The 57,671-nt window shown below is 62.6% G+C and carries 54 protein-coding genes; 27 read left to right on the forward strand and 27 right to left on the reverse strand.

Going from position 1 to position 57,671, the window contains the following annotated elements; genetic code table 11:
- Positions 1-1,158, forward strand: a 1,158-nt coding sequence (locus AC5WEY_RS23940) for a hypothetical protein (RefSeq protein ID WP_495647813.1), incomplete at its 5' end; no start/stop codon positions are given.
- Positions 1,159-1,441: 283 nt separating this feature from the next.
- Here AC5WEY_RS23940 and AC5WEY_RS23945 read toward each other — a convergent pair.
- Positions 1,442-2,356, reverse strand: coding sequence for a hypothetical protein (locus AC5WEY_RS23945; protein WP_495647814.1), 915 nt, complete (start codon positions 2,354-2,356; stop codon positions 1,442-1,444).
- A 381-nt stretch (positions 2,357-2,737) separates the two neighbouring features.
- Here AC5WEY_RS23945 and AC5WEY_RS23950 point away from each other — a divergent pair, with 381 nt between their 5' ends.
- The gene (locus tag AC5WEY_RS23950) at positions 2,738-2,998 is read left to right on the forward strand and encodes a restriction endonuclease (protein ID WP_495647815.1); all 261 of its coding nucleotides are present in this window, start codon (positions 2,738-2,740) and stop codon (positions 2,996-2,998) included.
- A gap of 553 nt (positions 2,999-3,551) precedes the next feature.
- Here the strand turns inward: AC5WEY_RS23950 and AC5WEY_RS23955 are convergent.
- Positions 3,552-4,172 (reverse strand): hypothetical protein, encoded by a 621-nt coding sequence (locus AC5WEY_RS23955; RefSeq protein WP_495647816.1) that lies wholly within the window; start codon positions 4,170-4,172, stop codon positions 3,552-3,554.
- Positions 4,173-4,239: 67 nt separating this feature from the next.
- Positions 4,240-6,633 carry a metallophosphoesterase family protein gene (locus tag AC5WEY_RS23960; protein ID WP_495647817.1) on the reverse strand — a complete coding sequence of 798 codons (2,394 nt, stop codon included), beginning with the start codon at positions 6,631-6,633 and terminating at the stop codon, positions 4,240-4,242.
- On the opposite strand from AC5WEY_RS23960, the gene AC5WEY_RS23965 reads away from it, so the two are divergent.
- Positions 6,603-7,055: a DUF1643 domain-containing protein gene (locus AC5WEY_RS23965; protein ID WP_495647818.1), complete on the forward strand. Its 453-nt coding sequence runs from the start codon at positions 6,603-6,605 to the stop codon at positions 7,053-7,055. The genes AC5WEY_RS23960 and AC5WEY_RS23965 overlap by 31 nt on opposite strands.
- 769 nt (positions 7,056-7,824) lie before the next feature.
- The gene (locus AC5WEY_RS23970) at positions 7,825-8,247 is read left to right on the forward strand and encodes a phosphate acetyltransferase (RefSeq protein ID WP_495647819.1); all 423 of its coding nucleotides are present in this window, start codon (positions 7,825-7,827) and stop codon (positions 8,245-8,247) included.
- 59 nt (positions 8,248-8,306) lie between these two features.
- Here the strand turns inward: AC5WEY_RS23970 and AC5WEY_RS23975 are convergent, their stop codons facing one another.
- The 8 genes from AC5WEY_RS23975 to AC5WEY_RS24010 all read right to left on the reverse strand — a co-directional run bounded on the left by AC5WEY_RS23975 (position 8,307) and on the right by AC5WEY_RS24010 (position 15,558).
- Positions 8,307-8,981, reverse strand: a complete 675-nt coding sequence (locus tag AC5WEY_RS23975; RefSeq protein ID WP_495647820.1) for an SDR family oxidoreductase — start codon at positions 8,979-8,981, stop codon at positions 8,307-8,309.
- A 20-nt stretch (positions 8,982-9,001) separates the two neighbouring features.
- The gene (locus tag AC5WEY_RS23980) at positions 9,002-9,619 is read right to left on the reverse strand and encodes a helix-turn-helix domain-containing protein (RefSeq protein ID WP_495647821.1); all 618 of its coding nucleotides are present in this window, start codon (positions 9,617-9,619) and stop codon (positions 9,002-9,004) included.
- A gap of 4 nt (positions 9,620-9,623) precedes the next feature.
- Positions 9,624-10,067: a VOC family protein gene (locus tag AC5WEY_RS23985; protein WP_495647822.1), complete on the reverse strand. Its 444-nt coding sequence runs from the start codon at positions 10,065-10,067 to the stop codon at positions 9,624-9,626.
- 93 nt (positions 10,068-10,160) lie between these two features.
- A complete protein-coding gene (locus AC5WEY_RS23990; RefSeq protein WP_495647823.1) occupies positions 10,161-11,324 on the reverse strand; it encodes a Gfo/Idh/MocA family protein in 1,164 nt (387 codons plus the stop codon).
- Between the two features lie 79 nt (positions 11,325-11,403).
- Positions 11,404-12,222 carry an ATP-binding cassette domain-containing protein gene (locus tag AC5WEY_RS23995; protein WP_495647824.1) on the reverse strand — a complete coding sequence of 273 codons (819 nt, stop codon included), beginning with the start codon at positions 12,220-12,222 and terminating at the stop codon, positions 11,404-11,406.
- Positions 12,223-12,224: 2 nt separating this feature from the next.
- Positions 12,225-13,283, reverse strand: a complete 1,059-nt coding sequence (locus AC5WEY_RS24000) for an ABC transporter permease (protein ID WP_495647825.1) — start codon at positions 13,281-13,283, stop codon at positions 12,225-12,227.
- Between the two features lie 66 nt (positions 13,284-13,349).
- Positions 13,350-14,384, reverse strand: coding sequence for a substrate-binding domain-containing protein (locus AC5WEY_RS24005; protein ID WP_200936643.1), 1,035 nt, complete (start codon positions 14,382-14,384; stop codon positions 13,350-13,352).
- Between the two features lie 139 nt (positions 14,385-14,523).
- The gene (locus AC5WEY_RS24010) at positions 14,524-15,558 is read right to left on the reverse strand and encodes a Gfo/Idh/MocA family protein (protein ID WP_495647826.1); all 1,035 of its coding nucleotides are present in this window, start codon (positions 15,556-15,558) and stop codon (positions 14,524-14,526) included.
- Positions 15,559-15,636: 78 nt separating this feature from the next.
- Here AC5WEY_RS24010 and AC5WEY_RS24015 point away from each other — a divergent pair, with 78 nt between their 5' ends.
- Complete coding sequence (locus AC5WEY_RS24015; RefSeq protein WP_495647827.1) at positions 15,637-16,635, forward strand: Gfo/Idh/MocA family oxidoreductase; 999 nt, start codon at positions 15,637-15,639, stop codon at positions 16,633-16,635.
- 35 nt (positions 16,636-16,670) lie between these two features.
- Here AC5WEY_RS24015 and AC5WEY_RS24020 read toward each other — a convergent pair whose 3' ends face one another.
- The gene (locus AC5WEY_RS24020) at positions 16,671-17,441 is read right to left on the reverse strand and encodes a GntR family transcriptional regulator (RefSeq protein ID WP_057478885.1); all 771 of its coding nucleotides are present in this window, start codon (positions 17,439-17,441) and stop codon (positions 16,671-16,673) included.
- Between the two features lie 189 nt (positions 17,442-17,630).
- Between AC5WEY_RS24020 and iolC the strand changes: the two genes are divergently transcribed.
- Genes iolC through AC5WEY_RS24060 form a run of 8 tightly spaced genes read left to right on the forward strand, consistent with a single transcriptional unit; the run spans position 17,631 to position 26,783 of the window.
- The gene (gene iolC / locus AC5WEY_RS24025; protein WP_057478884.1) at positions 17,631-18,629 is read left to right on the forward strand and encodes a 5-dehydro-2-deoxygluconokinase; all 999 of its coding nucleotides are present in this window, start codon (positions 17,631-17,633) and stop codon (positions 18,627-18,629) included.
- Positions 18,622-19,524: a Cgl0159 family (beta/alpha)8-fold protein gene (locus tag AC5WEY_RS24030; RefSeq protein WP_032377230.1), complete on the forward strand. Its 903-nt coding sequence runs from the start codon at positions 18,622-18,624 to the stop codon at positions 19,522-19,524. The genes iolC and AC5WEY_RS24030 overlap by 8 nt, the downstream gene beginning before the upstream one ends.
- A 3-nt stretch (positions 19,525-19,527) precedes the next feature.
- A complete protein-coding gene (gene iolB, locus AC5WEY_RS24035) occupies positions 19,528-20,409 on the forward strand; it encodes a 5-deoxy-glucuronate isomerase (RefSeq protein ID WP_495647828.1) in 882 nt (293 codons plus the stop codon).
- Entirely contained in the window at positions 20,406-22,364 is a 1,959-nt protein-coding gene (iolD, locus tag AC5WEY_RS24040; protein WP_495647829.1) for a 3D-(3,5/4)-trihydroxycyclohexane-1,2-dione acylhydrolase (decyclizing), read from the forward strand. Before iolB ends, iolD begins: the two co-directional genes overlap by 4 nt.
- A gap of 42 nt (positions 22,365-22,406) precedes the next feature.
- On the forward strand, positions 22,407-23,330 hold the full coding sequence (locus tag AC5WEY_RS24045) for a sugar phosphate isomerase/epimerase family protein (RefSeq protein ID WP_057478882.1): 924 nt from the start codon (positions 22,407-22,409) through the stop codon (positions 23,328-23,330).
- Between the two features lie 22 nt (positions 23,331-23,352).
- Entirely contained in the window at positions 23,353-24,387 is a 1,035-nt protein-coding gene (locus tag AC5WEY_RS24050) for a Gfo/Idh/MocA family protein (protein WP_495647830.1), read from the forward strand.
- A 5-nt stretch (positions 24,388-24,392) separates the two neighbouring features.
- Complete coding sequence (locus AC5WEY_RS24055) at positions 24,393-25,262, forward strand: sugar phosphate isomerase/epimerase family protein (protein ID WP_495647831.1); 870 nt, start codon at positions 24,393-24,395, stop codon at positions 25,260-25,262.
- 24 nt (positions 25,263-25,286) lie between these two features.
- A complete protein-coding gene (locus tag AC5WEY_RS24060; RefSeq protein WP_495647832.1) occupies positions 25,287-26,783 on the forward strand; it encodes a CoA-acylating methylmalonate-semialdehyde dehydrogenase in 1,497 nt (498 codons plus the stop codon).
- Between the two features lie 102 nt (positions 26,784-26,885).
- On the opposite strand, the gene AC5WEY_RS24065 is transcribed toward AC5WEY_RS24060, so the two are convergent.
- The 3 genes from AC5WEY_RS24065 to AC5WEY_RS24075 form a co-directional block, all read right to left on the reverse strand.
- Entirely contained in the window at positions 26,886-28,025 is a 1,140-nt protein-coding gene (locus tag AC5WEY_RS24065; protein ID WP_495647833.1) for an alpha/beta fold hydrolase, read from the reverse strand.
- 166 nt (positions 28,026-28,191) lie between these two features.
- On the reverse strand, positions 28,192-28,548 hold the full coding sequence (locus tag AC5WEY_RS24070) for a universal stress protein (protein ID WP_495647834.1): 357 nt from the start codon (positions 28,546-28,548) through the stop codon (positions 28,192-28,194).
- 28 nt (positions 28,549-28,576) lie between these two features.
- The gene (locus AC5WEY_RS24075) at positions 28,577-29,992 is read right to left on the reverse strand and encodes a sugar porter family MFS transporter (RefSeq protein WP_057478877.1); all 1,416 of its coding nucleotides are present in this window, start codon (positions 29,990-29,992) and stop codon (positions 28,577-28,579) included.
- Positions 29,993-30,265: 273 nt separating this feature from the next.
- On the opposite strand from AC5WEY_RS24075, the gene AC5WEY_RS24080 reads away from it, so the two are divergent.
- Positions 30,266-31,282, forward strand: coding sequence for a LacI family DNA-binding transcriptional regulator (locus AC5WEY_RS24080; RefSeq protein WP_495647835.1), 1,017 nt, complete (start codon positions 30,266-30,268; stop codon positions 31,280-31,282).
- A gap of 97 nt (positions 31,283-31,379) precedes the next feature.
- Complete coding sequence (locus AC5WEY_RS24085) at positions 31,380-31,520, forward strand: hypothetical protein (RefSeq protein WP_495647836.1); 141 nt, start codon at positions 31,380-31,382, stop codon at positions 31,518-31,520.
- Between the two features lie 56 nt (positions 31,521-31,576).
- On the opposite strand, the gene AC5WEY_RS24090 is transcribed toward AC5WEY_RS24085, so the two are convergent.
- On the reverse strand, positions 31,577-32,218 hold the full coding sequence (locus AC5WEY_RS24090) for an NAD(P)-dependent oxidoreductase (RefSeq protein ID WP_495647837.1): 642 nt from the start codon (positions 32,216-32,218) through the stop codon (positions 31,577-31,579).
- A gap of 151 nt (positions 32,219-32,369) precedes the next feature.
- Here AC5WEY_RS24090 and AC5WEY_RS24095 point away from each other — a divergent pair, with 151 nt between their 5' ends.
- Positions 32,370-32,990 carry a TetR/AcrR family transcriptional regulator gene (locus AC5WEY_RS24095; RefSeq protein WP_057478875.1) on the forward strand — a complete coding sequence of 207 codons (621 nt, stop codon included), beginning with the start codon at positions 32,370-32,372 and terminating at the stop codon, positions 32,988-32,990.
- A 25-nt stretch (positions 32,991-33,015) separates the two neighbouring features.
- On the opposite strand, the gene AC5WEY_RS24100 is transcribed toward AC5WEY_RS24095, so the two are convergent.
- Positions 33,016-33,645 (reverse strand): TetR/AcrR family transcriptional regulator, encoded by a 630-nt coding sequence (locus tag AC5WEY_RS24100; protein WP_057478874.1) that lies wholly within the window; start codon positions 33,643-33,645, stop codon positions 33,016-33,018.
- Positions 33,646-33,877: 232 nt separating this feature from the next.
- On the opposite strand from AC5WEY_RS24100, the gene AC5WEY_RS24105 reads away from it, so the two are divergent.
- Positions 33,878-35,821, forward strand: coding sequence for a linalool dehydratase/isomerase domain-containing protein (locus AC5WEY_RS24105; RefSeq protein ID WP_495647838.1), 1,944 nt, complete (start codon positions 33,878-33,880; stop codon positions 35,819-35,821).
- The gene (locus tag AC5WEY_RS24110; RefSeq protein WP_495647839.1) at positions 35,818-36,708 is read left to right on the forward strand and encodes an oxygenase MpaB family protein; all 891 of its coding nucleotides are present in this window, start codon (positions 35,818-35,820) and stop codon (positions 36,706-36,708) included. The genes AC5WEY_RS24105 and AC5WEY_RS24110 overlap by 4 nt, the downstream gene beginning before the upstream one ends.
- On the opposite strand, the gene AC5WEY_RS24115 is transcribed toward AC5WEY_RS24110, so the two are convergent.
- The 3 genes from AC5WEY_RS24115 to AC5WEY_RS24125 all read right to left on the reverse strand — a co-directional run bounded on the left by AC5WEY_RS24115 (position 36,700) and on the right by AC5WEY_RS24125 (position 41,332).
- A complete protein-coding gene (locus AC5WEY_RS24115; protein WP_495647840.1) occupies positions 36,700-37,989 on the reverse strand; it encodes a GGDEF domain-containing protein in 1,290 nt (429 codons plus the stop codon). The two genes, AC5WEY_RS24110 and AC5WEY_RS24115, sit on opposite strands and share 9 nt — an antisense overlap.
- A gap of 88 nt (positions 37,990-38,077) precedes the next feature.
- Entirely contained in the window at positions 38,078-40,285 is a 2,208-nt protein-coding gene (locus tag AC5WEY_RS24120) for an EAL domain-containing protein (RefSeq protein WP_495647841.1), read from the reverse strand.
- A gap of 132 nt (positions 40,286-40,417) precedes the next feature.
- Positions 40,418-41,332, reverse strand: coding sequence for an aldo/keto reductase (locus AC5WEY_RS24125; RefSeq protein ID WP_495647842.1), 915 nt, complete (start codon positions 41,330-41,332; stop codon positions 40,418-40,420).
- A 170-nt stretch (positions 41,333-41,502) separates the two neighbouring features.
- On the opposite strand from AC5WEY_RS24125, the gene cynS reads away from it, so the two are divergent.
- On the forward strand, positions 41,503-41,952 hold the full coding sequence (gene cynS / locus AC5WEY_RS24130) for a cyanase (RefSeq protein ID WP_057478869.1): 450 nt from the start codon (positions 41,503-41,505) through the stop codon (positions 41,950-41,952).
- Here cynS and AC5WEY_RS24135 read toward each other — a convergent pair.
- The 3 genes from AC5WEY_RS24135 to AC5WEY_RS24145 are packed head-to-tail and all read right to left on the reverse strand — an operon-like array spanning position 41,934 to position 45,057.
- Positions 41,934-43,235, reverse strand: coding sequence for an esterase/lipase family protein (locus AC5WEY_RS24135; protein WP_495647843.1), 1,302 nt, complete (start codon positions 43,233-43,235; stop codon positions 41,934-41,936). The two genes, cynS and AC5WEY_RS24135, sit on opposite strands and share 19 nt — an antisense overlap.
- Before the next feature lie 47 nt (positions 43,236-43,282).
- Positions 43,283-44,254 (reverse strand): phytanoyl-CoA dioxygenase family protein, encoded by a 972-nt coding sequence (locus AC5WEY_RS24140; RefSeq protein ID WP_495647844.1) that lies wholly within the window; start codon positions 44,252-44,254, stop codon positions 43,283-43,285.
- A complete protein-coding gene (locus tag AC5WEY_RS24145) occupies positions 44,245-45,057 on the reverse strand; it encodes a class I SAM-dependent methyltransferase (RefSeq protein ID WP_495647845.1) in 813 nt (270 codons plus the stop codon). Before AC5WEY_RS24145 ends, AC5WEY_RS24140 begins: the two co-directional genes overlap by 10 nt.
- Positions 45,058-45,120: 63 nt before the next feature.
- Between AC5WEY_RS24145 and AC5WEY_RS24150 the strand changes: the two genes are divergently transcribed.
- Complete coding sequence (locus AC5WEY_RS24150) at positions 45,121-45,984, forward strand: class I SAM-dependent methyltransferase (RefSeq protein ID WP_495647846.1); 864 nt, start codon at positions 45,121-45,123, stop codon at positions 45,982-45,984.
- A 94-nt stretch (positions 45,985-46,078) separates the two neighbouring features.
- Here AC5WEY_RS24150 and AC5WEY_RS24155 read toward each other — a convergent pair whose 3' ends face one another.
- The gene (locus tag AC5WEY_RS24155; RefSeq protein WP_495647847.1) at positions 46,079-46,975 is read right to left on the reverse strand and encodes a hydroxymethylglutaryl-CoA lyase; all 897 of its coding nucleotides are present in this window, start codon (positions 46,973-46,975) and stop codon (positions 46,079-46,081) included.
- A gap of 136 nt (positions 46,976-47,111) precedes the next feature.
- Here AC5WEY_RS24155 and AC5WEY_RS24160 point away from each other — a divergent pair, with 136 nt between their 5' ends.
- Genes AC5WEY_RS24160 through AC5WEY_RS24180 form a run of 5 tightly spaced genes read left to right on the forward strand, consistent with a single transcriptional unit; the run spans position 47,112 to position 53,642 of the window.
- Positions 47,112-47,777, forward strand: coding sequence for a GntR family transcriptional regulator (locus tag AC5WEY_RS24160; RefSeq protein ID WP_057478864.1), 666 nt, complete (start codon positions 47,112-47,114; stop codon positions 47,775-47,777).
- Positions 47,774-48,979, forward strand: coding sequence for a CaiB/BaiF CoA transferase family protein (locus AC5WEY_RS24165; protein WP_495647848.1), 1,206 nt, complete (start codon positions 47,774-47,776; stop codon positions 48,977-48,979). The genes AC5WEY_RS24160 and AC5WEY_RS24165 overlap by 4 nt, the downstream gene beginning before the upstream one ends.
- Before the next feature lie 45 nt (positions 48,980-49,024).
- Positions 49,025-51,121: a hydantoinase/oxoprolinase family protein gene (locus AC5WEY_RS24170; protein ID WP_495647849.1), complete on the forward strand. Its 2,097-nt coding sequence runs from the start codon at positions 49,025-49,027 to the stop codon at positions 51,119-51,121.
- Complete coding sequence (locus AC5WEY_RS24175) at positions 51,121-53,010, forward strand: hydantoinase B/oxoprolinase family protein (protein ID WP_495647850.1); 1,890 nt, start codon at positions 51,121-51,123, stop codon at positions 53,008-53,010. The genes AC5WEY_RS24170 and AC5WEY_RS24175 overlap by 1 nt, the downstream gene beginning before the upstream one ends.
- Positions 53,007-53,642: an isochorismatase family protein gene (locus tag AC5WEY_RS24180; RefSeq protein WP_495647851.1), complete on the forward strand. Its 636-nt coding sequence runs from the start codon at positions 53,007-53,009 to the stop codon at positions 53,640-53,642. The genes AC5WEY_RS24175 and AC5WEY_RS24180 overlap by 4 nt, the downstream gene beginning before the upstream one ends.
- 27 nt (positions 53,643-53,669) lie before the next feature.
- Here AC5WEY_RS24180 and AC5WEY_RS24185 read toward each other — a convergent pair whose 3' ends face one another.
- Entirely contained in the window at positions 53,670-54,476 is an 807-nt protein-coding gene (locus tag AC5WEY_RS24185; RefSeq protein ID WP_495647852.1) for a GAF domain-containing protein, read from the reverse strand.
- Positions 54,477-54,633: 157 nt separating this feature from the next.
- On the reverse strand, positions 54,634-55,128 hold the full coding sequence (locus tag AC5WEY_RS24190; RefSeq protein WP_495647853.1) for a DUF6328 family protein: 495 nt from the start codon (positions 55,126-55,128) through the stop codon (positions 54,634-54,636).
- Positions 55,129-55,401: 273 nt separating this feature from the next.
- On the opposite strand from AC5WEY_RS24190, the gene AC5WEY_RS24195 reads away from it, so the two are divergent.
- On the forward strand, positions 55,402-55,695 hold the full coding sequence (locus tag AC5WEY_RS24195) for a DUF3263 domain-containing protein (protein ID WP_495647854.1): 294 nt from the start codon (positions 55,402-55,404) through the stop codon (positions 55,693-55,695).
- Positions 55,692-55,880, forward strand: coding sequence for a hypothetical protein (locus AC5WEY_RS24200; RefSeq protein ID WP_495647855.1), 189 nt, complete (start codon positions 55,692-55,694; stop codon positions 55,878-55,880). Before AC5WEY_RS24195 ends, AC5WEY_RS24200 begins: the two co-directional genes overlap by 4 nt.
- A 67-nt stretch (positions 55,881-55,947) precedes the next feature.
- On the opposite strand, the gene AC5WEY_RS24205 is transcribed toward AC5WEY_RS24200, so the two are convergent.
- Entirely contained in the window at positions 55,948-57,135 is a 1,188-nt protein-coding gene (locus tag AC5WEY_RS24205) for a glycosyltransferase (RefSeq protein ID WP_495647856.1), read from the reverse strand.
- Positions 57,136-57,671: the final 536 nt, after the last annotated feature.

A 57,671-nucleotide genomic window follows, 5' to 3' on the forward strand; every position in this document is an offset into this window, starting at 1 on the left:
AGGAATTACGTGACGGACAACCCCTCAAGCCTGGGGAATTACGTGACCGCTGACATGCAAGTCCCGACCACAATTCGTTTGTGCTGGAACGCCGAACTCGGCGACAACCCAACCAGCGTTCGCTCCCAGCAGGCAACTGTGCGTGGACTTGCGCGGGAAACAGGCACGGTGGCACCACCTGCTTTGCTTCACATCGATTCTCCGCGTGCGGCGTCAGTCGTCAGCGTGTACGTACCGACAGTGGCTGCCGCCCCCACCATTCAAGATGTGCGCAATGGAGTGCAACTCGGACCGCTTGATCTCGCAATGTGGGCAATCGACGATCTGGTTCGCGCGACCCGCCTCAGAGGTCATCCTCTTCCCGACCTCACAGTCGAATCGCTACCGGCACAGGAAATCGCATTGACCTACGCCGACGTGGTGAACACAACCCTGCGCTGGACCGGCAATTGGTGGACCCATCGCCTACCGGGTCCGGACGCCGACGCAGGCAACTGGGACGCTCCGATTCCAGCATCAGAACAGCAGGCTGTGGTTGCCGACTTCGCCGGCCTTCGTGTTGAAGTGCCGGCAGCAGTGGCCATCGACCTTCTCTACCGTGCTCACGTCTCCCTGGACGCAGGCCAACCCGACAACGCTATCGTCGGATACGCCGTCGCCTGCGAGTATTTCATCAGCAATCTTGCGTTGGCTATTCGATGGGAGAACGGAGAGGGCGCCGTAGCCGCGGCGGCGGCCCTCGACCTAGTTCACAACGGGCCGCTTGCGCTCCTTCGCAAGTGCGATCCCTTGGGTGGCGGATCGTGGGACAATGACAAGGCCGGCGTGATCCAGGCATACAAGCATGCGGTCCTCACGAGGCGAAACAAAATTGTTCACCGCGGCCAGCAGTACACAACAGCGAGCGCAAACGAAACCAGGTTGGCGGCTGGGACTCTGATCGAGATGCTGAAATCCAGACTGGTTCGTAGTCCAAAATTTCCCCGCACGACGGGCTTGTTCACCGGCAGGGAGAGCATTCAGGCTTACGCTTCCAAGAGGCGCAAGCAGGAACTTCTCGACAGCCTGCTCGATGAGACCCGTTATCGAAGCAGCGATGCTGCGTTCCGGATCTGGCGAAACGAATTTTACTCACATACAGACGGCGAAGAACCATAGATCCCAGTGGATCCTGAAGAAGTGCGTCCGACACGGCAAGGCCGAGATCTGGGCGCGCCGATGAACAGTCCGGTCACTGCGCTTGAGGACAGCACCGAGACCCTCGTTCTGCCGATCGGTGACGTCGCCTGCCACATGTTGCCCAGTGCGTTTGTTGGGTGCAACGTCCTGTAGCCATGCATCGCGGCTAGCGCCTTTCCTGCATTTGCATCTTACAGGAATCGAGACAGCCCACCGCTGAGTTCATCCGGCACCGAACGTTCAGATGCGGAACAAATCACGCCTACCGTGGGGGCTGTGGGTCAGGGGTGCTATCGACGACGACTGCATTCGAGAGTTCGTCCACTCCTGCCCGGACGGAATCACAGGCACCGAGCAACGAGTCCCATGTGAGTGGGTCGTCGATGCCAAGACCGTTTTGAGAAGCGGTGAAGACTTCATTCGGGTCAAGGTCCCATAACAAACAAAGTCTGTGTGCCGCAGCGATCGTAGCGTCCATTGCGAACTGTACGTTTCTCAAAGTCGCACACCAGGTGTAGTTGGTGCGTTTCTGCTCTTGAATCACGGCGAGTGTCAGCCACACTGCGTTGCCGTGTGTTGGGCGACTCAGCTCGTCGTACGCCAATGCATGCGGGAACGCATCCTCGATCAGTTTCCGATTGCTACTTGCGGATTGCTTCGGTATATCATTAAACGTGGTGCCGGTCCTGTTTCGCCACTTTTTCCAGGCTTCGAGGAGTTCAAGCGCTCCAAGTTCTGATGAGGATCTGTACTCCTGAAGAGCTGCATGAAACAGTGCATGAGTGCGTAAAACGCGAATCTTCCAACCGATTTCGGGATCGCCGACGAACATGGCTCTGCTTGCATGCTCGGCCGTAACACGGGCAAGGGCCGCGGATCCGATGTGCATCGGAAAGTCGCGTCCAACCAATTCACAACACGACAGCAACGCATCACCCGCAGAGATCACGTAGAACTTCGCTAACCGATGCGCAGTGAGGAGTGGGCCCTCAACGTCGTCCGCGTGGCCGATCTCCAGATCTACCGCGTCCATCGATTCCACTCCAGGCTCCCGATACTGCGGCGAATGATTCGCTGCCGCGAGCGCGAAGTGGGCTATGTACTGCCCGACGTTGCTGGCCTTCACTGCGAAGGCTCGGACCTCGTCGAGATTGAACTGCGATCCTTCAACCGACATAGTCGCGACACTACGTGTTGCCGATGACACGAGGATGACTACGCGCCCGCGCAGACTTTCTCGGACGCAGCGGTGCGTCCACATCCGCCACTCCTGGCGACGTCAAATTCATGCTTGAAGCAGGTTCTGGTCACCAGTAGCCCGATCCGGTCGGCCTTCGGCCCGGTACCGTCGCACCTGTGACACCGAGACAGGCAGCACGGCGAGCGGTTACAGCCACCAGTGGTCGCAGTTCGGTGCTTGGTGCACCGCGGCCTACGGCGAGGCGCTACCCGAACCCAACGGACCGGTCATCAGAGCTCGATTACTGGAGGCTTTGACTCGTTCAAGTCCAGCACGTCCACCGATGACGCGGTCGGGCTTTACACAGCCCTGGCCGCCGTGTACGACGAAAGCAACGATCCCATCGTCGGCGGACGGGTCGTAGTGTCGGTCAAACGATTCTCCGGACAAGTAGGGCCAGACCACGTCCGCGCCCTCGACAGCGTCGTCCGCCAACAGGGTGCGATCAAGGGAATCCTCATCACGACGTCGAACTTCGGCCCGGCGTCGTACAGCATCATTCAGAATAAGCCCTTGCTACTCGTGGACGGAGAACAGCTCAGGTCCTGGTTGCAGAGCTATCTACAAATTGCCACCTGACTGCGCCCTGGTACCGGACCACGACCGACACCGATACACGAACGAGAGTCACCGGTGGGCGAGACGCCTTGCACCACGCGAGTGGGGGCTATCGCTCGGTGCGGTGGTCCGGTGGAAGTTGCTGGGGCGTAAGCCGTGGTTGTCGCCAATACCGCCACGGTGAGAGACACCGGCAACGAAAGTGAACTGCCCAATTCACGGAGCCACAGGGTGAACAGTTTCGATAAGCAGAAAGCGCATTTCCGATGAGCGCCATCACCGTCCTCGATTCCAGAACGGATGCATCCCCAGAAGGCCCATCTCGGCTCGGCCCACCGGGCCCAACTTAGGTCCATCGTGTCCTCTGAGGCCTCGGGATTTGCGTGAAGGTGCAGTAGTCCCGGAGCACACGCGACGCGTCGGGGCTGAGAAGCATTCGCTGTCTATCGGTCGGTTGGTTTTATCAACTCTTCGTCCACAAGCTGGTTGGCCGGCAGACGGATACAGGCAAGCTTGCCAGGTTACTTGTGCAGCATGTGTCCGATGGAGCCGTGGCACCGCCTAACGTGCAGGTCTAGAGGACTCGCCGAGAGTCAGCCGTTAGGCCGCCGAGTGTGGGCAGGCTGACCAGTTCGGGTGGGAGTTTCGTACCACACACTGTTGCGAGCTTAATGCCGAAAATCACGATGTCAGGCAGTCGTTCCGTTAAGAAGTGGTCCCAGGACTCTGGATGACGGTCAGCCTCGTCCGCGGCATCGAGGGCCAATTTTGCCAGCTTGGCAATGTGCAGGGTGTAATGGCGGAGCTGATCGGACTTTGACAGGCCGGCAACGTCTGCGTGGTAGAAGTGGTCGTGCATGTACTGCGCAGACTGCAGATCCTCCCAAGTCTTCGCTTCGCGAATGCCTTGAGCTCCATCGAACGCGTTGGCGTGTCGAGCTGGGTGTTTGGCCTCAATTCGCTCGATCCGATCGCTGTAAAGTGACTGGATATCTAGAGTGTGTTTGCGGCCAGACCGTACAGACGCAATCCTCAACAGATGTCCAACTCTTAGCACGCTGTCGCGATCGGCGGACTCGTTGTGCTCACTGCGATCGCAAAAAGTCGCCAAGTCGCCGGCTGCCCGAACGAGGGTGCGGACAAGCTGCATGGGCGTGGAGTCCTCCAAAGCCGGCGCTGCCTCGTCTGTCTTCACGGGTCCACCATAGTTGTCCAGTGAGTCAGTATCCGCGTGTCCTACCGGCGCGTCGACTAGCTGTTGGTTATTTCTCATTGGTGGCACTCGTCATCATCCTGGGCATCGTCTCGAACATGCGGAGCAAGATCTGGTCGACACGGGTGCGCCACTGCGCACGGCTATCGGTTCGTTCACGTTCGTTTGATCTCTGGTCTTGAGCGTAGCGCTTGTTCGCTTCGGCTAGCTCGTTGAGATCTTCAGCAAAAGTGCAACGTGCTTTATGAACTGCCTCGTCGGAGGCGTCCTCCATCTTGAGAAGCTCTGTTGCAATCCGATGGAGGGCCTCGATTCCCACAACTGGCACGGGATCCGCATCCACCGCCATCTGCGCTCCGGGTCTCCAGTCGGCTACGGCACTGTGCCATCGGTTTACGACATCGTTCACGCAATGGCTCGTACGGAAGAACAGGGGTGCAAGGAGGTCGAGAAGCCCCGACGGATCTTCGACTCGAAGGTCGAGCGAGGGTACGACGACCTTCGGTGCGCCCGCACCGGCGACCGGCATGGTTGTAACCGTGCAAACTGCGCCGGTAGTGATGGAACGTCCTCGAGAATTGAGCCTGGTCACGGCGTCGTTCTGTAAGCGGGCGAGCTCCCCCACGTTAATCGGCCACCAGTGAGGCATTTCTTGCTTACGAAAGTAGCCTGTGACGTCTAGCTTCTTACTCTTAATCGTCATTTGGACGAGTGTGAAGGCAGGAAAGCCCTGGCCGTCATTCTTGAAGTCGTCTACTGGATCCACCAAGATTGCGATCGCACGACTGGTGCTTTCGTCTGCGTATAGCGCATCGACCGCCCGATCGAATTGATTAATGCGACCGTTGTCGTATCCCACTAGCCGTTCCCCGTGATTGAATGGTGCCGCTGCTCCTCGAACGGGGCGTTGCCACCAATCGACCATTTCGGAGAACCACTTGTTTGTGCCGATCTCACCAGGACTGGCGTCAGTCGCCGATCCGACATCCGGATAATGGCGGGGAAGTTTCTGGGCAGTCTGGCCATCACGAATCCTGCAGACAAGCGGCGAGGGCATTCGATCGAAGCCCCCCTGGGATGCGAGTAGAAGGTCATGCACTTCTTCAGCAGTCGTGGCTTCGATTACCCCGGTCCGCTGCGGGTCGTCGCCACCAACCCGGTGCACGGCCACAGAGAGTGTCTCGAAATCGATCTTGACACCGACGTTGCGTGACGGGACGAGAGTTAGTTTCACATCATCAACCCGTGGCATTTCGGTAGAAAATTCTAGAAGACGGCCGATATCATTTGTTGCGGGTTGTCCATGACCGACAGTCGGCGCACTGACCACCAAAAGTCGATGTGGGGCCTGGCCTTGACTTTTCTCGAAAGGCACAAATACGTCTTGAATAACTCGCTCCTCATGTTTGTGGCCATGAAGGACGACATCGACGTCGTTCGAAGCGAGCCATTCGCGGAATTCTCCAAGGTTGGTGATTCCTTCGAATGGCTTGAATTCCTCCGAAGTCCCCACCGGTCTCAGCTGATGATGTAGTGCTGCGACAATCGCAGGTTGATGTCCAGAACGGCGGAGTTCGGACATGCGTTCTCGGAGTATTTCGTGCAAGACGGCTCTTTGGCCAGCATCAACCCGCGCGATATCGTAGAGCCCTCTTCGCTTCCAGGCCGAGAGTAAGCGACTGACCGGGAGGCCCGTTTCATCCTTTTTGTCTGCCAGCTTCTGCAGTTGTTCAAGGTGTGGTTCGAGGTCTTTCTCGACCCTGGTTTCGACTCCGCAGTGGTTTGAGGAATTGACTCCTAGAATCACGAACGAATGATCATCTGCAACAATGACCGGAGTTGACGCACCAGGTCGGATGCTGTTGTTGGGCTCGATGTCGATGCCCTCGAGCAGCGCCGTTGTATAGCCATGATCCCTCAGCTTGAGAAAATTTTCGTACCGTTGGCGGGTGCCCGCAGGTGTTCCCCATTGCACGTCGTGGTTTCCTGGAACGATGAGGACGTTCTCGGGATCGGGAAGTGAGTCCTTCAACGCTCCCAAAACTCCCGGAAGGAGTTCAAACCCATCGCTCCTGCCCTGGACGGTCACGTCGCCGCTCACGACAACAGCGTCGAGTTTTCGGCCAGCCTCAGCGAGAGCTTGCCCCAGTTGAGCCAGCGATGACTTTATTGTTTCAGTGCGGCGTTGCCTGTCCTCTGGGGATACGACGTCGACCTTGTAGTCTCCGGTAACGTCGCCACTGCTGGTCGCCGACGCCAGATGAAGATCGGATAGATGCAGGAGTAGACCCACGATGCTCGCTTTCGTTCGCTTGAAACCGGACGTCCGACCAGGCTGTTGGCGTGAACACTGCGGTCTGTAGTTCGTGCTCAGAGGAATGGTATCCGCCGTTCGAACACCGCTGTGCGGAAGTGTCACCGTGCGGAACTTTTCGGTACACACTTGGCCGCGCGTGGGACGAGGGGCAGACTATCGTATGGATAATGCTTAACCCGTCGAGCGCGGATGCGTACGAGGATGATCCGACCTTGCGCAGGTGTCGACGGTTCTCCGAAAGGTGGGGTTACTCGTCGCTTGTAGTCTTGAATCTTTTCGCCTTCCGGTCGGCATACCCCGCTGAGTTGGTGAGAGCCGTGGACCCCGTCGGTCCGGAGAATGATCGCAATCTGCGACGGTGGGCGAGGCATCCTCACGTTGTTGCAGCCTGGGGTACCGGCGGCACCCTCCTTAGGCGTCAAGACGCAGTAGTTCCGATCTTCGACCAGCTGCAGTGCCTGGGCTTGACGAAGAGTTTAGGGCCGCAACACCCTCTCTACTTGAGGTCGACATCGACCTTGAAACCGTTCCCGAACCCTACTCGTTGAGTAGTGCATGAGGGATTTGGCGGGGCATGGTCATGGGTGCCGCTGCCATCAACGGCTTGAAATTACCCGCTAAACTTCATCTCATCCTGAACCGCGCGTGGCCGCCTTAAGGGCTGAATAGTGCACGCTCTGAGGGGCCGTCTGAGGCCATCTAGTGGGGACCTGCCGGTAGGCTCTCTGATTTCTGCAGATCGCCGGAACTGTTTCGACAGTCAGTTCGGCTGGATTTGCTCTCGATCCGTGCGAGCTACAACCATGAGGTTGCGGGTTCGAACCCTAGTCCGACCGGCTAGTTCTACACTGGAGTCATGGGCATTTCGTGGATCGCGAGCGGTGGTTTGGAGGGCGAAAGCGGCTCCGAATCGGTGCGCGTTCATGCGGATTCACTAGGGTCCGCAGGGACTATCCGCGTGAGTCTCGGTGTCACGAGCGTGTCACAAGTCGGTACCTACGAGTGTGGATTCGGGTGGTGCTGCCTGGACGATTGACACAGGTCAGGGCCCCTGTGGTGGTTCCATGCGGACGTATCTGGTTGTCTGGCAACATACTTGTAAGCGAGCGGTCAACGGTTCAATCCCGTTAGGAGGCTCCACTGCTCCGATCCCGCTGTTGGGTCGGAGCGTTTTCTTGCCCATTTTGAGGCGCATCAGCTCCCCGGTTTGGAATACCCGACGCCGATCGGAGTCAGTTATCCGAAACGAAGGAGCTGAAGTGGACACGTCGTCGGGTGCTGGTTCGACACCCCGCTTTGGTAGGGCATCATGAGTCGATGAGCGATCTCGAGTACCTGGCCACTTTGGTTGCTGCACTGGATGCTGAGATTGCGCGGGTCTCTGCGGCCGAATCGGGCTCCGACGAGCAGTCGTCAGCCATCGATGACGCGGTCGCTGCCGTCTTGCGGCTGCGCTCGAAGGTGAAGGCCGGCTACCCCGGCAAGAAGGCCTACTACATCGCAGTGTCGACCGATCCGAAGGGAATCAGGGTCGAGGGGATTGCAGCTCTGCAGGGGAAACGCGCCCACGAATTGGTGCGCGACGGCGGTTGGATGCACGCGGATTCCAGCACCGTGCTCGACCTCCTCGATGACGATCAGCTCGGTCGGTACAGAGCCGTCGCAGGACGCGGCGTAGCGCAAACGTTCCGAGATTCGCGTGAATATCTTTCAGCAGCACTAGGTCTCGCCGAGAACTAGACCACCCGACCGACCCGGCCTGGCGCGTTCGTACCGAAGCCAGGCCGACTCGGGAACGATCAGGCGGTGCGCCGTGGTCCGGATCGATCGATCACCTGGCGAACTGCATCTGCGACCGGCGTTGTGCCGTCGGTGAGTTCGACGATGGTTCGAGTCAACGACGGTTCGGCAAGTGCCGCGGCGATGAACGCCGCAACGTTGTCGCGGCGCACGTCACCGTGCTCGATGGCCAGTCCGGCGGTGACAGTGCCGTCTCCTGGCTCGTCGAGGAGAACTCCCGGTCGCACGATCAGCCAGTCCAGATCGGTGTGGGTCAGGTAGACGTCGGCCGTCTTCTTGGTGGCCATGTAGTGCTCGAATCCCTCGGACGGCTGCTGGCTTCGGCCCGATTCGGGGAACGCAGAGACCAATACGAACCGATCGACGCCGGCTCTGCGTGCTGCGTCGGCTGCCTTCTCCAGGCCCTTGCCGTCGATCAGTGTTGTCTTGTCCATGCCGGTGCCATGTGCGCCTGCACTGAAGACGACGGCGTCGTGGCCCGTGAACGCCGTTGCGAGCGTGGCGACGTCGTTGTCGATGAGGTCACCGAAAACGGCTGTTGCGCCGGTTGATTCGACCAGGTCACGATGATCGGGATTGCGGATCATTCCGGAAACGGTGTCACCGCGGCCGGTGAGGATGGTGCTGAGTCTCGAGCCGATGCCGCCTGCGGCACCGATGATGAAGGTCTTCATGTGTGTCTCCTTGCTTTTGTTCAGCGGGCGAGCGCGACCGTCCGCAGGAATGTCACGGGCTTCGGGCCGTTGTTGATGTACTGGTAGACGCGGTCACTGCGGAGGCGGCCGGACTCGCCGGCCGAAATGACGACCTCTGTCGCGTCCGCTCGAACGGTCAGCTCGCCGGTGAGCACGTGGAACAGTTCGGCAGATCCAGGGGAGTCGGGGCGGCCGCCGTACTGATCGCCCGATACCAACGACCAGAGCCACATATCGGCCACTCGGATGCCGGGGGTGGACACCAACAGATGTGCGGTGCTGCCCAGTCGAGAGGTCCACACCAGCACGTGTGCGGATGCGGAGATCCGTTCGACCGCAATGTCGCCGGGTACCGAGTCCCCGACGAGCTCGGTGAAGTCGGTTCCCAGGCTTCGGGCAATACGGGTTACCGCGACCAGGCTCGGATTGGCTTGCCCGTGCTCGATCTGAGTGAGAAGGCGACGGCTCACATCCGACAGGTCGGCCAGCTGCTGCACGGTCAAAGACCTCCGAGATCGAAGCACGCGGATGCGCGCTCCGATCTGCTGCAGGAACTCTCGGGTGAGTTCGCCGTCACCGGCACCGTCGTCCTCGGGTTCGTGGCCAGTAGGTGTCACGATCTCACACGGCAAACAATTGATCGATGTTCCGGAAAGCTTTGAACTCGAGAGCGTTTCCGGAAGGATCGAGAAAGAACATGGTCCATTGCTCGCCCGGCTCGCCTGCGAAGCGCACATACGGTTCGATGACGAAGTCCGTGCCGGCGGCTTCGAGGCGGCCTGCGAGTTCCTTGAATTCGTCCACCGCGAGTACCAAACCGAAATGCGGCACCGGAACCTCGTGCCCATCGACGGGGTTGGTTCCGGCGACCGGCGACCGTGCGTCGGAGGAACCGTCGCCTACCTGGTGGGTGACGACCTGGTGTCCGCGGACATTCCAATCGGTCCATCTCTCCGACGAGCGCCCGCGCGAGAATCCGAGCACGTCACCGTAGAACTTCCGGGCAGCGTCGATATCGTGAACCGGAATCGCCAGGTGAAAAGGGGGGATGGTTGCAGAAGCCATGTGAGCAGATTAATGCTCATCCAATGTGCAGTCAACTGCTCACACCGTGGTCCAGCGTCCATGAGTCGAGCAGCTGACAGCCCCGGTCCTACGTCAGGTGCCAGGCTGGATCCAGCGTCCCGAAGTAACCGATTCGGTCATGGCATCGAGGACTTCGGCACTGCGGACGGCGTCTCGCACCGTTGCGCCGCAGGGCTTTCCGTCTGCGATGGACTTCAAGAAGCGCATGGCCTCGATGACTTTGAGGTCGTCATACCCCATGGACGACGCCGAACCTGGTTGGAATGCGCCGTATTCTCCGTGCGAAGGTCCGACGTAGACGGTCGATGCGGGTTGATCCTGGTATCGGTCACCGATGCTGAGAGAGAGTTCGCCCAGCCGGCGGAAGTCCCAGGACACAGCACCTTTGGTGCCGTGAATCTCGAATCCGTATGCGTTCTGATCGCCGACGGCCACACGACTTGCCTCGAGCACGACGCGCGCTCCGCTGTGCAGTCGGAGTTGGCTGCTGACGAAGTCCTCGTTTTCGACGGCACCGCGTTCACCCCCGGCCGCGAGGGCATGACCGGTGGTGGAGCCGCTCGGCTTCGTTCGTTCGGGAACGAAGATCGCGGTGTCTGCCACCAGGGATTCGATGTCGCCCAGCAGGTAGTAGACCAGGTCGGCTCCGTGCGAGGCGAGATCGCCGAGCACTCCGTTGCCCCCACGGTCCCGCTCGAATCGCCAGCTCAGCGCCCCGTCGGGATGAGCTGCGTAGTCGCTGAAGAATCGGAACCGAGCATGAGTGATGGACCCGAGTTCGCCCGATTCCACCAAAGCTCTGGCTTCCTCGACCGCAGGAGCATTGCGGTAATTGAAGCCGACGGCCGTCTGTACGCCCGCCTTGTCGGCAGCGTGCGCAACTGCCCGTGCGTCGTCGGCGGAGAGACCGACTGGCTTCTCGATCCAGATGTGCTTGCCCGCCTCGACCATTGCAGTTCCGATGGAGCGGTGCAGGAAGTTGGGCGCGGTGATGGACACGGCCTCGATCGTCGGGTCGGATTGGATCTCGTGCCAGTCGGTTGTCGCCGTCGCGAAGCCGAACTGATCGGCAGCGTCGTCCGCTCGGCCTTCGAGCTCGTCCGCGACCATCGCCAACTCCGGTCGCAGGCCGAGGTCTGGATAGTGTTGCGTCAGCCGAGAATACGCCTGCGTGTGCACCCGTCCCATCCACCCGAAACCAGCTACTCCGACACGAACCGACCGAGTCGACCGCACAACAAAACCCCTTTTCGAAAGATGTGCGGGCCGGTCCGATCGGACCGGCCCGATACAGCAGGTGGGTGACGAGCCCGAATTACCGCCGGAGTTCGTGGGTGAGGGTGTCGAGCTCGTCGCCGCCCGCCATTTCCTTCGTGAGGTCGTCGAGCGAGATGTCCTCGTAGCTGCAATCGAGCTTCTGGCGGCCACGGTTGAGGAGGACGAAGTGATCTCCGACCATGTAGGCGTGGTGGGGATTGTGGGTGATGAAGACGACGCCGAAGCCCTGTTCCTTGGCTGCGGAGATGTAGCGCAGCACCATTCCCGACTGCTTGACGCCGAGGGCCGCGGTCGGCTCGTCGAGGATCAGTACCCGCGCACCGAAGAAGATGGCGCGGGCGATGGCAACACACTGACGCTGACCACCGGAGAGGGACCCGATGGGTGCATCGACGTCGGGTAGGTCGATGCCCATCTTGTGCAGTTCCTCGATGGTCGTCGCGCGCATGGCATTGGTGTCGAGCGACTTGAACACACTGCCTTTGCGGAGCTCCTGACCGAGAAAGAAGTTGCGCCACACGGGCATCAACGCGACCACAGCAAGGTCCTGGTAGACCGTCGCTATGCCTTGGTTGAGCGCGTCCTTGGGGGAGTCGAATGTGGTCGCCTTGCCGTCGACGAGCAGTTCTCCTTCGCTCTGTTGATGCAGGCCGGCCATGATCTTGATCAAGGTGGACTTGCCGGCTCCGTTGTCGCCGAGGACTCCGGTGACCTCACCGGCACCCACGCGTAGGTTGATGCCCTGCAGCGCAATGATGTTGCCGTAGCTCTTGCCCACGTTCTTCAGTTCGATGAGGGGCGTTCTGCCTCCGCCTGCGGGTTCGGATTCGATGGGGGTGTCGGCGTGAATGGTCATGATTACCTCTTGGCAGCGTAGGTGCGGAACGAGTTGTTGGCGATGACGGCGAACAGCAGCATCGCGCCGAGGAAGAACTTGAACCAGTCGGGGTTCCAGCCGGCGTAGACGATGCCCTGGTTGGCCATGCCGAAGATGAACGCGCCGATGAATGCGCCGATGGCAGTGCCGAACCCGCCGGTGAGCAGGCACCCACCGATAACGGCGGCGATGATGTACAGGAACTCGTTGCCGACGCCTTGGCCGGACTGAACGGTGTTGAACGCGAACAGCAGGTGCATGCCGACGAACCAGGCGCAGAAGCCGACGAACATGAACAAGCCGATCTTGACCTTCGTCACCGGCACACCGATCGCACGGGCCGAGTCCTGATTGCCACCGACGGCGAAGATCCAGTTTCCGATCCGCGTCTTCATCAACACCCAGGTGGCTGCGAGCGTGAAAAGGATCCACCACACGACGGTGATGCGGATGGAGACTCCGAACAGCGAGAACGACGACGAGAACACCGCTTTGGCAGAATCGAATCCGTCCATGTCCGAGATCGACTGTGTTGCCACCTGTCCAGTCACCAACTTGGTGACGGCGAGGTTGATTCCGGTGAGCATCAGGAAGCTTGCGAGTGTGATGAGGAACGACGGGATTTTGGTCTTCATGACCAGGTATCCGTTGAGGAACCCGACCGCGAGCGCCAGCACCAACGCCAACGCCGATCCGATCCATACGTTCAGGTGCAGATTGTAGGCAATCATCGACGCCATGATGGACGAAAAGGTGACCGCGACACCGGTCGACAGATCGAACTCGCCGCCGATCATCAGCAACGAGACCCCGATGGCCATGATCCCGATCGTCGACGACGCATAGAGAACGGTGGCGAGCGCCTCGGGGGAGCGGAACGGTGGTGCGACGATGCAGAAGAACACGAAGATGATGATCGCTCCGAAGAGCGCTCCGATCTCCGGGCGAATCAACAAGCGCTGCAACGGCTTCTGCTTCTTCACCCGCTCATCGACGACGACAGTGTGTTTGGACAGATCCAGGTCGGCCTGCGTGGACATGGTATTCCTTCCCTGCTGGTACGACGCTCACCGGCAGCGGGATCCGCGGGCCGGTGAGCGTCGGGTTCAGCGAGTACCGTTCTGGGCGTACTCGGCGATGGCGTCGATATTGGTCGAGTCGATGAACGCGGGTCCGGTCAATACCGGGGTGCCTCCGCCGATGGTGTTGCCGTTGTTGAGGTAGAGCCACAGCGAGTCGATGGCCAGGTAGCCCTGCAGGTACGGCTGCTGATCGATGGCCCACTCGACATCGCCGGACTTGATCGCGTCGACCAGTGCGGCGTTGGTGTCGAACGTGACGACGGTGGCGTTGCTACCGGCGTTGGCCTTGGACTGCACGGCCGTCAGCGCGATCGGGGCTCCGAGCGCGACTATGTGATCGATCGACGGATCCTGCTGCAACTTCGCGGTGATGGTGGCCTCCACCGACGGCATGTCCTTGCTGTTGACGTTGAGGATCTCGGTGCTGCCACCGGTGAATCCGGATGTGACTCCAGCGCAGCGAGATTCGAGAGCCACCTGGCCCTGCTCCTGGATGATGCAGAGTGTCTTCTTCGCACCGTCCGCGGTCAGGCGGGCACCAGCGGCCTGGCCGGCAATGGTCTCGTCCTGTCCGAAGTACTGGCCGACTCCCATGTCCTTCCACGAGTCGAATCCGGAGTTGAACGCCACCACCGGAATTCCGGCGGCTTCTGCGGCCTCCACCGAGGGGGCCATGGCGTCGGGCTTGGCCAGCGTCACCGCGATGCCGTCGACCTTCGAGTCGATCGCACTCTGGACCAGGTTGGCCTGATTGGGCGCTTCGGGATCTGCGGAGTAGCGCAGTTCGATGTTGTCCTTCGCCGCCGCTGCCTCGGCACCCTTGCGAATCAGATCCCAGAACGTATCGCCCGGTACCTCGTGGGTGATCATCGCGATGGTTGCCTTCGGGGTATCGGCCGTTCCTGCATTGCTTCCGGAGTCGGACTCCTCGGGAGCACCTCCCGAGGACGAACACGCGGCGACCGATGCCGCCAACGCGACCCCCATCGCCAGTGCGATGGTTTTGCGCCCCAGGTTCTTTGGGGACCTGTCCGCTACCGAACCCAGACGAGACGTCATTTTCCAAACATCCTCTCGATGACCAGACGACCCGCTGATGCGGGCCTGGCGTACTGCCTTAGACGATGTAATACCGGTCACACTCAAAAGTCAATAGTTTGTCCAGACATTAGGACTGCAGGGAATGGAAGACTGCGAATCAGGAGGGAAAAACGATGCCGAGGAGGCGTCGCAGCTCGTCGAGGGTCTCGAGAGTGGAGATGGCGTCGATCATTGTGTGGCAGGGGCTTTCGAGCTCCCCACTTGCGATCCGACGGGCGGCCTCCGCGGCCTCGTAGGCGAGTCCCTGGGGGTAACCGCTGACGTCGTCGACGAACCGAGCCGATCGTCCGTCGCGCAGGGTCACCGTGAAGTCTCCTGGTCGATAGAAGACGTCCGCTGTACGGAGCATGCCCGCCGTGCCGCACACCGCACCGAGGTTCGGTGTGTCGGCCAGGATGGTGGTGTTGAGAACGGCGTGAGCACCTGTCGGCGAGGTCAGGACCGCCGAGATCTGACCGTTGAGCTCCGAGTTTGCCTGCTGTCCCACCGCCGTGACACCAGCCGGTCGGCCCAGCGCCTTTTGAGCGAAATAGACGACATAGGTACCCAGATCGAGTAGGGGACCGCCGGCCAGTGCGGGGTCGTAGATTCGATGATCGGTGTCGAAGTGCTCGCCGTGATCGGCCAGGACGGTACCGATCTCACCGAGCATTCCCTGCGTCAAGATCTGGGAGATCACGTCGAATTTCGGCAGAAACGCAGACCACATGGCCTCCATCGCGAACAGTCCCTTGGATCGGGCGAGTTCGGCGACAGCGCGAGCCTGGTGGGCGTCGAGAGCGAGGGGTTTTTCCACCACGACGTGCTTACCTGCGTCGAGTGCCAAGCTTGCGTGCTCGAAGTGGAGGGTGTGCGGGGTGGCGATGTACACGACGTCGACATCGGAACGTGCAACGAGATCCTCGTAATTGCCGTGGACGGTCGGGATTCCCCAGTCCGCAGCGAAGGCCGCGCCTCGCTGCGCGTTTCTCGAGGCGACGGCGGTGATCTGCTGGGAAGTGTGGTGGCGCAGTGCCTCTGCGAACCGCGCTGCGATCCATCCCGGTCCGAGGATGCCCCATCGAAGCGCAGGCGCATCGATAGGCGGTGCGACGCGTGAGGGTGGAAGTAGTAGTTCCGTGGTCGAAGTCATGCCACGCACCCTAGTATCTCGTGTTGTACATATGTCCGGACATTCGGATGTTTTCATCGAGATCGAAAGCGAGGGTCCATGAGCGTGCGCGTAGGAGTAATCGGAGCCGGAGTGATGGGGGCCGACCATATAAGGAACCTGCATTCCGTGGTGTCGGGCGCGACCGTGACGGCCGTGGCGGACGTCGACGCCACCCGCGCGGCCGGTCTCGCGGCCGAGGTCGGCGCGGACGGCATCACCGACCCGTACGCGTTGATTTCGCGAACGGACGTCGACGCCGTTGTCGTCGCCTCCCATGACTCCACCCACGCCGAGTTGGTGCTCGCCTGTATCGAGGCCCGCAAGCCTGTCCTCTGTGAGAAGCCGCTCGCGGTCACCGTCGAGGAATGCGCAACAGTCGTTCGAGCCCACGAGGCTGCGATCTCGGGCGGAATTCCCTTGCTCACTGTGGGTTTCATGCGCCGATTCGACCCGGGATACGTCGAGTTGAAGCACACGGTGTCTTCGGGCGCAGTGGGCGATCCGTTGATCGTGCACTGCTCGAGTCGCACGGTCACCTCCGGTCCGGGCGGCGATTCGGAGGCAAGTATCACCAATTCCGCGATACACGAACTCGATACGGTGCCGTGGTTGCTCGATTCCCCGGTGGTCGAGGTCAGCTGGCATGCCACTCGTGCGAGCAAGCGGATAGCGCATCGCCGCGATCCGCAGTTCATGCTGCTCAGAACCGAGAGTGGCGTCCTGACGACCGTGGAGTTGTTCCTCAACGCCGGCTACGGTTACGACATCCGCTGTGAGGTGGTCGGCGAAGATGGCGCGAGCCGTCTGGCGGAGCCGGTTCGGACGCTGACCGATCAGGCTCTGCAGCACGGTCATTCGTACTCGAAGGACTGGGTGCCCCGCTTTGCCGACGCTTATCGACTCCAACTGGGCGAGTGGATCGGCTCGATCACCGAAGGGCGCACGTCCACACTGGCCTCGGCGCGTGACGGGCTGCAGGCGAGCGTGGTGGCGCAGGCGTTGATCACCTCGATGCACAGCGACGGCGCAACAGTCGTGGTGGAGAGCCCTTTCTGACGGCGATTACCGATGTCCTGGTATGGCTCGGACCTTCAGCGGTCGACCAGGGTGGTGTCGAAGTAATACCGGGACGCCCGGTACACGTGCGCGCCGAACTCGACGACGCTCCCCGAGTCGTCGAAAGCGGTGCGGTGCATGGTCAGTAGGGGTGCCTTGTACTTTTCGTCGAGCAAGGCTGCCTCGTCGCGGTCGGCCGCGCGGGCACCTATGCGCTGGCGGGCGAGTCTGATGTGCACCCCTCGCGTACGTAGCGAGGAGTACAGGCCCTGGGTCTCCAGCTCGTCCGGATCCGGGGCTATGTCGCCCGGCAGATAATTGACCATGACCGCGAGCGGCTCACCGTTGGTGCTTCGGAGCCTGCGAATGGTGACGACGTCCGTCGTCTCGGAGATGTTCAGTTCCTGTGCGACGTCGTGGGTCGGCGGACCGACCTGGTAGTCGAGGAGGCGGGTGGTCGGGTTCTGGCCGGCGCGTGCGAGGTCGTCGAACAGGCTGGTGAGCTCGACCGGTCGGTGGACCGGGCTCTGAACCACCTGTGTTCCGACGCCCCGCTTCCGTACCAGTAGCCCCTTGTCGACGAGTTCTTGAATCGCACGCCGGGTGGTGGGGCGAGACAGGCTCAGTCGCTTGGCAAGTGCCAACTCGTTCTCGAAGCGCTCTCCCGGCGCGAGGACACCCTGCAGGATGGCGGATTCGATTGCCTGGGCCAGCTGAAAGTACAGGGGCACCGGACTCGACCGATTGAGTTCGACAGGAAGTTGAGCCGCCTCGGTTGCAGCCGCCGCTGTGTTCGACGTGGTCACTGGTCTCTCCCGTCTTTCTGTGGGCGCTGTGGGGCACCGGCTTGTACGAAGTCTAGGTCATGGATAACATCACTTGACCGGAAGTAAGAATGTCAGGACAAACTATTGACATTCGTGTGTGAGCTCACGCACAGTGGACGCACCGCAGAAACGTGGGAAGCCCGCACTCGAAACCAACACCTCACACCAATGGAGTCGATCGTGACCACCTCAGCCGACGCGAACACCGCGGCCTTCGACGTCCTCGCAATCGGGCGAAGCGGTGTCGATATCTATCCTCTGCAGACCGGCGTCGGTCTCGAGGAGGTCGACACCTTCGGAAAGTTCCTGGGGGGTAGCGCCGCGAACGTCACCGTCGCCGCCGCGCGACTGGGGTGCCGCTCGGCGCTGATCTCCGGCGTCGGTAACGACCCCTTCGGCCGATACGTTGCCGCGGAGCTGGCTCGGTTGGGCGTCGACAACCGATTCGTCGTCACCGACGACCAATTCGCAACTCCGGTCACGTTCTGCGAGATCTTTCCGCCCGACGACTTCCCGCTCTATTTCTATCGGAAGCCGTCGGCGCCCGATCTCCAGATTCGTCCGGAGAACATCGACGTCGACGCTGTCCGCAACGCTCGTCTGTACTGGTCGACAGTCACCGGATTGTCCGAAGAGCCGAGCCGCAGCGCCCATTTCGCTGCATGGGACGCCCGAGATCGAGCACCGTTGACCGTACTGGATCTGGACTACCGGCCGATGTTCTGGGATTCGCCCGCCGCCGCGACGGAGCAGGTACGCCGGGCGCTCGAGCAGGTCACGGTTGCCGTCGGGAACAAGGAGGAGTGCCAGATCGCAGTCGGTGAGACCGACCCGCACAAGGCGGCCGATGCACTCCTCGATCTCGGAGTCTCCCTTGCCATCGTCAAGATGGGCCCCAAAGGTGTTCTCGGCAAGACCAAGACGCAGACCGTCACGGTGGCACCGAACTTCGTCGACGTGGTCAACGGACTCGGGGCGGGAGACAGCTTCGGCGGTTCGCTCTGTCACGGCTTGCTCGCCGGTTGGCCGCTGGAAAAAATCTTGCGATACGGCAATGCCGCAGGAGCCATCGTGGCATCGCGCCTCGAATGTTCGACGGCAATGCCCACCGCCACCGAAGTCGCTCTGCTCGCCGAACAAACCGCAACGGAGGCTGTCAATGTCTGAGACCACCTTGAGCCCCGCACCCGCGGCCGCCAGTTACGCCGAGGTCACCGCAATTCGCGCTACCGATCCGCAGGCCATCGAACGTGCGTGGGCAACTCGGGTCACCCGCCCGACGATCCGCGGCAACGGCCGCCTGATGATCGTTGCTGCCGACCATCCGGCCCGGGGCGCGCTCTCGGTCGGCTCGAACATGACCGCCATGAACAGCCGCACCGAGTTGCTGGACCGACTCCGCACCGCGCTCGCCAACCCCGGCGTCGACGGTGTGCTCGGATCCGCCGACATCCTGGACGACCTCGTGCTGCTCGGTGCGCTCGAGGACAAAGTGGTCTTCTCATCGATGAATCGTGGTGGCTTGGCCGGCGCGTCGTTCGAGCTGGACGACCGAATGACCGGTGCCACAGCCGCTTCCACTGCCAAAGCTCGGATGAACGGTGCTAAGATGCTCACCCGAATTGCACTCGACGATCCGGGCACTCTGGCGACGATGACCGCATGCGCGCAGGCAATCGACGAACTGGCCGCGGCCAACCTCATTGCCATGGTCGAGCCGTTTCTTTCGCGCCGGGTCGAAGGTCGCGTGAAGAACGATTTGAGCACCGACGCGGTCATCAAATCGATCCACATCACGCAGGGTCTGGGATCCAGCTCCGCCCACACCTGGATGAAGCTTCCCGTGGTGCCCGAGATGGAACGTGTCATGGACGCCACCACATTTCCGACGCTGCTCCTCGGCGGCGACCCGCAGACCGCTCCAGAGGAGACGTACGCGAGTTGGGCACGCGCACTGGAGATTCCCGCGGTTCGGGGCCTGATCGTCGGTCGCACGTTGCTCTACCCGCCGGACGGAAACGTCGAAGCTGCAGTCGGTACCGCCGTCGACATGGTGAGGTGAAACATGAACTCCGAGTACTACATCGCAGCCGGTACAGGTAGCGCGGACGGATTCGACGTCGTGGTCACGCCGGACTCCGCTGGCTGGACCGAATCCAGCTTGTGGACAGTCACGCTCGCCGCGGGACAAGCCCTCGAACTGGAATCCGGACGCGACGAAATCATGGTCCTGCCACTGTCTGGTTCGGCCACGGTCACCAGCGACAGCACGACATTCGAGCTCCTCGGTCGAGCGTCCGTGTTCGACGGTCCTTCCGACTTCGTCTACGTCGGTAGAGATTCCGCGTACACGATAGTCAGCGCCGCCGGTGGTCGCTTCGCCCTCTGCGGTGCGCGTGCAAGATTCAAGTTGCCTTTCCGGTACGTACCCGCATCGAAGATCCCAGTGGAGTTGCGTGGTGCCGGGAACTGCAGCAGGCAGGTTCACAACTTCGGAACCGCAGACACGTTCGACGCAGACTCGATCATCGCCTGCGAGGTCATCACTCCCGGTGGTAACTGGTCCTCGTATCCCGGCCACAAGCACGACGAGAACACCTCGACCGAATCGGCACTCGAGGAGATCTACTACTTCGAGATCGCCGACGGGCCCCAGGGCAACGCAGGTTTCGGCTACCACCGGGTGTACGGCACCCCGCAGCGACCGATCGAGGTACTCGAGGAAGTCAGAACCGGAGACGTGGTTCTGGTGCCGCACGGATACCACGGACCGTCGGTCGCGGCCCCCGGCTACCACATGTACTACCTGAACGTCATGGCCGGACCCGGTGCCGAACGCGCCTGGAACATCGTCGACGACCCCGAACACACCTGGATTCGCGGCAGCTGGACCGATCAACCGGTCGACCCCCGCCTTCCCCTTCACACCGCATCGACAGGAGCATGACCGTGGTGTCCACAGCGCCGATCTCGGCGAGCAAGAACGACAATGCCGAACCGACAGTGCATCTGACGGTCTCGCAGGCCGTCGTGAAGTTTCTGGCCAACCAGTTCGTCGAGCGTGACGGCGTCCGCGCCAAGTTCTTCGCGGGAGCCTTCGGCATCTTCGGTCACGGGAATGTCGCGGGCCTCGGGCAAGCACTACTGCAGGCCGAGATCGACGCCGTCGAATCCGGCACCGAACCGGAATTGCCGTATGTCCTCGGACGTAACGAACAAGCTATGGTGCACAGCGCCGTGGCCTATGCGCGCCAGAAAGATCGTCTGCAGTCCTGGGCAGTGACAGCCAGCGTCGGGCCGGGCTCGACCAACATGCTGACCGGTGCAGCTCTGGCCACGATCAACCGTCTTCCCGTATTACTGCTTCCCGCCGACACTTTCGCCACGCGAGCCAGCGCACCGGTGTTACAAGAGCTCGAGCTTCCGTCGAGCGGCGACGTCACGGTCAACGATGCATTCAAGCCGCTGTCGCGCTACTTCGACCGGGTGTGGCGTCCCGAGCAGCTGCCGAGTGCTCTGCTCGGTGCCATGCGTGTGCTCACCGATCCGGTCGAGACAGGTGCGGCGACCGTCGCCATCCCTCAGGACGTGCAAGCAGAAGCATTCGACTGGCCGGAGTCCTTCTTCGCACCGCGTACCTGGCACGTGGCTCGGCCCGTCCCGGAGAAGTCCGTCGTGGAGCGGGCGGCCGCTGTCATTCGCAGTGCGCGGAAGCCACTGATCGTCGCAGGCGGCGGCGTGATCTATTCTCGTGCGACCGATGCACTTGCCTCGTTCTGCGCGGCGACGGGCATCCCCGTCGGGCAGAGCCAGGCGGGCAAGGGATCGTTGCCGTACGACCACCCACAGTCCGTCGGCGCCGTCGGCTCCACCGGAACGACGGCCGCCAATGCGCTCGCCACCGACGCCGACGTCGTGATCGGAATCGGTACGCGTTACAGTGATTTCACCACTGCCTCGCGCACCGCGTTCACCAACCCGGACGTGAAGTTCGTCAACATCAACGTTGCCTCCATCGACTCGGTCAAGCAGGGCGGTGTCTCCGTTCTCGCCGACGCCCGAGAGGCTTTGGACGCACTGGCCGAGGCACTCGGCGACTTCTCGGTGTCGGACGACTATCGCAGTAGAGTTGCCGAACTCGCACAGCAATGGGACGACACGGTGACGTCGGTGTACAACATCGAGGATTCGTCCGCACCGCTGAATCAGAACCAGGTCATCGGTCTTGCGAACACCTTGTCCGATCCCCGCGACGTCGTCGTGTGTGCTGCCGGGTCCATGCCTGGTGATCTGCACAAGCTGTGGCGCACAAGAGATTCGAAGGGATATCACGTCGAGTACGGCTTCTCGTGCATGGGCTACGAAGTAGCAGGCGGTATCGGTGCGAAGATGGCCGAGCCCGACCGTGACGTGTTCATCCTGGTGGGCGATGGGTCGTACCTGATGATGGCGACCGAACTGGTCACCGCCGTGCAGGAGGGCGTCAAGGTCATCATGATCTTGGTACAGAACCACGGGTTCGCTTCCATCGGTTCGCTGTCGGAGTCGCTCGGATCGCAAAGATTCGGCACCGATTACCGATACCGCGGCGAGGACGGTCGTCTGGACGGTGGCATTCTGCCCGTCGATCTCGCCGCCAACGCGGCAAGCCTCGGCGTGGATGTCGTCCGGGTGAACAACGGCAACGAGTTCACGGACGCCGTGAAGGCGGCGAAGGCCAGCGAGACGAGCACGGTCATCCACGTCGAAACCGACCCACTCATCGCTGCACCGGATTCCGAATCCTGGTGGGATGTGCCGGTCAGTGCCACCTCGACCCTCGAGTCGACGACGACCGCATACGAGACGTATCAGAAGTGGAAGAAGATTCAGCGGCCGTTCCTGCGTCCGTCCGGCCAGTAGTCACCCCAGAACATTCGGCATATTTCGAGAGGAACTATTTTCATGAGCGTTATTCGCGTGGGATCGGCACCTGATTCGTGGGGCGTCTGGTTTCCGGAGGACCCGCAGCAGACCCCGTACGGCCGGTTCCTCGACGAGGTGTCCGCATCGGGTTACGAGTGGATCGAGCTCGGGCCGTTCGGATATCTCCCGACCGATCCGCAGAAGCTGTCCGACGAGCTCGCTGCACACAACCTGAAGCTTTCTGCCGGAACCGTTTTCGAGCATCTGCACCAGGACGATTCCTGGGATGCGGTGTGGACTCAGATCGAGGACGTCGCGAAACTGACTGCGGCAGTGGGCGGAAAGCACGTCGTGGTCATTCCCGAGATGTGGCGTGACCCGAGCACCGGTGCGGTACTCGAGGACCGCACACTCACCACCGATCAGTGGCGCAAGAAGACCGAGGGTATGAACGAGCTCGGCAAGCGCATGTTCGAGCAGTACGGCGTCAAGGCTCAGTACCACCCGCACGCGGACTCTCACGTCGACACCGAGGAGAACGTCTATCGGTTCCTCGACGGCACGTCGAGTGAGTTCGTCAACCTGTGCCTCGATACCGGTCACATCAGTTACTGCGGCGGAGACAACATCGCGATCATCGAGCGCGCACCGGAGCGCATCGGATACCTGCATCTCAAGCAGGTCGACGAAGCCGTCCGCGCCCGAGTCGAGGCGGAGGATCTGCCGTTCGGCGAGGCATGCAAGCTGGGCGCGATGACCGAGCCGCCGCTCGGCATCCCGGACATGCCGCCGTTGCTGTCGACCATCGAGCGGTTGGCCGACGAAGGCAAGCTCACCGCAGACATCTTCGCGATCGTCGAGCAGGACATGTACCCGTGCGAGCCGGACTACCCGCTGCCGATCGCCCAGCGCACTCGTAAGTACCTGGGCTCCTGCGGGATCCCGTCCATCCAATTCAGCTGATACCCGCAAGGAGACTTTTTTCATGACCAACGAACTGCGCATCGCCGTCCTCGGGGTCGGCATGATGGGTGCCGACCACGTCGCTCGCATCTCCTCGAAGATCGCCGGTGCACGCGTTGCCGTCGTCAACGACTACTTCACCGAAAAGGCCGAAGAGCTCGCCGCGTCCATCCCTGGCGCTCGGGTCGTCAACGACCCGATCGACGCCATCGCCGATCCCGAGGTCGATGCCGTGCTGCTCGCGACCCCCGGTCCGACGCACGAGAAGCAGCTCCTCGCGTGTCTCGAGCACGGCAAGCCCGTCATGTGCGAGAAGCCGCTGACCACCGATGTCGAAACATCCCTCGCAGTAGTGAAGGCCGAGGCCGAGCTGGGCAAGAAGCTGATCCAGGTCGGATTCATGCGCCGCTTCGACAACGAGTACGCAGATCTCAAGGCTCTGATCGACTCCGGCGATATCGGCCGGCCGCTCGTCGTGCACTGCGCACACCGCAACCCGGCTGTGCCGCCGCACTTCGACAGCGCGATGATCGTCAAGGATTCGCTGGTGCACGAAGTGGACGTCACCCGCTTCCTGCTCGACGAGGAAATCACGACGGTGCAGATCATCACACCGTCGGCCAACACGAATGCGCCCGCGGGACTGACGGATCCGCAGATCGCCATCTTCACGACCGAGACCGGTCGGCACGTCGACGCGGAGGTGTTCGTGACCACGGGCGTCGCGTACGAGGTCAGGACAGAGGTCGTGGCCGAACGCGGTAGTGCCATGATCGGTCTCGATGTGGGCCTGGTTCGTAAGTCCGCGCCCGGAACCTGGGGCGGCACGATCACACCGTCGTTCAAGGAGCGCTTCGGGCAGGCATACGACACGGAAATTCAGCGGTGGGTCGACGCCGTGCGCTCGGGTGCCGAGACCGGCAACTATGTCGACGGTCCTGGCGCTTGGGACGGGTACGCTGCAGCAGCTGTGTGCGAGGCCGGAGTGAAGTCGCTCGAGTCGGGTGCTCCCGTGGCCGTGGATATGGTTCCGCGTTCCTCGATCCCGGGCGCGTGAAGCGAATGAAGATCGCTCTCGATCCGACTCCGTTTCACCACGACTACTCGCTGCTCGAATTACCCGGTGTGGTAGCCGATCTCGGGTACGAGTGGCTGCAGTTGACTCCGCACGTGGACATGATTCCCTTCTTCAACCATCCGAAAGCCGACGACGACCTCGTCGCCAAGTTCAAGAAGGCGTGTTCCGACGCCGGTGTCGGCATCGCATCCGTACTTCCGGTGCTCCGGTGGTCCGGGCCCGACGAGGACGCACGTGAGGCTGCAGTTCGATACTGGAAGCGCGCAATCCAGATCACCGTGGATCTTGGTGTGTCGACCATGAACACCGAGTTCAGTGGTCGCCCCGAAAAGCCCGAGGAATCCGAGCGGTCTTTCTACCGGTCGATGGAGGAACTGGTTCCCATCATCGAACGCGAAGGCCTCGATGTGTTGATCGATCCGCATCCCGACGACTTCGTAGAGGACGGTTTGGCGGCGGTTCGTACCATTCGCGGAATCAACTCGAAGAACATCGGCATGGTGATCGTGGCATGTCATCAGTTCCATATGGGCGGCGATCTCGACGCGATCATGACGGCGGCGGGGGACATGGTGCGACTGGTGCACGTGGCCGACACGATGGATCATCATCGCTCGCACGGGCTTCGGTACATCACCAATCCTCCGGGCAACGCCGTACGCGTGCACCAGCACCTCAAGATCGGTGACGGCGATGTCGATTGGAACCAGTTCTTCGGCGGCCTCGGCAAGCTCGGCTTCTACGACCGCGACACCGTCATGGTCTCGAGTGTGTTTGCGGAGAACGAGAACGCGCACGAGGTCTCGCGATATCAGCTCGACACGATTCGGAAATACGTCTCCGAGCACTCCTGATCTCCACTCACGTAGGGAAAAATCATGACCGACAACGTTATTGCACATTGGGTGGACGGAAAGCCGTTCGCCGGCACGTCCGACAAGACCGCTCCGGTCACCAACCCCGCAACCGGGCAGGTGACCGGCCAGGTAGCGCTGGCCACCGTCGAGGATGCACGCTCGGTCATCGCCTCTGCCGCAGCAGCATTCCCGGGCTGGCGAGACACCTCGCTGGCCAAGCGAACCGCAATCATCTTCAAATTCCGGGAATTGCTCAACGCCAAGAAGGGTGAGCTCGCAGAGATCATCACCGCCGAGCACGGCAAGGTTCTCTCCGACGCACTCGGCGAAATCAGCCGCGGCCAGGAGGTCGTCGAATTCGCCTGTGGCATTCCCCATCTGCTCAAGGGTGGCTTCACCGAGAACGCGTCGACCAAGGTCGATATCTACTCGATCCGTCAGCCCCTCGGCCCCGTCGGCATCATCAGCCCGTTCAACTTCCCAGCGATGGTGCCGATGTGGTTCTTCCCCATCGCCATCGCGGCCGGCAACACGGTCGTTCTCAAGCCCAGCGAGAAGGATCCGACCGCATCGCTGTGGATCGCCGCGCTCTGGGAAGAAGCAGGCCTACCTCCCGGTGTCTTCAACGTCCTGCAGGGTGACAAGGTTTCCGTCGACGAACTGCTCGAGAACAAGTCGATCAAGTCGATCAGCTTCGTCGGGTCGACGCCGATCGCGCAGTACGTCTACTCCACCGGCACCGCGAACGGTAAGCGCGTCCAGGCTCTCGGCGGCGCGAAGAACCATGCGATCGTGCTGCCGGATGCCGATCTCGACCTCGCGGCCGACGCGATGGTCAACGCCGGGTTCGGTTCTGCCGGTGAGCGTTGCATGGCCATCTCCGCGCTGGTTGCCGTCGGGAATATCGCCGACGACCTGGTCGCGAAGATCGTCGAGCGCACCACCCCACTCGTCACGGGCGACGGAACCACGGGCGCGGACATGGGACCTCTGGTGACCAAGGCGCATCGCGACAAGGTCGCCTCCTACGTCGATGCAGGAGAGGCCGCCGGTGCCACCATCGTCGTCGACGGACGCACAGTCCAGGCCGACGGTGGCAAGGACGGATTCTGGCTCGGCCCGACGTTGATCGACAATGTCACCACCGATATGAGCATCTACACCGACGAGATCTTCGGACCGGTCCTGTCGGTGGTTCGGGTCGATACCTACGACGAGGCACTCGAGCTCATCAACTCGAACCCCTACGGCAACGGCACCGCCATCTTCACCAATGACGGCGGCGCGGCCCGACGCTTCCAGAACGAGGTCGAGGTCGGCATGATCGGCATCAACGTCCCGATCCCGGTGCCCATGGCGTACTACAGCTTCGGTGGCTGGAAGAACAGCCTGTTCGGTGACACCCACGCCCACGGAATGGAAGGCGTGCACTTCTTCACCCGCGGCAAAGCAGTCACCAGCCGCTGGCTCGACCCCAGCCACGGCGGCATCAACCTCGGCTTCCCTGAGAACGACTGAGCCCTGAACTGCGAAACCCCCGCTCCCATTGTCGGAGCTGGGGTTTCGCGCTGCACGGGCAGCAGATGCCGGACCGATTCGACTCTGCGGGGTGCGCCGGGGTCAGTGCAGCATGTGGAGTATTCGAGCCTGGGCGTCGTCGACGGTAGCGGCAACAACGTCGTAGTGGGTTGCATCGGGTACGGGCCGATAGGTCACCTCGCGCACGCCGCTTGCCAGCAGTGCAGCAGCCAAGCCGGTCGTTGCTGCCGGCGGCACGACCATGTCTGCCAGTCCTTGTTCGATCACCACCGGCCGGGTGTATCCGGTGGTCGGCACCGACAGATACTCGCGTAGAGCCGAGGCCATCGCAGAATCGGACAGCGGCCGGGCAAGAAGCTGCTGCGGAGAAACACCGATCACTTGCTCTCTCAGCGCGCCGATACAGCTGTCCTCTGCTTGCGTTACGTAGGCGCGTCCGATGTCACTGAGGTAGCCGTCTACGTCGATATCGGGCCGAGAGTCCTCGAGCCCGTGGAGGATGTAGATCAGGGTGGCAGTGACGTTGTCGAGTTGTGCGATCCGGGGTGTGGTGGGAGAAAGTAGTGGCAGCAGGACCTCGAGGTTCGACGAGGGTGCGAACGACACCACCCCGCGAAAGTCTGACGGGGCTCCGTACATACCGGTGCGAGCTCCGGTGGTGAGTGCGGCCGCGCCGCCTTGAGAGTGCCCGGCGGCGACCCAGGTTCGCGACAATGCGGGCAGCATGTCGGCTGCTGCGTCGACGGCGTCGGTGACGGCATTCGCCGCCGAGACACTGTTCAGATAGTGGTGGATGTCCGACGTTCCGAGTCCGATGTAGTCCGTCGAGACTACGGCCGTACCGCTACGGAGTAGGTTGCTGATCAGGGGCTTCGACAGTTCGACGGCCATCGGATCCTCGGCAGTCCTGTTCTCCAGCGCCGTGCTCATGGCGCATGAATCACCCACGCCGACGGTGCCTTTGGCCCAGGATACAATCGGCCACCCGCCTGCTGGCGGCGTGCCGGAGGGGATGTACACCTGTCCGCGGGCTCGCGCCGGACGCCCGTGTTCGTCGGTGGTCCAGTAGGACAGTGCGTAGCCGGCATAGGCACCGTCGATGATCCTCGAAATCGGCTCGATAGATGTCGACGGTGCCGCGCCGGCAACGGGGCCGAGCACTCCCGAGCCGGCAAGCATTGCAGCAGTTGCGAACCAGACCAACGTGGATCGAATTTTCATGTATTCCCCCGCGATCGACCGTAGAGGTTCGGATCCGCCGCCCCCGCGCGGAAATATACCCCGGCTTGCGCCGTGGAACTACAGATTCCGACGACGACGAGACCCTGCGTGACATGTTCTGTCGCGCAGGGTCTCCTCATCGTCGTTCTTGCCGGCAGCGGCCGTATCAGCTGGGTTGGACGCTCAGGACCGGGACGGGCGACATCATGAGTAGACGCTGAGTGATGCTGCCCAGCAACGCTTTACCGACTCGGCTGCGTCTCTTGATTCCGATGACGAGTCGCGTCACTTCGGGATGGGCGTCGATCTCGTCGAGGACGGCTGTTGCTGGATCGCGGTCTGCTCGTCCGGCCCGGTCGATGACCCGCACAGCAAGCTCTGCGTCGAGTCCGCTGACGTCGAGTCCGCCGAGAGTCAAATTCACCACGATCAGTTCGGTGCGCATGGCACCTGCTTCGTCGGCCGCGAGGCGCAGGGCGTGACGACCCTCTTCGTTGTCGGTTACTGCAACCAGTATTGCCATGTCGTGCCGTCCTTTCGATGCGTTCGGTTCACGAGTACTCGCGACGGAATCCGGCCTCTAGCTGTTCGAGTGATTGCCCGCGTGTTTCCGGTACCTGGGTGACGATGAAGATCAGTGCCAGGACCCCGAGCCCGACGAAGATGAAGAAGGTCGGCGCTATGCCCAGCGCTTCGACGACAGGCGGGAATGCGAGCGCAACAACAGCATTGGCCAACCAGAGCATGAACACGCAGACCCCGATTGCGAAGCTGCGGATCTTGAGGGGGAAGATCTCGGCAAGCATGAGCCACACCAGGGGGCCGATGGTGCCCTGCATGCAGAAAACGAACAGCACGACGAAGACGAGGATGAAGTACGCCTTGGCATTGCCGTCGGGCAGTAGCAGCGCGGAAAGTCCGACGAGGAGGTGGAAGAAGGTCGTCAGCCCGAAGCCGGCGATGAGCATCGTCCGGCGGTTCACCTTGTTCATGATGAGCAAACCGACGGTGATGCCGAGAACGCTGAACAATCCGTTGAGGGTGTTGGCGATGATTGCGGCGCTGTCGGAGAAACCCGCGTCACCGAGCAGTTGCGTTCCGTAGTACATGACCGAGTTGATCCCGGTGAACTGCTGGAAGACGCCGAGGCCGACGCCGATGAAAATGAGTCGACGGATCCAGCGGACGGACAGGTCCGCGGCACCTCCGGTCTGGGAGAGTCGCTCTTCTTCTGCCAGAGCGTGGACTTCGGCCATCTCGGCTACTGCGCGTTCATCGGTCCGTACCTGCTTCAGAACTGCCAGTGCCTCGTCGTCGCGACCCTGCAGCACGAGCCAGCGCGGACTCTCGGGCATGCGCAGCATGCCGACGAACAGCGCGATCGCTGGGAAAAGTGCGACCACCAGCATGTAGCGCCACACCGACTCGTGGTCGCCCCAGATATTGAAAATGATGGCATTGATGATGAAGGCCGCGAACTGGCCGCTCACGATCATCACCTCGTTGCGGGTGACCAGAGATCCGCGTCGCTCCGCCGGTGCAACCTCGGAGAGGTAGACCGGAACCGTGGCGGACGCGCCGCCGACCGCAAGGCCGAGGATGAATCGGAATACCGCGAGCACCTCCCACGACGGGGCAAGCACACACCCGATCGTGCCCAGGGCGAAGACGCCGGAGAGCAGCAAGATGTTGTGGCGTCGACCGTATTTGTCGGAAAGGCGCCCTCCGACCAGTGCGCCGATCGCAGCACCGAAGATGAGAATGCTGACGACAAGACCTTCGGTGAACGACGTGAGCCCCAGGTCGTCCTTCATCGGTTCGAGCGCACCGTTGATGACACCGGTGTCGTAGCCGAACAGTAGCCCGCCGAATGTCGCTACGACGGCGATGACGCCCAGTCGTCGGGAATGCGTCCCCGGTGTGTCGGGCGGCAGCGCACTCCGTGAGGTTGGTTGAGCTGAAGACATCTGTTTCTCATCCTCCGATACCCGTGGGTGGCAACTCTGCTGTCAAAGCGGGAAATCCATGTACGTATGTCTTAACATACTGACAGCAAAATGAGAAGTGGGTCACAGGACGCGCACTGGGCATCCGATCGAACGCGCGGGCGTCGAGGCCGTCCGGAGGTACGGTTTCGACAGTGGTGTCCGGGTGCAGGGGGGAACGTGGTCGAGGGCGAGCAGGGTGATCACCGGCCGGATGCTGGTTCGCAGCCTCGCGCGCGATCTCGAAAACCCACGATGGACGATATTGCCGCTCGGGCGGGGGTATCACGCACGCTTGTGTCGTTCGTCCTCGGAGGCAAGGCCGGTGCGGGGGAGCGAACGCGAGAGCGCGTCCTTCGAATAGCTGCTGAACTCGGATACACACCCGACGCGACCGCTCAGCTGTTGGCCCGGGGACGCAGTCGAACCATCGGAGTTCTGATCGACGTCGAGCAGCCATTCCAAGCGCAGTTGGTGAAGCGAATCTATCCGGTTGCGAAAGCCGCGGGTTACGAGGTGTTGCTCTCTGCCAGCGCACCGGGACGAGACGAACGGGCTGCCGTCGAATCTCTGATCGGACATCGATGCGAAGGGCTGATCCTGCTCGGTCCGAGCTCGGACCAGTCGTACTTCGAGGAGTTGGAAGACCGTGCCGTCGTAGTTGTCGTGGCAAAACCGTTGTCTCGGAGCAACTTCGACAGTGTGCGCAGCGCCGACGACAGCGGTGTTCGGCAATCCGTCGACCATCTGATCGAATTGGGCCACCGCGAGATCCATCACATCGACGGGGGATCCGGTCCGGGATCCGCGATCAGGAGCGCCGCGTATCGCGGTGCGATGGATCGACACGACCTGGGCGATCGAATTCGAGTGATCGCCGGAGCTCACGATGAGGCGTCGGGGGTTGCTGCCGGGCATCTCATGCTCGACGAAGGCAGTTTGCCGACAGCGGTTCTTGCGGGCAACGATCGCTGTGCATTGGGCCTCATGGATGCGCTCGACCGCGCCGGAATCGATGTGCCCGGTGATGTGTCCATCGTCGGATACGACGACAGCGAACTCGCGCGGCTGTCTCGGATCGATCTGACGACCGTGCGGCAGAACGTCGATGCCCTGGCCGAAAACGCCGTTACGTTCGCGGTGACGCGCCTGGAGAACGTCTCCGCGCCGGCGTCCGAGATGATCGTCGAACCACATCTCATCGTGCGCGGAAGCACCGGACCCGTGCGTTCCGCAGAGCGCATTCGCGCGTTGAAGCACCGGGGTTTGTAGCCGAACTCTTGACTTGAACCTGTGACGTAGCCCATAGTAGTTCTACTAACGCGCTTAAGTAACTGCGTCTCGCGACGCACTGGAACTGGGAGATCAGATGTCGAACTTCGTCGAGGCCGGCGGTACCGCAGTGAAGTCCGCTGCCGCCGCACTCGCGTTCTCTGTGATGCTGTTCGTGTTGATTCTCGGATTCCTCGCCTCCGGGATCATCGGCGTCGCGGGGTCGATCAGGAATTGAGAACGTCGCCAGCCGTCGAATGATGCTGGGCGTCAATGGATTACGAGGACCGATCGCTAGTTCGAGACGGCGGGAGCGCGGCCGATGTAGCGGGTGTCGTCGACTTGTGCGACGGTGAACGCTGCGATATCGGCGCGGGTGATGGCGAAGCCGAGTTTGTCGGTGCCGAAGAAGCCCGACCTGACGGTACCTGTGGCGTCGCCGTTCGTGGGGCGTATGAAACGCACTATCGTCCAGTCCAATCCGGAGCTCATGATCGCGGCGGACATGGCGGTCATGTCGTCGTACGCGCGGCGAATGAACGTGCGTGCGGTGAACGAGACGAACCGAGTCATCGGGGTCGGACTCTCCTGTGGGTCGAGCACCGATGGGGTGCCGTGTCCGACATATCGGGTGACGCCGTGACGACTCATGGCAGCAAGGATGTGCTGCACCCCATCGGTCAGAGGCAGTCCCGTGATCGTGCGGTCGGTCAACGGCCCGAGAGCGCTGACGACGACATCGGCACCGTGGACAGCGCGGTCGACGGATTCGGAATCAGCTAGTTCCCCGACCACCAGGCGTACACGGTCTGCCCACCGCTCGGGGACTTTGGAGGGGTTGCGGGCATATGCGGTGACGGTGTGACCGGCCTCCAGTAGGCGGTCGACGGTCAGGGAGCCGATGACGCCGGTGGCACCGAAGACAGTGATGTTCATTGGTATCGAATCCTTACGGTTGATGCAGGAAATGAGGGGCGACGTCAAGGTGCCTGGCGTCTCTTACTCGAATCTGTAAGTGGAACTTGTTCTCCGCTTGATTGAACCACATATCTGGAAGATTTATTCCACTTGGCTGCTAGGGTGGGGTATGCCCTCCGAGCAGCGGCCATTGAGGGCCGACGCAGAGCGAAACCGCCAGGCGATCATCTCGGCAGCGTCGACCATTCTGTCCGAGGAGGGAACGGCGACGACCCTCGAACACATTGCAAGCGTCGCCGGGGTAGGAGTGGGGACGATCTATCGTCGGTTTCCGACAATCGACGACCTGGTCGCCGTCGTGCTGGAAGAGAAGATGACACGCTATGCCGATCGCACCGAGGCGGCCGCCGAGCGAGCGTCCACCGAGCCGTGGGAAGCATTCCGTGACTACGTCCACTTCTTCCTGTCCGAGCAAGCTGCCGATCTCGGATTCAGCGACGTCATCCTGTTCGGTACCAACGGCTCAGGAACTGTCCAGTTCCGAAGCGAGATCCAGCGCGCGTTCGACGCGTCGGTGACCCTGGTGAATCGTGCGAAAGCGGCCGGTGCGATTCGAGCGGACTTCCACCACAGCGACCTGTTGCTACTCCATCATGCCAACGCCGGTCTCCTGCGCGGTACCCAGAGCACCGCTCCGAATGCGTGGAAACGTTTGGGCGACTACATGCTTCAAGCGTTTCGTATGTCAGGTCCAGAACCGCTGACGCCGGCACCCGACGCCTGGCACTGACCGCCCCGCGGTAAAACGCCACCCGTCACTGTCTTTCGGCAGGGCCGAGGCCGGCGACCGCCGTCGTTGCGAGGTTCAGAAGCCGTTCGATGAATTCGTTCCGTTCGATCGGCAGTGCACCGCGAAGCCACATGGCGACTACGTGGGTCGAGCCGGAAACGAGCAAGTGCCCTACCAGTTGCGCGTCCACGTCGTCGACGGATGTCGATGACATCAAGCCCAGAAGCTGGTTCACGTACCGATCCACGGCGGCGTCGCGCGTCGCGAGTAGTGCTGGGCTGGCAGCTGATTCGAGATACAGTCGAGCTGTCCGTGGGTCGTCCATCGCGTCCAGTACGGCCTCGATGGCCAACGTCAGTACCTGCCGAGGATCTGAGATGCCGAGGTTGCCCGCCGCGTCGATGGCTTGCGAGATGGAGTCGAAGACGTCTTGCATGGCCGCCGACAACAGCTCTTCCAGGGACGTATAGGTCTCGTAGAAGTACCGCTTTGCGAGAGTTGCTCGGGCGCATACCGCGCCGATAGTGAGTTCGGTGACGCCCTTGTCGTGCACGAGATCCAGTGCGGCCTCCCGGAGGCGATCTTGCCGATCTGCAAGTCGTTCCTCCTGAGACAGACCGCCGTACTTGCGTGAGGGGCCATCGATCGAGTTCATACCGACATCTTGACACTCGGGGAGCTGCGCTGCATTATTCAGGAACTGCTACGTCGCAGTTCCTGATTGGAGTGGTCATGGTGTGTTGCATTGCCGCAATTGCAGTCCTGTCGATCCTGTCGCGGGTTTTCGTACGGCCGATTTCGTGGGTGAGAGGTGGGGGGCGAGACGTGCCCCACCTGCCCACGGCGAAGTACACGGTCCGACCGCTGCAGAGATCGGACGTCTTCCAGTGAAGAACACGACGCCGCAGGATCTACTCGTCGTGCCCGAAACCGAACCGATGTCGGTCCCGCTCCTCGACGAACGAGCACCACTTCTTCCACCGGTCACGGCCAGGGTCGTCGGCAAATTCATGACCGTCTACGCCGCGGTGTGGATCCTGGGCCTCACCCTGCTTCTGGCCGGGACCGGTCGCATACAGATTCTCGGCGCAGAGTTACTGGTCCCGGGTGGTGGACACTTTGCCCACGGCCACATTCTGTTCGGCGTCGTTGCGATCGTGTCGTTGGTTGCGGCCGTGCTGCTCTGGTGGATGGTCGGCGCTTTCGTCGCACCGTTCGTCGTGTGGGGTCTCAACGCGGCGTGGGCTGTGGCAATGCCGAGCCACCACCACATCGACAGCGTCACTGCGGCGGTACTGTCCGCGGTGGTACCCACCTTGCTGGCCTTCGCTGTTGTCGCCCACGCCGTACGCCATCGTCGGCGCCGAGGCGTGGCAGCCCGTACCAATCTCGTATTGCGAGAACTGGAGGTCGCCGTCACGCGGGTTCCGTCGAGTCCTGTTCTGCCCGTGGGCGAGGCGTCGATCGAGGATCTCACCCGGCTGAGGCTGGCTTTCGATCTGGCCCTGCAGCCGGTAGACCGTTTCGACGGATTCGACCGACGGGATCAGTTCAGAGAAGCCGCGCTGAGATACCAGCTCAGTATCCTCGGCTACACGCTGGCGACGTATCGATACAACTACGCTCCCGCATTTTCGGGCTATCTGGCCGAGTCGGCGGCGCGGTCGATCCACAAGATGAGCGATCGACGAGTATGGGGATACTGGGCCGTCGAGAATGCCTGGGGCAGAATGAAGTCGAGTCGCGATCCGGTAGCGAACACCGACAACATCATGCTCACCGGCTGGCAGGGTGTCGCCGTCGGGATGTTCGAGAGTCTCGAGGACAACCGCTTCTCCCAGCCGGAAGCGCTGACGTATCGGTGGTCCGACACCGAGTCGTACGCCAACGACTTTCATTCGCTCTCGGCGTCGATCGAACACAACATGCGGAGATCACCGTTCACGCTGTACTCGTGTGAACCTCGCTGGATCTACCCGGTGTGCAACACCTTCGGCGTCAACACGTTGGTCATGCACGACAGACTCCACGGCACCCATATGTTCGCCGATCTCGAAGAGTCCATCCGGCGGGCGTACCTGGAGGAATTTCATCGACCCGACGGACGGATCATCGGGGTCCGATCCGAGACTGCTGGAATCTCCTGGAGCCCGTGGTCCGGAGACGGAGTGTGGCTACCGACGACGTACTGGATGCACGCGGCTATGCCCGATCTGGCGCACCGCTCGTGGTGGCTGATGCGCGATACGGTGCTGCGCCACGACGGCGAACGGTTTCACCTGCCGAGGACTCTGGCCAATCGGGTGGATGCCGGTTCCTACTCCTTCGGTGGGGATACCTTCGGTCAGATCATGCTCGCCATGGCAGCCCGGGAGATCGGTGACGAGGATGTCGCGGCCAACGTCCTGTCGCATCTGGATCATCATGAACCCACCCGAACTGCAAACGGTGCAACGGTTTTCACACAGACATCGACGCAGGGAAATCTGTACTCTCTGATGGCTCGGTTCGGTCGGCACGGGGGTCTTCGTGACCTCGTCGGGCATGGGGCCGATGCGAACTGGCTCCGGGGACCACGTCTGGCCGACGCGTCGTACCCGGACGTCCTGGTGGGTCGCGCGGTCAGCGACGGGGCAGCGCTCGACTGCGTGCTCCATCCGGGCGCGGAACGAAAGCGAGTGAATCTCACGATCGACAACGCGCAACCCGCGCGAGACTACCTCGTCCGAGGTGCTACGGAGGAGACCGTCAAAGCAGGACACGACGGCCGCTTCGCCCTCACCGTCGACCTCGACGGTCGAACCGAGCTACGAATCGAGCCACGATCATGAACCGAGTTTCGGGCCGCCGCGTCCGGCAGCAGATACGTGCACTGGACCCGACCGAGGATGCCGACGAGATCGTGAGAATGTCGGTTGTCACGCTCAACGGAAAAAACAGGCTGGTGTACGCACTCTTCACCGTGGCGTTCATCAAACAGGTGGCCGTGCCAGACATGGCGCGCATTCTGTACCGGCGAGGAACCGGCGACATCGTTCGAGAGACCGTGAAGCGCAACGACGATACGATCGTCTTCTTCGGCCAACTGCTCGACCATGGACCGAACTCGCCCACAGGTCGCGAATGGATCGACCGCCTGAACCGGATACACGCCAATTTTCCCATCCGGAACAACGATTCGCTGTACACCCTGTCGACGCTCGCACTCGACCCGCACGATCTGACACTGGCGCTGGGGCACTCGCCGTTCGGTCCAGCGGAACTGCAATCGCAGTGGCTCTTCTGGCGAAAGGTTGCGGTGCGGCAACACCTGGAGGGCATACCGGAAACCCGCGCAGAGCTCAGCGCATGGGCGGAGTTGTACGAGAAGACGGAATACGCAGCCAGCGAGGAAGGTCGACACATCACAGATGCTCTGGTGCGTGCTTTCGGGCAGCGGTGCTTGCCCGCGCCGCTACGACGGTGGGACGCGCAGATCATTGCTGTGTTCTGCCCACCGCTACTCCGTGAAATCCACGGCCTGCCCAGCCCGGGACCTGTGTCGAGGGCGCTTGCTCGCGCCGCGCTCGCGGCATACGTTCGCACTCTGCCGATCCAGTTGGTCCCAGTAAACCGTTCACTGGCAAATGATTTCGGAGACAATCGCTACGGCGTGCGAGTGCCGGACGACGTCGGGTACCAGCGGCCCGCCGGCCGGGACCGATCCGAGTCACGGTGAGTAGGGCGGGCTTCCGGTCCGATCCGAAGCAGCCGACTGTTTGGCCTTGTACAGGGCAATATCGGCCTGGGTCAGCAGCTCTTCGAGTGTGCTGGCTCCGGTGTTGTGCGCGACGCCGATGCTGATCGACACCGAGACTTGTCCGTCGACGACGTCGATCGGCGGGGACGTCGCGATGATCATGTCGCGCTCGATGTCCGCGGCAGATCGAGTTCGACCGAGCAATGTGTCGTCGAAGAGCGCAGCCACGAACTCGTCTCCGCCGATTCTTCCGAATACGGTGCCGGAATCGCAGATCGCAACCAGCCGCGCAGCTGTCGTTCGCAGGACTTTGTCTCCGACCAAGTGGCCGTACGTATCGTTGATAGCTTTGAAGTCATCGAGGTCGATGAACAATACTGCTGCGGGAGCAGCGGTCTCCGCAGTTGTCCGTTCGATTCGTTCGAGTAGCGCCGCGCGATTGAGCACGCCGGTGAGATCGTCGACCCTCGACTTGACCAGGAGTTCGCGGTACGCCTCGAGCAGACTGCTAGTTGTCGCGGCAAAATCGGTGACATCTCGGAAGCTGATCGCGACCACACCGTCGACGTAGTTTGCGGTCACCTCGAGCGTTCTGCCGGGAATGAACAGGGCCTGCACCACCCTGGTGACCTCGCCGCGAGTCGTGATCGCCTCCCGGTGCAGATCGTCGAAGTAGGACCCAGCCGTCACCGGTAGTGCCTCGTGCATGTGCCGTCCGACGACCTCCGCTCGGCTGACGCCCAGGTGGCGTTCGGTCTGAGTGTTGATGTACTGCAACACCATTGCCTCGTCGACAATGGCGAATCCGAGTGACACGCCGTCGAGGATGCGGCTCCACCGTGCTTCGGGCATCAGGTCCAGCTGGGGTTCCGCCGGTGGAACGACCAGGGAGACGACGCCGGTCAGCACCGAGGGCGATCCATCGGGGGCATGCTCGATGGACACACTCCTGGTGAGTACATGCCGAATGGTGCTGCTGCGATCGATGATCCGATAGATACACTCCGCCCCTATCGATGCACGCGCGTCACCGTAGAGCGTTCGGAGCAGGTCCGTGTCGTCTGGGTGCACGCGGCTGTGCCAGATCTCGAGTGGGGGCCGATCGTCGTGACCGGCGTCGAATATCGCTGCCGCCCGCGCGTCCCACTCCATGTACGACTGCCCGATATGGAAGCGCGTGATGCCGATGGACGCCGCGTGCGATGCCACGTCCGAGACGAGTGGTTCCGCGCCGAACGACGAGTGTGGGGCGTCGGCCATACGCGACTCCATCCCATCGGCGATCCTGTTCCTTTCGAGTGTGTACCAAAGGACCGATTCGCGCCATGGAATCAAGGGTTGTGTCGGTTTAGGTGTTCGTCGAGCTGGATCTCGTACCAGTCAGAAGGGTCGTTGTGTGTTCGGCATCAGCCGGTCGACCCAGCAGGAAGCCCTGGGCCAGATCGCACCCGGCTGCAGTGAGGACGTCGAGTTGTGCCTGCGTTTCGACGCCCTCACCCACGACGGTCACACCGTACGCCTTCGCGAGGGCGATGATGGCAGTTACCACGTCGCGACCTCGGGTGGTGTGAAGAGCATCGATATACGTTTTGTCGATCTTGAAGCTGCTGATCGACGGAAAGCGTTCGAGGTATGCCAGGCTGCTGTAGCCCTTCCCGACGTCGTCGAGCGACAACGCGACGCCGATCTCACGCAGAGCAGCCAAGTTCGACGCAACGGTGCCGTTGTCGGACAGCCACTCCGTTTCGGTGAGTTCGAGCACGATGGCGCCGGCAGGTGCACCGGTGGTGTCGAGGGCGACCGCCACTCGGTTCGGGAATGCCGGGTCTCGCAATTGCAGCGCGCTGATGTTCACGCGGACGCTCGGGTGAACGGTCTCGCGCCACCGCACGAGTTGCCGGCAGGCAGTGGTTAGTGCCCAATCGCCGAGAAGTGTTGCCAGACCGGTGCGTTCGGCGACCGCAACGAATTCTGATGGCTCTATGGAGCCCAACTTCGGGTGGTGCCACCGTGCCAGTGCTTCGACGGAGACGATCTGTCCGGTCGCGATGTCGATCAGGGGTTGGTACGCGAGGTTCAGATCGCCACCGGCGAGAGCCCTGCGGAGATCCACCGACATCGAGCGCACGCGGTCGGCGTCGTAGAGATCGCTCGAATCGAAGACCGCATGTCCGGCTCGGGTGTCCTTCGCTCGATACATCGCGAGGTCGGCTGATCTGAGAAGCTCACTACGAGTCGAGTTCGGCTCGGAGACAACGACTCCGATGCTGGCGCTCACCGGTATCGGATCGTCGTCGTCTTCGACGGTCGACGAACCGAGAGAAGCGCGAATGCACTCGGCGATGCGTTCTGCGTGCGCTACATCGTGAACGTGATTACAGATCATCAGGAATTCGTCGCCGCCGAGTCTGGCCACCATGTCGCCGGGTTCCACTGTCTCGGTGAGGCGCCGCGCGAAGCGCACGAGTGAGCGGTCTCCGGCGTCGTGGCCGAGGCTATCGTTGATGATCTTGAAATCGTCGACGTCGAGCATCAGCAATGCCACTCGTTGGTCGTTCTCGCGGGCACGGGCCAGTGCGGCATCTATCTCGGCATACGCCCCTGCTCGATTGGGCAGCTCGGTCAACTGATCGTGGGCACTGCGCCAGCGCAGTTCTCGGTCGAGTTCGACCCGTTCGAGTGCGGCCGACAGTACTCCTGCTACCGCGGAGACGAAGGCGATGTCGCCGTCGCCGAACAGGTGTGGGATCCGGCCGAAGAGAATCAACGCGCCCCACAGACCGGTTCCGATGGTGATCGGGACGGCGACTCCGCTGCGAAAACCCATGGCGGACATCGCCGAGGTGTCGAATCGCGTTTCGGAGTCGGTGTCGGAGCACACGGTGGTTTCGCTTCGAGCCAGTGCATAACCGGTCAATGACCCGTCGCCGGCGGCCACCACGACATCGTCTCGAAGCGAACGGGTGACAGCGTCGATGGACAGAAACGGTTCGGCCGGGTTCGAATGTCTGGCCAGTGCCGCGGACTCCACGCCGATCAACGTGGCCGCCGTGTTCGTGGCCGCTGTCAGTACGGCGTCGAAGCTTGCAGTGACAGCGAGTGCGCTCAACTCGGCCAAGGCTCGTTGCTCGACGGCAATCCTCACCGCCGATGTGGCCGCGGCCAGCAGTTCGAGGTCACGTCGATGGCCACGGGTGCGGTCGCGGACGATCGTCGCGATCAGATCGGGTCCCCGTCCTGAACGTCGGACGACGAACGTGGACAGGGCGACGGGAATGCCCGCGCCGGTCGCGAAGTGGCGTAGCTCGGTTCGCCCCTGCCAATGCCCTGTCGCCCGCAACGCGTCTTCGACGTCCCCGGACACCTCGAGTCCGCCGGCAGTGAAGAAATCCACTGTCGACAGACGGTTCGCCGGTAGTGCGTCGAGGCCGACCAGGCGGAGGCCGGCCGGATTGACGTCGATCACGGCACCCGAGAATTCCGACAGGGCGACCATGTCGGGGGATTCGTCGAACAGAGCGCGAAGAACGAGCGGATCGAGGCCAGGATCGCTCATCTGTCTCCGTTTCGCACTCGTAGCGGCGACGGCCGATGGGCAGCACCACCGACGGTCGCAGGGGACGACAGTTGTTGTTCCTGTCTACAGCATGGAGGTGTGCGGGCGAGATGACAAGCAATCCGGATTACATTAAGTCCACGCAAGCTGGGACCGAGTGTGCCAGTAAATGTCTGGAGGCTCGGGCAGGTCCGGGTTGTTCGCGGCTGTCAGCTCGTGGTCGATGGTGAGTGCGACGAGGTTCTGCTCGAGTTGTGCAGTGGTGGCCGCGCCGGACAGCACCACATCGGCCCATGGTTGCGCGAGTGCAATTGCCAGCGCCAATGCGTCGCGTCCGACCCCGGCGGAGTCTGCTGCCCTGGCGAGTGCCGAATCTTCCATCACGAGTCGGCCATTGGCCATCGCCTCTTTGACGACGACGAACCAGCCGGCCTCGTGTGCACGGGCCAGGGCGGGACCGGCGGACGGTTCGAGGGGGTTCCAGGTCGATTGCACCGAGCTGAACACCCCGAACTGCAGCGCTGCATCCACCACATCGGCTTGTTGCGGCCCGCTGGTGCTGATGCCGATTCGGGTGCCACTGTCGGCTACCGCGCGTAGGTCGTCGAGAAGTGCCGTGTCGGTGAGCGCAGGACTGTCCGGAGTGACGCTGTGGATCAGATAATGGTCGGGCGCACCACCGAGCTCGCGGCGGGTTTGCGGCCACTGTTCGGCGAAGCGTGCAACCGAATGCTCTTTGACCTCGTGGACTTCGGCTCCCTGCTGAAAATCGGCGACGTAGGCGTATCCCCACTTCGAGCCGATCACGAGGTTCTCGCGCCGCCCCGGATGTCGAGTCAACCAATTGCCGAGGAACTGCTCGGCAAGCCCGTACGAGCGCGCAACGTCGAAGTGCCGAACCCCGTGGTCCCACGCGGCGTCGAGTACTGCGTGGCAGTGCTGCTCCAAGGCTGCCGGATCGAATCGCCCGGCCACGGCGTCCGAGTGCCCGATCGTCAGGTACTCGGGACGTCCGAGTGCGGCGAGGCCGAGGCCGAGTTGTGTCATGTGGTCAGTACTTTCGTTGTGCCGTGGCGATCAGGACCACCCTATCCGCGATCGGGTAGCGCGGGCTCCCTCGATGCGAAATGTTGCGAGACATGAAATCTCGGCTGAGACTGGGATGTCGAGGCCCGATCGGGCTTGTGCTTGTAGTACGACTACGAAGGAGTGAGCTGTTGACCGATTTCGCAGGGAAGCCCTTGATCGGTGAGATTCGGCTTGCACGCGCGCGTGCTGGGACGAGTTGGGCCAGCTTGGCCGAAGCTATCGATATGCCGGTGGCATGGACGGTCTCGGCTCTGTACGGGCAGCATCCTCTCACCGTCGCTCAGGCCGATCTGCTCGCAGAGAAACTGAGCATGCCCGAAGGCTCGTTGTTCGAGCTGACCCTGGCTCCCTATCGCGGGTCACTCGACATCTCCTCCGACCCCACGGTCTACCGATTCCACGAAGCGCTTCAGGTATACGGGCCGGCGCTCAAGGAGCTGATCGCCGAGGAGTTCGGCGACGGCATCATGAGTGCCATCAACTTCACGATGAACATCGAACGACGCCCGCACGACGACGGAGATCGCGTCGTGGTGACATTCGACGGGAAGTTCCTCGACTATCGATGGACCGAATAGTCCGGTGGACGGTGTCGGCGTAGATCGGAGTCTTCCGAGCCTGGACCGACCAGTGCACGCCGCATCCAGCCGTACACCCTCTCGTCGTTGAGGAGTGTGAAATGGTGGGCGCTGTTGATCGCCAGCCCATCGTCCGGCCGAAGTCCTATGTTGCGCAGCTTGTTTCGTCCTCCGGCGCTGTCGGTGCGAACGAGGCCGTCGCCCACGAATATCCCGACCGGGTGTCGAGGGTTGCCGGTGACGACGGCAGAGGCGTGATGGTGCCGCACCCCCTCCGGAACCGAGATGTCCATCGCCGCGCCCACATCGAATCCGTCGGTGTAGCTGGCATGCCCCTCTTGTTCGGTGATTGCGCCGTGGATCAGGTCGCGGACCCCGGCGCTTCGCCGCGCCAACAGATGTGCGAACGGCCGAGTCTCGGGTGCGAGCGCCAGCGCTGCTGTGGCCAGGTGAACCCCGCGTGCGAGCGGAGCGCCCAGATGAGGAGTTCCCAGGGTGAACACGTCCGTCAACAGGTCCACCCATCGGCGGCCGCTCTCGGCGGCGTGATGAGCGGCGCTGCGTGAGACCAACCCGCCCATGGAGTGACCGACCAGTGTGATTCGGTGAACCCGGACCGGCCACGCCGTGATGAGCTGTTCCAGGAGGTCCGACAGGTCGCGGCCGTTCGTGCCGATTCGACGTCCGGTGTTGTAGCGCACGAAGATCGAGGTGGTTCCGGCTTCGGAGTCCAGCCGCTCCCCGTACGTGGGCCGCCCGCCGAGCCGCCACGCCGATTCGGTTTCGACCAGACCGTGCAGAAACAACACCAGGTGCGCTCCCGCGGTGGGGAACGCCGCGGCAAGCGCGCGATATTCCGGGGGTACGGGGCGTCCGTCGACACGGATCGACATGGGATACGCAAGGACCCGGGCGGTTCGCTCCATCTCGTCCCCGATGAGACCGTGCAGGACCGCGATGGTCTGCGCACCACCGGCGGTGTGCGACGGCGAGGGCCGTGAGTCGTCCTCGCTCGTCTCGTCGCCGCCGGTCAAGGCACCGACGACCTTGGCTGCCCCGGTACATGCGGCCGCGACGGTCGCGTAAGTGCCCGCGGCGATCGCGTCGTGCATCAGCTGTGTCGGTAGGACGGCTGGACCGACCCCGAGCCGTACGGCAGCGAACGTTCGTCGTGCAATTGCCGAGTGGACGGCGCGAACGCCACCTGCGGCCGCCGCCATCTCGCGAAGGGTGAGCTCGCCGAGTTCACCCAGTTCCTGCGTGCGCTGAGATTTCTTCCCCACCGAATCCAGTGTACGTGTGTCCACTGAAACGGTCGAGCTGCAAAAAATCAGCGCCGGCCGACCACCGGGTTCAGCTCGGAAGCCGCAAGCCCCCCGGGCTCGACGCCGGGCAGGAATTCGCGCCACGTGCCGCTGATCAGCGTCGGCGACTCCACGACTCGAGCCCCGTCGGCGAAGTAGGTGTTGGCCAGGGCTCGGCGCGGCTGCGTGGTCAGGTTCGGTCCCGCGGTGTGGAAGCACAGCGCGGAGTGGAAGGACACGTCACCCACGGCGAACGGCGTCGACTCGACTTCGACGTCGCGCTCGACGAAGCGCTTCGTGACGGCCTCGTCGTACGACGTGCCGACCTTGTCGAACTCCAAATCCACAACCTCGTCCAGCACCTGTCGACCGCGAGCGAACGACAGCGGACCCATACGACCGGGGATCGCCGACATCGGCATCCACGCAGTGACCGCCTGGGTGGTCTGCAGCGGGAAATGTTCGGCGTCGTGGTGCCAGGGAGTGCGTCCGCAACCGGGCTCCTTGGACAGTGCGTTGTCGTGATAGAGCCGAACGGCCGGTTCGTCGAGCAAGGCTGCGGCGACGCCGCCGATTCGGGGAGACAGCGCCACGGCGCGCATCAAGTCGTCGTGGAGCCACATCTGTTCCAGCGCAGTGAATCTGCCGGCCACGTTCTCGCCGTGCTCGGCCCGCAGCAGCTCCTCGAGGCGCTCGGCGAGGCGACGCACGACGGCCGGGGAGAACACGGCGGGCAGCCGCACGAAGGCCTGTCGAGCGAATGCGTCGACGGCAGCAGGGTCGAGGTCGTACGGCTGAGCAAGCTCACGCTCGACCTGCGCGTCCGTCGCCGCCTCGATGTCGGGTAGGCCAGGACCGTCGACCAGCTCGGTCGGCATCGTGTCGTTGGCGGCCAGCGTGACGTACCAATCCCACCAGTCCTGATCGTCACCTGCCCAATCCTGATCGATACCGCCATCGCGATTCTGTTCGGGGAGAAGCTTGTTGGTCAGATCCACAACAGGGCTGCCTCGTGCGAGAAGGTGTAGGAACCGGACGTGTCGCGACAGGAGGCAAGGTAGTCACCCAGCACCGGTGCCGCCTCCATCTCCTCCAGCGACACGGAGTCGTCGAAGGCGCAACGCTGCAGAAAGCCTTCCGCAACAGCACGATCGGAGGTACCGGTGGTGTACGTGACGCGCTGGTCCCGCACGTCTGCACCTGCTCGAATCAGCGCGTCGCGTACCTGCTCGGCCGTTGTGTACGGCGTGGCCTCGCGCACGCCGGCGCGGAAAGCGTCGTAGAACGCAATGTAATGCGAGGCCGCTGTGGCCTGAGCGACCAGGCCCAGCCCGCCGGGGGCCAGTGCGGACACGAATCTTTCGGCTGCAGCGTCCAACTCGGCCGGTGGTAGTGCATAGAGCGCATGAGTGGCCCACACGACGTCGTAGCCGGTGTGATCGGCGGGCAGGTCCTGCAGGGTCATCACCAGGTCGCGACGAGCAACGAACGGTTTCCCCAGCGCTCCTCGCGCCTCGGCCACCGAGAATGCCGACGGGTCGAGGAGGTCGTAGGCCAGGTCTGGCACCGCGGACAAGTCGGTGTACCGCCGCAGTGCGGTCGGGAACTTGCCGCTGCCGCAGGCCACGTCCAGAAGCGTCCAGTCGTCGTGCGCTCGCTCGGCGAGCAGGGCTGGCCAATCGGCGGCCAGTGCCAGCTGGTGGTAGTCCTCGGTGGCCAAGGCGTAGAAGGCCTCCATCCCCGTGCGACCGGCCTCGCTCCAATGCTCGAGACTGCGCTCGGCTGTGTCTCCGCTGCTCACGCGATTCCTCCTAGAAAGTCAACTACGACGCACCGGACGGGGCGCCATGGTTGACTCGGTCCAATGTCCAACATAGCTCCGAATCCGCCGACCGACACTGCTGCTCTGCTTCTCGACGAGTTGCGGTCGGTGCGGCGCGGGGCGGATGCGCTGGCGGGCCTCGCGCCCGAGTCCTACGCCCGAGCGCACGCGGCCTTCGAGCGACTATCCGACCAGCGCGATCTGATCGCCGAGCACGTAACCGCGCGGCTGGCAGGGATGGGCGATGGACCGATCTCGGTGCTGTCGGTGGGTTGCGGTGACGGCTCGCTGGACGCTCGGCTCGCCGCGAGCCTGGTGCAGGTGGTGCCCGGACGAGCGGTCCGGTATGTCGGCATCGACCCCTGGCCTGGGAGCGCCGAGCTCTTCACCGCCAAGATGGTCGCGCTCGAGGCCACCGAGCTCGACTCCCACGCATACGTCGCACCGTTCGACGACTCGTCGGTCGACGAGACGTTCGACGTCGTGATGTTCGTGCACTCGATGTATTACGTCGCGGACTTGCAAGCAACGCTGCGTGCCGCGCTCGCCCTGTTGCGCCCCGGCGGCGAACTGTGGGTCGCCATTGCGCCGACGGCCGCGCTCAACGCACTCGTCGAAGTCCTTGCCCCTCCGCTCGAGGGCCATCGGCAGTGGTTCAGCGCCGACGTCGAGAAAGCCTTCGTCGACGCCGAGATCACCGTCGACGACGTGGTCACTCTGGATGCTCTCGTCGACCTCGCCGCCGCGAGCGACGAGGTGCTCGACTTCTCGGTACAAGCCCGACTGACGCCGGAGTTGCGTGTGCCCGTGCGGGCCTATCTCGACGCCGTGTCGGTCCCCGCTGCCGTTGGTGGGCAGCGTGTTCCGCATCCGGTCGACGTGTTCGCCGCGACCCGTCTTCGATAGCCCCGCCGCCGTGAATCAGCTCCTCGGATTCGAATATCCGACGCCGATCGGAGTCGTGGATCCGGAAGCGAGGAGCCGATCGGTGAACGGGGACTCACACGTTAGGAAAGCCACCGGCCCGTCCGAGTAGAGCGGGGACTTCCTTGTCCAGCGCGGACCCGAGCCACGACGCGGCATCGATCAGAACTTGTTGAGCAACACCGGTTTCGACTCCCGATCGATCGAGTGCGTAGATGAGGTCCTCGGACGCGATGTTGCCCGTTGCCGCAGGGGCGAACGGGCACCCTCCGAAGCCGCCGATACTGGCGTCCAACGCGTGCGCACCCGTGTCCAGAGCAGTCAATGCGTTGGCGTAGCCCGTGTTTCTCGTGTTGTGGAAATGCCATCGCTGCGGAATTCCGGGTGCTCGTGTGTTCGCCACGTCGGCCAATATGCGTACCTGCGTCGGCACGCCGACGCCGATGGTGTCCGCCAAGGCAATTTCCGACGGCCGATCCTCGGCCAACTGCGCGAGGATCTCACCGACGAACTCGGGATCGACCTCTCCGCTGAACGGACAACCGAACGCCGCCGCAATGGTGACGGTGGTGCTCAACCCGGCCGATCCGGCATCGCGAACGACATCGCGGGCAGTCGAGATTGCTTCTGCAACAGAACAATTCTGATTTCTCCGGCTGAACTCTTCGGAGGCAACGACCACGACGTTGACTTCGTCGACGCGCGCTGCGACTGCCCGCTCGAGACCGCGCCGATTCAACACGAGGCCGATGTACGACACGTCGTCGCGCCGCTCGAGACCGGCCATCACGTCCTCGGCCCCGGCCATCTGCGGCACTCGTTTCGGGTTGACGAAGCTGACCGCTTCGATTCGCTTGACGCCGGCCGCGACACTGCGAGCGATCAACTCGATCTTCTGGTCCACCGTCAGCACGGTTTTTTCGTTCTGCAGCCCGTCACGCGGACCCACTTCGACAAGTTGTACAGACGTCATAGCGCGATCCTCCTCTCCGGAGGCATTGCATGCAATACCGAGACAAAACCGCCTCCGAATCTTGTCAAAGCGTGGACAGCACGCCGGACTGGCCTTAAGTTGTGAACAACTAGCTCCCCTTCGGACGGAGGCCTGAATGGTCAGGGCCGTGGATCGCGTGTACTCCCACATTCGCGACGGCATCATCGCGGGAACCTACGCGCCCGGCGAACGGCTGGGGGAGGTCGACATCGCAGAATTGACCGACACCAGTCGGACGCCAGTTCGCGAGGCTCTGCGGCAACTCGAGATGGAAGGGCTCGTCGAGGTCGTTCCCCACCGCGGGGCGCGCGTCTACTCCTGGACAGCAGACGATCTCGAAGAAATCTACGACCTACGAATGACGCTCGAAGCCATGGCCGCGGCGCGGGCGGCGCGCCGAATCGGCGAGAAGGACCTCGACAGGCTGAGCGAGCTCTGCGATCTGATGGAATCTGCAGCGGCTCACGGTGCCGGGCAGCAACTGGACCTGATGGCGCAGCTCAACGACGAGTTTCACGCCATCGTGCGTACCGCCGCCGCCAGCACTCGCTTGCTGACGATGCTCGGTGCCGTCATTCAATTCCCCCTCGTGATGCGCACCTTTCACCGCTACGCACCGGCTGACGTCGCCCGTAGTCATGCGCACCACCGCGATCTGGTGTCAGCCCTGACCAGTGGAGACGAAGTCTGGGCCGACTCGGTGATGCGTGCTCACGTCCGTGCCGCCAAACACGTTCTTCTGCAATCCCTCACGCCCGACGAAGTCAAGGAGTCCGAATGAGCGAGGCTGCCTCAGGGCCGTTGTCAGATCTCCGAGTAGTAGAGATGGGCCAGTTGTTGGCCGGGCCGTTCTGCGGACAACTCCTCGCCGATTTCGGAGCGGAGGTCATCAAGCTGGAGCCGCCGGGCAAGGGTGACCCGATGCGGCAGTGGGGCCGCGAAAAGCCCCACGGCAAGTCGCTGTGGTGGCCGGTGGTGGCGAGAAACAAGAAGTCGGTCACCTGCAATCTTCGTACCGAAGAAGGACAGGCGCTTGCGCGCAACATCATCGGTAAGTCGGACATCGTCGTCGAGAACTTCCGCCCCGGCACCCTCGAGCGATGGGGACTCGGGTACGAGGACCTGCGCACGCTCGACCCGCGTCTGATCATGGCCAGGGTGACCGGCTACGGCCAAGACGGGCCTTACTCTCCCCGCGCCGGCTTCGGTTCGATCGGCGAGGCGATGGGCGGAATCCGATATGTGACAGGCAATCCGGATCAGCCGCCGTCCCGGGCCGGAATCTCGCTCGGCGACTCCCTGGCTGCGGTATTCGCGACGATCGGTGTCCTTACCGCCGTACACCACCGGGAGCGCACCGGGCGTGGTCAACTGGTGGATTCGGCGATCTACGAGGCCGTGCTCGCCATGATGGAATCACTGCTCCCCGAGTACGAGATCGGTGGATACCAGCGCGAACGCACCGGGTCGGTGTTGCCGAACATCGCGCCGAGCAATGTCTATCCGACAAAGGGCGGGGAGATGATTCTGGTTGCTGCGAACCAGGATTCGGTCTACGCCCGACTGGTCACCGCGATGGGCCGCGCCGATCTGGTAACCGATCCTCGTTATGTCGACCACGCATCACGTGGGGTCAACATGGAAGAACTCGACGCTGTCATCGGATCGTGGACCGCAGACCTCGGAACCGATGAAGTGCTCGACATCCTCCATGAGGCAGGCGTCCCCGCCGGCCGCATCTACACCGCTCGTGACATGTTCGACGATCCGCATTTCGCGGCTCGCGATGCCATCGTGCGTCTGGCACATCCCGATTTCGGCGAGATCCCGATGGCGGGTGTCGTGCCCAAGCTCAGCGACAGTCCCGGAGCCGTCCGGCATGCAGGACCCGAACTCGGAGAGCATAATTCGGATATCTACGGGTCCCTACTCGGGTTGACCGACGCCGAACAGGCTGCGCTCGTCGACCGCGGCACCATCTGATCTCGACAACACCACTCACCGCATCCCACACGACCGGAGATCACCATGCGCTATCGATTGGGCGTCGACGTCGGCGGAACCTTCACCGACGTACTGCTTCTCGAAGAAACGACAGGTACAACCTTCAGGGCCAAGACTCCGTCGACACCCGCCGATCAGTCGGTCGGCGTGTTGAACGGCATCGACAAGGTGTGTTCGGAGGCCGGGATCGAACCGTCGGAGATCGATCAGGTCCTGCACGGCACCACGGTGGCGACCAACGCCATCCTTCAGGGCCGTGGTGCGCGCGTCGGGCTCGTGACCACGGACGGGTTTCGGCAGGTCCTGCAGATCGCCAGATCGTACGTTCCGGGCGGTCTGGCGGGCTGGATCATCTGGCCCAAGCCCGAACCACTTGCAGCGCTGGAGAACACCGTCGAGGTCGTAGGTCGTTTGGCCGCGGATGGTAGCGAAGTGACGGCGCTCGACGAGAACCAGGCACGGACTCAACTCCGTCGACTGGCCGGTGCCGGTATCGAGGCTCTCACGATCTCGCTCATCAACTCGTACGCGAACGACACCCATGAGAAGCAGGTCGCCGAGTGGGCAGCCGACGAGCTGCCGGGCATTCCGATCTCCATTTCCAGTCAGGTCCTCCCCGAAATGCGGGAGTACGAGCGCACCCTCACCACCGTGGCCAACAGCTACGTTCAACCAGAGGTGTCGCGCTACGTACGAAACCTGGACAAGTCCCTGCAGGACAGGGGAATCGAGGCCCCCCTGTCCATCCTGCGCAGCGACGGCGGACTGGTGCAGTCGGCGAAGGCGTCGGAGGCACCGGTGTCGTTGCTGCTCTCCGGTCCGGCCGGTGGCGTCACCGGAGCCGTCTGGTTTGCCGAACAGGCCGGCTTCTCCGACTTCCTCACGTTCGACATGGGTGGAACCAGTACCGATGTGGCCCTCGTGCTCGGTGGACAGCCGCGCATCGGGCGTGAGACCAAAGTGGGTGATCTCGCGGTCCGCGCCACGAGCGTGGACGTGCGAACCGTCGGTGCCGGTGGTGGTTCCATTGCGCACGTACCCGAGTTGACCCGTGCATTGCGGGTCGGGCCGCAATCGGCCGGTGCCGACCCGGGGCCTGCCGCCTACGGAAAGGGCGGAACCGAACCGACGGTCACCGACGCGAACGTCGTTCTCGGGTACCTGCCGACCTCGTTGGCAGGCGGCGAGGTCGATCTCGACGCCGAGGCGAGCCGGACCGCGGTGGCAACGATCGCGGACGCGATCGGCCTCGCCAGTCCGGAGGAAGCCGCGTCCGGGATCGTCGATATCGTCAACGAGAACATGTTCGGCGCTTTGCGATTGGTCAGTGTGCAGCAGGGATACGACCCACGTGACTTCGCGCTCGTCTCGTTCGGTGGTGCCGGGCCGCTGCACGCCAACGCTCTGGGACGACTCACCGGGGCGTGGCCGGTGATCGTGCCCCCGTCTCCCGGCGTCCTCTGCGCTTACGGCGACGCCACGACGTGTCTGCGCGACGAGGCTGCGCGAACCATGGTCAGGGCGTTCTCGGACATCGACGACGGCGAGGTGCGTAAGGCGCTGGCGGAATTGGCCGAGTCGGCCGCCGAAAGGCTGTCGTCCGAGGGTGTTCCGAAAGAACAGCAGACCGCCGCCTACCAGGTGGATCTGCGCTACCAGGGGCAGGGATTCGAGATTCCCGTCGACCTCGACGCCGCCGCCCTGGACTCCGGAGACGTGCTGGCAACACTCGGAGCCGCTTTCGACGCCGAACATCAGCGCCTGTTCTCGTTCCTGCTGAAGAACGAACGGGAGGTCATCAATCTTCGAGTGACCGTCAGCGGGCCGCGTCCCGAGGTGGCGTTCCAGCCGCTGGAGCAGGGCACCGAGGACGTCGAGGCGGCTCTGATGTCCACGAACGACGTCTGGATGGACGGGAAGTACTCGAAGGCCGGGATCTACGATCGCTCGAAACTGCTGGCGGGCAACGTCGTGACAGGCCCAGCGGTCATCACCGAGATGGACTCCACCACGCTGGTGCTGTCCGGGCACGCAGCGACCGTCCACGCCAGTGCCTGCCTTCTCATCGCCCCGATCGGCACCGACGACACCCACCGCACCACTCGACTGCAGGAGAGCTGATGGCCACCATCATCGAGACCTCGAAGACTCCGTTCACGACAGTTCCCGTCGACCCGATCACCCTGGACATCATCGAGAACGCGCTGCGAAACGCGCGGGCGGAGATGGACGAAGTTCTGTTCAGAACCGCACTGTCACCGGGCATTCGCGAGCAGCACGACGAATTCCCGCTCATCGCCGACCCGAGCGGCAAGATGGTCGTCGGTCAATTCGGGCTCTCCGTCCCGGATTTCCTCGACAACTTCTCCGGAACCGTCGGCGAGGGTGACATCCTCCTGACCTCCGACCCGTACGCCTGTGGGGCCGCGATCAGCCACGCCAACGACTGGCTCATCGTTCTCCCCATCTTCCACAGCGGGAGGGTGGTCGGATGGTCGTCGATGTTCGGCCACATGGCCGACGTCGGGGGCAAGACGCCGTCGTCGATGCCGACGGACGCGCACACCATCTTCGAGGAAGGGGTGATCATTCCGCCGTTCAAGCTCTACAGCGCAGGAGAATTGAACGAGACCGCGTTGGACATCATCCTCAATCAGGTGCGCAAGCCCGATTGGAACCGAGCGGACCTCAACGGGCTCGTTGCTGCGTGCACCACCGCGTCGCGGCGCATCGTCGAACTCTGCGACCGATTCGGTGTGGATGTGTACCTGTCGGCGCTCGATGCGTTGCTGGACAGGAACTATCAGGCCATGAAGGTGCTGCTCGCAATGTTGTTCGTCGACGGCGAGACCATCGAGTTCAGCGATTTCATCTGCGACGACGGGTGCGGTTACGGACCGTACGAACTCGCGATCACGCTGACTCGACACGGCGAAAAGATCCATCTCGACTTCAGCAAGGCCGCACCGCAGGCCGTCGGGCCGATCAACTATTTCATCAACGAGAACCTCGTACGCATGTTCTTCGGTATCTACGTCATCACCGTGGCCGATCCGCAGATTCTCTGGAACGACGGCTTCTATCCGCTGATCGACGTGACCATCCCCGAGGACTCGTTCTGGAAGCCGCGCTATCCCGCTGCGCTCAACGGACGAAATCACGGGATCGGGCGTGTCTTCGACCTTTTCGGTGGACTGTTGGGAAAGAACAATCCCGAGATTCTCAATGCTGCCGGCTTCTCGTCCTCGCCGCACTTCATGTACTCCGGCCACTACGACGGGGGTGCCCGCGACGGCGAGTGGTTCCAGCTCTACTCGATCGGTTTCGGCGGTATCCCGGGCCGACCGATGGGCGACGGCCCGGACGGGCACTCGCTGTGGCCGTCGTTCGTGAACATTCCGTGCGAGTACCTCGAGTCGTACTACCCACTGCGTATCGAGCGCTGGGAGACCGTCACCGATACCGGCGGTGCCGGGTTGCATCGTGGTGGCAACGGCGTCGATGTGGCGTACTACTTCGAGGAGCCCGGCACCATTGCCATCCACGACGACAGGTGGCTGACGTACCCGTGGGGAGTCAACGGCGGCAAACCCGGTGCGAGAGGGAAGAAGTGGATCGTTCGGGCATCGGGGGAGGTCGAGGTGTTGCCCAGCAAGATTCACGAGGTCCCGGTCGCGCGCGGTGACGTTCTGCATTTCGTCACGTGGGGTGGCGGAGGATGGGGTGACCCGTTGACCCGGGATCCCGAGTTGATCGGTCTCGAGGTGCGCCGAGGTCTCGTCAGTAGCGAAGGTGCCCGAGCCGGGTACGGAACGGTCTGCGACGCCGACGGTGTGGTGGATTCGGCTGCGTCAGAAGCGCTTCGACGGGAGATGGCGGAAGCGCGCGGTGAGATCGAGGTCTTCGACAAGGGGCCGTCGATCGAGGTGATTCTCGAACGGTGCGAGGCCGAGACCGGTCTGCCGGCACCTCGTCCGCCGGTGAACGTCAGAAAGGCGGTACGAGCGTGAGCGATACCCTCGGCTCGTATCGCGAGTCGGGGTTCGCCGGTGAGCTGGGCCCTGGACGTAGCCCAGCGGTACTGGTGGTCGACATCGTCGACGCCTACCTGGTCGATGGCTCACCCATGCGCGCCCCGGTGGACGCTGCGGTTCAGGCTGCGGCGCAGCTGGTGTCGGCCGCCAGAGCCGCTGGCATTCCCGTCGTGTTCACCAGGGTCAGTTACCAGCCTGGCGGTAGCGACGGCGGCCTGTTCATGTCCAAGATCCCGGCGTTGAAGGTCTTCGAGGAAGGCTCGGAACTCGGCGAGTTTCCGGCGGAACCCCGTCCGCTTGCGGGCGAGACCGTGGTGACCAAGCAGTACGCGAGTGCGTTCTTCGGCACCTCGCTTGCCGCCACACTCACGGCCTCCGGTATCGACACGCTGTACATCTGTGGGTTGACCACCAGCGGGTGCATCCGTGCGAGTGCCACCGATGCACTCCAACACGGGTTCCGCCCACTGGTGGTCGCCGATGCGTGCGGTGATCGTGAGCCGGGCATGCACGAGTCGAACCTGCTCGACCTGCAAGCGAAATATGCAGACGTGATCGGCCTTGCCGAGGCGCTGGATCATTTCGGGGCGTCGGACGATTGCGTCTGACACGCAATGAGCGGTCGATGCCGCCCGTCAGACCTGGGTGGACGAGGTGGAATCGCCGCTGATGGACCGAATCATCTCGGCTGCCAGCGTGCTGATCTTGACGTTCGTGTTCTGTGACCGCTCGGACAGGATGGAGAATGCCTCGTCGGCCGACACTCCTCGCACGGCCATGATGATCCCCTTGGCCTGATCGATATCGGCACGAGTTTTCATCGCAGTGATAAGGCCGTCCAGCTCGGTCTCCGCCGTCTCTGCGCGGCGGGTGATGCGCACCGATGCCTCGATTGCAGTGGCGAACAGCTCCACCAGAACTTCATCGATGTCCCCGAATCCATGCGTGTTCCGGCTGTAGATATTGAGCGCTCCGAGGTGGCGGTCGTCGATCGACATCGGGGCCGAGAGGTAGCTGCGTACACCGAGGCCGGCCACGTTCGCGGCGAATCGTGGCCACCGCTCGGCGACGTCGTCGACACGCACCCGAACCATCTGGCCCGTTCGCGCGGCCTCGAGGCAGGGGCCCTCATCGGCTCGATACTGATCGTCGTCGACGTCGTTGACGCGGGGATCACTCGATGCTGCGGTCGTAGGATGGTCGGCTCCGTCTTGCAGAACCGTGATGCCGACCATGTCTGCGTCCGGCACCGCCAGTGACACTTCTCGGCAGACTGCCTGCATCAATGCTCCCGAGTCGTGGCCGGAGAGAAGCAAGCGGGAGATGTTCTCCAGAGCGCGGGTGTAGCTCGTGACTCGGGTGACCGACGAGGCCGGTGGTAACTCGATGCTGTCGGTACCCGAACGATCTGTCTTCGGGCGCTTCGGCGCGTTCGATGTCATTGTCGGCCTCTCAACTTCGTCAGTGCTACGTGCGCCCGGCCAAGCATGCGCACTGCAGCATCCGCGGCCCGAACACTGATAGAGCCTAACGCCGATTCGCCCGTCTGTATTGTCTGTTGTTCGGCACCGGGGGCACGCCCCAGCGAATTCTTTCTCGTCAGCGGCTGCGATATACGCGTGGGAGTACGAACCAGAAGCCGAGTGCGAAGAGACCGACGACCAGCGCCGCAGGTGCCGCAGCTCCGATCCCCAGAACGATCTCGAAGGTCAGTGCCGCCGAGCCGACCAAGGTTGTTCCCAGCATGAACAGGCCGGCGATCGCCAGACTGTTACCTACCCGCACCACGACGTCGATGGCACGCCTACGAAACAGCAGCCGATGCATACTCACCGGGGCCACGAGCAGAACGGTCGCAAGTATCGATGCCGACACGGTCACCAAATACACCACGTGACCTGTTGTGGACAGGCCGTCGAACCGAGCCTGAAACGGCAACGTCAGCAGAAAGCCGGTCAGCAGTTGCACGCCGGTCTGCACGACGCGAAGCTCCTGCAGCAGAGCCGCCCAGTTGCGATCCAGTTGCTGAGTCGGAGTTTCGTTGCGCACCCGGCCGTTCCACTCAATCTGATCGTCTTCTTGGTCGCTCGCCATCGACCAAGAATAGTTGCGGATTCGAGTGCATCGAGGGATGTTCGGCGGTTCGGAACCACTTATCGTGTCGACGCGAATGGAGTATGATCGACGGCATTCTGGTCGAGCCCGCGCCAGCCCCTCCACTCGTACGCGGCTCGCCGAATTCGCTGTCAGCACAGAGCTATCGACAAAACCCGCGTATGTAGACGGCCATCGCCGTGCTCGCAGGATCGCCGACAGACCTTGTCTGCTCGAGAAGCCGGCCCGAGGAACATCGAAGGATGATGCGTAGTGTCCACCACCTCCGACCAACCAGCGTCGCCCTACGGCGTGCAGACCGGTGACGGCACCGAATGTGACGACCGCGCGATGATCGATTACGCCATTCGCTGGGTCAATTCCGGCGGCGGACCGGAAACCGAGATTCAAGCACGCTTCGGCATGCCGGGTCGAACGTTCTACCGCACAGTTCTCTCGATACTCGAGCGTCGTCAGGAATCGGAACTCGCTCCACTCGGAGTGAGCCCCATGCTCGCTACTCGTATCGCATCGGTAGCACGTCGTCGCGTGTGGATCTCGAGGTGACTCCCGCAGTGATCTCCGGATCGAACCTGCGTGGCCTCAGCGTCGCCGAACTCGATGCGGCACTTCTCGATACAGAGGACCAACTGAGGTCCGCCCGCCGGGAAAATCGAACGGACGCAGATGCCGCCGGGCTCGAAGACCTGCGCCGACGGGTCCTCAACGAGTTTCGTCGTCGAGGGCTGTAGCTGTCGGTTCGCAACATCGTGGCGAACACGAACGGCGGCACCGTGGGCACGTGACAGGACGCGCAACTCAGACGGCATACCGGCGAGCCGACGGCATCGACGGCTCGGGATGACGACGTGAATACGCGGCTGCTGTGGCGTCGTAGATGCGCAGGGTGTCTTCGGCTATCCGGTCCCAAGAGAAGCGCGACTGCGCGCGATCCGAACCCGAGACACCCAGTGAAAATCGCTGAGACTCGTTGTGCACGAGTAGTTCGAGTGCTCGTGCCAGATGCCTCGTCTCGGGCGGATCGACCGACCGGCCGGTGATACCGTCGACGACCAGATCGCCCGCGTAGCCAATCCCGTAGGCGACCACGGGCAAGCCACAGGCCATGGCCTCGAGTGTCATGATGCCTGCCGATTCGCTCGGAGACAGACAGACGAACATGTCGGCCGACCTCAGCAATGTCGACATGTGTCGATGTCGAACCGGACCCGTGAAGATCGTGCGGCCGGACATACCATGCTCGGCGGCCACTTCTCGTAGCCGCGCGACGCCGCTGGTGTCCGGGCGTTCGCCGCCGAGCAAAACCAGTTCGGTGTCTTCCAATTTGCCGAGCAGCTGGACCACCGTGGTGAAGTCGACGTCGGAACCCACCATGGCCACACGACACGACGCTGTGCTGCGCGGCGCTGTAGGTCCCGACGGGTCGAAGTCGTCGAGATCCACGCCGGTGGGGACGATGGACACTTTTGCCCTGGGCACTCCCATTCGAGTCAACCTGTCCGCCTCGTCGGGAGACGATGCGATGAGACGATCGGCCGATCGAGCAATCTTTCTTTCCATGGATGCTCGAGGAACGGTCGAATCGCTTTCGGTGAGCGGGGATTTGGGGTGCCCAACTTCGGCCAGGCTGTGAAACGACACCACCGTCGGTACCTGCACTGCACCCGCGGCAAGCGCAGTGGCCAGGCCTGAAACCCACGAACGTGCATGTGCGACATCGGGCTTGTCTCGTGTCAGGCAGTCGCGCAGCGAGGATGCGAATGCGCTGGTGTGGGGCAACGTCTGAGCTTCTGTCATGGGGACCGCAGGCCCCGCGGCCACATTGATCACCCGGTAGCCGCCGGGCGCGAGAATGTCGTCGGCCAGGCTCGGGCTCTGCTTTCTCGTGTAGACATCGACTCGACTACCCGCACGGATCAGCGACGATGCCAACCGATCCAGCTGGACAGACGACTGCTCGGATTCGATATCCACCGACTCGATCATCGGACTCACGTGTTCGGAAACGAGCGCAACGTGCATGACTCTTCGGCCCCTGTCGGGTTCCACACGGCCCGAACCGGGCGCATACCCCGGTCGCGGTTGAGCGAGGGATATGCCGACCCGATCCTGGAGTCAGCGTGCTGGTCGACGCTTACGGTGACAGTCGGTCGGGACGGCGGGACTTCCGAGCTACTACACCAGCTGCCCGCCGGCCCACGACCGGACTTGCTTCCGTGCATCGACGATCCCAGCCTATTGCCTCCGACGCCGATGCGAAACCTCTGGCGTACGATTCGCCCGCGACGGGGGTATCGGCCGCGCGGGAGCGAGTGACGACAGCATGCGACCTCCCAAGCCCACCAGCTCGTGTCGATCGACCCGCGTGGCTGAGTGCGGCGTCGAACCGGGGGAAGTGTCGGGTTTGTCGGCGTCGATCCGACCTCCCGGAACGTTGCACCGTCGACGTGAATAAACGCAGTGCTGTAACATGTTTCGATCCGATCTGATCGGTATATGCTGACTTTGCGCGGTTGAAGAGT

It is taken from the genome of Rhodococcoides sp. S146-33 (genome assembly GCF_059489205.1).

Coding starts and splice junctions, on each gene's coding strand:
- AC5WEY_RS23945 (WP_495647814.1), bottom strand. CDS start 2,356: ATGTCGGTTGAAGGATCGCAGTTCAATCTCGACGAGGTCCGAGCCTTC.
- AC5WEY_RS23970 (WP_495647819.1), top strand. CDS start 7,825: ATGAGCGATCTCGAGTACCTGGCCACTTTGGTTGCTGCACTGGATGCT.
- AC5WEY_RS23975 (WP_495647820.1), bottom strand. CDS start 8,981: ATGAAGACCTTCATCATCGGTGCCGCAGGCGGCATCGGCTCGAGACTC.
- AC5WEY_RS23985 (WP_495647822.1), bottom strand. CDS start 10,067: ATGGCTTCTGCAACCATCCCCCCTTTTCACCTGGCGATTCCGGTTCAC.
- AC5WEY_RS23995 (WP_495647824.1), bottom strand. CDS start 12,222: ATGACCATTCACGCCGACACCCCCATCGAATCCGAACCCGCAGGCGGA.
- AC5WEY_RS24000 (WP_495647825.1), bottom strand. CDS start 13,283: ATGTCCACGCAGGCCGACCTGGATCTGTCCAAACACACTGTCGTCGTC.
- AC5WEY_RS24005 (WP_200936643.1), bottom strand. CDS start 14,384: ATGACGTCTCGTCTGGGTTCGGTAGCGGACAGGTCCCCAAAGAACCTG.
- AC5WEY_RS24010 (WP_495647826.1), bottom strand. CDS start 15,558: ATGACTTCGACCACGGAACTACTACTTCCACCCTCACGCGTCGCACCG.
- AC5WEY_RS24015 (WP_495647827.1), top strand. CDS start 15,637: ATGAGCGTGCGCGTAGGAGTAATCGGAGCCGGAGTGATGGGGGCCGAC.
- iolC (WP_057478884.1), top strand. CDS start 17,631: ATGGAGTCGATCGTGACCACCTCAGCCGACGCGAACACCGCGGCCTTC.
- AC5WEY_RS24030 (WP_032377230.1), top strand. CDS start 18,622: ATGTCTGAGACCACCTTGAGCCCCGCACCCGCGGCCGCCAGTTACGCC.
- iolB (WP_495647828.1), top strand. CDS start 19,528: ATGAACTCCGAGTACTACATCGCAGCCGGTACAGGTAGCGCGGACGGA.
- iolD (WP_495647829.1), top strand. CDS start 20,406: ATGACCGTGGTGTCCACAGCGCCGATCTCGGCGAGCAAGAACGACAAT.
- AC5WEY_RS24045 (WP_057478882.1), top strand. CDS start 22,407: ATGAGCGTTATTCGCGTGGGATCGGCACCTGATTCGTGGGGCGTCTGG.
- AC5WEY_RS24050 (WP_495647830.1), top strand. CDS start 23,353: ATGACCAACGAACTGCGCATCGCCGTCCTCGGGGTCGGCATGATGGGT.
- AC5WEY_RS24055 (WP_495647831.1), top strand. CDS start 24,393: ATGAAGATCGCTCTCGATCCGACTCCGTTTCACCACGACTACTCGCTG.
- AC5WEY_RS24060 (WP_495647832.1), top strand. CDS start 25,287: ATGACCGACAACGTTATTGCACATTGGGTGGACGGAAAGCCGTTCGCC.
- AC5WEY_RS24065 (WP_495647833.1), bottom strand. CDS start 28,025: ATGAAAATTCGATCCACGTTGGTCTGGTTCGCAACTGCTGCAATGCTT.
- AC5WEY_RS24070 (WP_495647834.1), bottom strand. CDS start 28,548: ATGGCAATACTGGTTGCAGTAACCGACAACGAAGAGGGTCGTCACGCC.
- AC5WEY_RS24075 (WP_057478877.1), bottom strand. CDS start 29,992: ATGTCTTCAGCTCAACCAACCTCACGGAGTGCGCTGCCGCCCGACACA.
- AC5WEY_RS24080 (WP_495647835.1), top strand. CDS start 30,266: ATGGACGATATTGCCGCTCGGGCGGGGGTATCACGCACGCTTGTGTCG.
- AC5WEY_RS24085 (WP_495647836.1), top strand. CDS start 31,380: ATGTCGAACTTCGTCGAGGCCGGCGGTACCGCAGTGAAGTCCGCTGCC.
- AC5WEY_RS24090 (WP_495647837.1), bottom strand. CDS start 32,218: ATGAACATCACTGTCTTCGGTGCCACCGGCGTCATCGGCTCCCTGACC.
- AC5WEY_RS24095 (WP_057478875.1), top strand. CDS start 32,370: ATGCCCTCCGAGCAGCGGCCATTGAGGGCCGACGCAGAGCGAAACCGC.
- AC5WEY_RS24100 (WP_057478874.1), bottom strand. CDS start 33,645: ATGAACTCGATCGATGGCCCCTCACGCAAGTACGGCGGTCTGTCTCAG.
- AC5WEY_RS24110 (WP_495647839.1), top strand. CDS start 35,818: ATGAACCGAGTTTCGGGCCGCCGCGTCCGGCAGCAGATACGTGCACTG.
- AC5WEY_RS24115 (WP_495647840.1), bottom strand. CDS start 37,989: ATGGCCGACGCCCCACACTCGTCGTTCGGCGCGGAACCACTCGTCTCG.
- AC5WEY_RS24120 (WP_495647841.1), bottom strand. CDS start 40,285: ATGAGCGATCCTGGCCTCGATCCGCTCGTTCTTCGCGCTCTGTTCGAC.
- AC5WEY_RS24125 (WP_495647842.1), bottom strand. CDS start 41,332: ATGACACAACTCGGCCTCGGCCTCGCCGCACTCGGACGTCCCGAGTAC.
- AC5WEY_RS24150 (WP_495647846.1), top strand. CDS start 45,121: ATGTCCAACATAGCTCCGAATCCGCCGACCGACACTGCTGCTCTGCTT.
- AC5WEY_RS24155 (WP_495647847.1), bottom strand. CDS start 46,975: ATGACGTCTGTACAACTTGTCGAAGTGGGTCCGCGTGACGGGCTGCAG.
- AC5WEY_RS24160 (WP_057478864.1), top strand. CDS start 47,112: ATGGTCAGGGCCGTGGATCGCGTGTACTCCCACATTCGCGACGGCATC.
- AC5WEY_RS24165 (WP_495647848.1), top strand. CDS start 47,774: ATGAGCGAGGCTGCCTCAGGGCCGTTGTCAGATCTCCGAGTAGTAGAG.
- AC5WEY_RS24170 (WP_495647849.1), top strand. CDS start 49,025: ATGCGCTATCGATTGGGCGTCGACGTCGGCGGAACCTTCACCGACGTA.
- AC5WEY_RS24175 (WP_495647850.1), top strand. CDS start 51,121: ATGGCCACCATCATCGAGACCTCGAAGACTCCGTTCACGACAGTTCCC.
- AC5WEY_RS24185 (WP_495647852.1), bottom strand. CDS start 54,476: ATGACATCGAACGCGCCGAAGCGCCCGAAGACAGATCGTTCGGGTACC.
- AC5WEY_RS24190 (WP_495647853.1), bottom strand. CDS start 55,128: ATGGCGAGCGACCAAGAAGACGATCAGATTGAGTGGAACGGCCGGGTG.
- AC5WEY_RS24205 (WP_495647856.1), bottom strand. CDS start 57,135: ATGATCGAGTCGGTGGATATCGAATCCGAGCAGTCGTCTGTCCAGCTG.